The organism is Scytonema sp. PRP1 (assembly GCF_036697665.2).
Lineage (GTDB): Bacteria > Cyanobacteriota > Cyanobacteriia > Cyanobacteriales > Nostocaceae > Kalymmatonema > Kalymmatonema gypsitolerans.
Map to the genome: position 1 here is coordinate 1 of NZ_JBAHYJ020000006.1, position 43606 is coordinate 43606.

Consider the following 43606-nt stretch of genomic DNA (forward strand, 5'->3'; position numbering starts at 1 on the left):
GACACCCCTGGCTAGCTACTAGCTACTTGGGGTTTTTTATTTTTTACACCTATCTCACGACTATTTTCCCGCTTTTTGTCCGGAACAGCGTAGTTATTTATAGAACATAGTATTGGTAGATGCACCCTGATAACTAACGCCCCTGGCTAGCTACTAGCTACTTGGGGTTTTTTATTTTGAACAAAATAACAACAGCTACAATTCTTAATATTTTTTCTATAATTTTTTGCTTTGTATACTGCTATGTTGTTGTTTGAGCCAAAAGCTAGTGTTAGTAGCTAGAGAGTTGCAGAGCCATGAATTTAGCTGTCATTAAGTTTTCTTCAGAAGACTGCGGTATTTGCCATAAGATGTCTTTCTATGACAAAAAGGTGTCTGAAGAACTGGGCTTGCAATTTATTGATGTGAAAATGCAGGATACAGCTACTTATCGTAAGTATCGTAAGATTCTGCTGACTCAGTATCCTGATAAATCAGAAATGGGATGGCCCACCTACATTGTTTGTGATTCGCCAGAAGGAGAATTTCAGATTTTGGGTGAGGTCAAAGGTGGTCATCCCAAAGGGGAATTTAGAAGTCGCCTGCAAGAAGTTGTGAATTCACAAGCGTCTAATCAGAACTAAGGACTTCAAAAGATTTGACTTCTAGCACTGGACCAATCATGGCAATGGTCATAACATCTTCACGCACCTGTCCAGTGACTTTTGCTTTTTGTCCTTGTTTGAGTAAGCTTTTGTCAGATTTTTTAGAGATTTCATAGGTTACACCATTATCAGTAACTAACGCCCAAGCGCCAGTACCAATATCACGGCGTTCTACGGTACCTGTAACTGTGATACTCATATCCATTAACCTCCGATTAAAAAAGAAAGAAGAAAGAAGAACGAAGAACGAAGAAAAGTCATAAAAACTCTTCTTTGTTTTTTCTCTCTTCTCTCTTGTGTATTCACTCTTCACTTTTCTAGGCTGGTTGTTCTTCGTTTTTGACTGCTAAACGAGCTAAACCGAAACATAGCACGGCATTAACGAGCAAGAACATACGAGCTAGGATACCACTGCCTAACCCCCAAACTGCGGGATCTGATACCGCACTTACCACCAAACACGCTGCTACACCTAGCGATGAACCAATGGCAAACCACTTCCATTTAGGATTTCCCAACAGCAATGCCATTAAGACTAAGGGAATCAGCACGCTGGCAAACAGCGGATTAAAAGCATTTGTTCCTTGCAGGGTGTTGCCTAATTCCGGAATAGAACTGCCCAACAAGCGGAAGGGCCATTGTGGAAGGTCAAAGATAAAGATTCCTTTGAGGGGGAATAATCCTGAACTACCAGCAATTAAACCCCAAGATAAAGTCCAGCCCCAGCTGAACGGAAAGTAAACCCGTAAAAACCAAGCCAGCGCATAGGAACCGAGGACCATCAAAATCTTGGGTAACAGCGCCACAGCACCGCCATCGATCCAAAAACCGGGGTTGAGATAGCCGTTATCCCGTAACCAGCGGAAGAAATCTTGGAAACTGATTTGCCCTTGGGTAGCACGTTGTACTGCGGCATCTGCATTCAGTAGTCCAGCACCATAGTAGTTCAAACCATCATCTTGCACAGTTCGTGCTGACTGTTTCAGAACTTCGAGGATTTCATCTGGTTCTTTGACGCCAGAGGCTTTTACCAATGCAGCAACACCAGCAACGTGAGGCGCTGCCATGCTTGTACCTTGGAAGCCCAGAAACACGTTTACACCCTTGTTTTCAGGGTCTATGGTTTCTTGCAGAATCTTGCCCGCATCACTGCCACCAGGGGCGGAGATATCGACTCCAGCACCAAAGTTAGAATAGGGTGCTCTTTCTCCATCTGGACCTAATGCCGAAACGCCAATAACATAGGGATAACGCGCTGGATAGGAGGCAGAATTCTGATTTTCATTACCTGCTGCGCCAATGATGACCACGCCTTTTCTGTGGGCATATTCGATCGCGTCTTTCATCAGATGGCTTTCACCGCCACCGCCCAAGCTCATATTAATCACATCTGCGCCATTATCAGCAGCAAATTTAATCGCTTCGGCAATATCGGCAACAGTCCCGCCGCCATAATCGCTAAGTACCTTGAGAGGCATCAGCTTGGCTTCGTAGGCAATACCAGCTACGCCATAGCTGTTGTTCGTGGATTGGGCGATGGTACCAGCAACGTGGGTGCCGTGTCCGTTGTCGTCGTCAGCTTCTACTCTGTCGTTGACAAAGTCGTAGCCAGGGACAAATTCTGTCTCTACTAAGTCACGGACGCGAGTAATGCCAGTATCAATGACCGCAACCGTAATGTCTTTGCCTTTGGTTTGAGTCCACGCGCCTTCAATATTGATATTGTGCAGATTCCACTGCTTGCTGTAATAGGGGTCGTTGGGACCTTTTAATGCCGGTTTCGCTTCATCAGCCTCTTGTGAGGGCTGCAATAATTCTCCCAGCCAAGTAGCTTCACCTGGTTTTGGAATCTTATAGATATAATTTGGCTCAATAAAATCCATTGCTTGGGCAAATGGCGACTTTTTCAGTTCTTTCAGTCGCTGTTTATCGCCCTTGATGATGTAAACATTCTCCTTGGCGGAAAATTGATTATCTAATCGGGGAGTGACGTTGTACTGTTGAGCAATAGCTTGCAGATCCTGCTGCAATACCTCTTTGGGAAGGTCTTCGCGGAAGTTTAGCACTATTGTCTCAAATTCGCCTTTGGTTGCCAGTCCCTGAAAATTAATAAAATTAAACAGGGCAACACCTAGCCCGATGACAAATAAGCAAAATAATATTAGCTTTCTCATCTCAAACCATTACAGCTTTTTGCCAGTTTGCTCACTACCATAACTCATACACGCGCCTTATTGGTGCGTTTAGGAGTAAACTTACAATTTTTACACAAAACTCAGGACAATTTATCAACGATGGAACGCGGTCTTTTATGGTTACCCTTGTTATTTGCATTTTTTTGGTTGGCTTGGCAAGGCTCCAAGGAGTATCAAAAAATTGAGGCATATCGCACTTGGGCGGAGCAATTTGAACGAGCTAAGTTTGATATTTATGCAGTTTTGGGTCAAAAAGGTAACAATATAACTTGGGGCAAACCAACGCCAAAAGGCCCAATTAAGCTAGAAACTTTTTCTTTGCTTGATGTCCAACAAGTTCGCCTTTTAGTAGATGACAAACCAGTAGAGATAGAACAGCCGCCACAAAAAGGTCGTACTATCGAGTTGGAATTTCTGTTTGCTGAATCTGGGAATTCAGTACGTGTTCCTTTTACAGAAATTCCCTTAGCCGCTGAATGGGGCAAATTTTTGCACTCAAGAGTCATTAGTCATTAGTCACAGGACTTACGTATGTATTATGAAAAACGTAGATGCGTAGCGGCGTGCCGGAGGCTACCGCCAAGGGCGCAAAGGACACAAAGAAATAAGAGTTTCACGACTAGTTCTTGCGTAAGTCCTAAGTCATTAGCAATTTATTCTCATCTTCCCTGGCTTCCTCCACTTCCCTATCTCCCTTTTGTGTGAACTATGAACGCCGAAACAACACCTATGCCCGTTGCTTTAACTATCGCCGGATCTGATAGCGGTGGTGGTGCAGGTATTCAAGCCGATTTACGCACTTTTGCTTTTCACTGCGTCCACGGTACAAGCGCTATTACTTGCGTCACAGCACAAAATACTTTGGGGGTGAACCGGGTTGATGCTATGCCGCCAGAGGCTGTTGTGGCGCAAATTCGTGCGGTATATGAAGATATAGGTGTGCAAGCGGCGAAAACAGGAATGTTACTCAATCAGGAAATTATTGCCGCTGTTGCCCAACAGGTGAAGGCTTTAGAAATTCATAACTTAGTTGTTGATCCAGTGATGGTATCCCGCACGGGGGCGCAATTGATTGATGATGACGCCGTGAAAAGTCTGCGCAATCTCCTCATTCCCCTGGCAACTATCATCACACCAAACCGCTACGAATCTCAGATTTTGAGCGGTTTACAAATTAACTCCTTAGATGATATGAGAGCAGCCGCGCAAATCATTCACCAGAATACACAGGCAAAGGTTGTTTTAGTTAAGGGTGGAGGTATGCAGGGGAGTGTGCGTGGTGTTGATATCTGGTTCGATGGGCATAGAATGGAAACTTTGACAACAAAACACGTAGAGACAAAAAATTCCCACGGTACTGGTTGTACACTCTCAGCAGCGATCGCCGCTCATCTTGCACTGGGAAGCGACTTGCTTACAGCAGTGCGCAAGGCAAAGGAATATGTCACTTCTGCACTCTCCTACTCTCTTGATATTGGCAAAGGACAAGGTCCTGTGGGACACTTCTTTCCATTATTGATATCAGAGGAATGATATCAGAGGAATGATATCAGAGGAACGCCAGGTGTAAGCCTCTACCAAAGTGGTTCAGTAGTTACGCAAGTTGCAGAATATCCTGAACTCCTTTTCTAGTTACACTTCCAGTTAACCTCATACCTTAGGAATATATATTCTACTATTGATTGACTTGTATCTTTTTGCCCTAAATTGTAAATTAATAATCTTTCCCCTATGCACACTTTTCCATTATTGTTGGGCATAGTTTCAGAGACTGCTAGTCTCTGATAGCAAATCCGCTTCGTTGACTTAAGTTCTATTTTGATGCTAATCCACCAATGCGAACAATCTCAGATTCTGTTCACAGCAGTACACCCGTAGGAAATACCCAAGCCTATTCTCCCTCTGTACCCATCTCTGTTTATCGGGATTTGGCAACAGAGTTACATGCTTCTCAAGCAAAGTTAGATAGTCTTAGCGCCCAAAATCAACAACTGGTACAAGAAAATCAATTACTTCGGCAAGAAATAAAGAAAGCTGTTGAGTCTGTTTTGCGCCTGCAAAAGTTGGTTGATTCACAACCAAAGGTTAGTTCTCACACAGCTTATCAATTTATACCTGATGATAAATCTCAAACCAAACGACCAGTCACCCCAGTGTCTCCCAAAGAACAAGTTTCCCGTGGGCGTGCTTTTTCCGCAGAACCTTCCCCAACACCTGTCTTTCCTCCAGAAATGGAAATTCCGAGTTCCATTCCCGAACCAGTGTTTATAGAAGAAGAGGAAGTCAGTTATTATCCCTACAGTGAATCAGAACCTTCGCAAATTAAAGGCTGGTGGTTAATAATAGCTATCTTGTTAATTATTGTTCTAGGTTTTGGTGCTGGGTATTTGGTTGTACGCCCCTTATTGGAAAAGCATAGTCGTTAGGTGAAATCATTCTCCCAGTCAATTGAGCGCACATCACAATTCATCTTTATTTTCAGTTAAATAAACTACGAAAAAATGATAAATTGAGCTAGAAACCTCAAGTTATTACTTAAAAGACGATTCAGGTAGACAATGCTTACTAATTAGACTTTTATTTGATAAGCAGGGCATCTATCGTGATGCCATGTGCCAATTTCGTAGATATTTATTTGAGGTTGCGCTGCTTTTTTTTAGCGTTACACCACTCCCAAGGCTTGTGCAAATTAAGCGCCAAAGGTTTCATCTTTGGCGTAAACGCACTGGCTTTTCAGCCTACACTCTTATAAACATAGAACTCAGGAGACAAAAAATGAAAAAAGTAGAAGCTATTATCCGTCCCTTTAAGCTTGATGAGGTCAAAATTGCCCTAGTCAATGCTGGTATAGTTGGTATGACTGTTTCTGAAGTCCGGGGTTTTGGACGGCAGAAAGGTCAAACAGAACGCTATCGTGGTTCTGAGTACACTGTTGAGTTTTTGCAAAAACTTAAAGTGGAAATAGTTGTTGAAGACAACCAGGTTGATATGGTCGTTGACAAAATTATCGCAGCTGCTCGTACTGGTGAAATCGGTGATGGCAAAATTTTCATCTCCCCAGTTGAACAAGTTGTGCGGATTCGGACTGGGGAAAAGAATACAGAAGCAGTTTAGTCGTTAATTGTTAGTGGTTAGTTGTTAGTCGTTAGTCATAAACTCAACCAACAACTAACAACTAATAACTAAGTATGAGTAATTTGTAAATGAGGCAACTTTTGAAGTAACGCGGCAATTGCTTTGCCTCGATGACTAACAGAACGCTTCGACTCTGGTGTCATCTGGGCAAATGTCAGTTGCATTTCGGGGACATAAAAAATGGGATCGTAGCCGAAACCGCCAGTACCACGAGGGGCATGGAGAATTTCGCCACGACAAACACCTTCGGATTCTAAAGCAACAGTACCATCTGGAGAAGCGATCGCCACTGCACAAACAAATTGCGCTTGCCGATTTGGTGTATCGCCCAATTCGCTCAACAACCTGGCAATGCGATCGCTATCGGTTTTGCCATAACGTGCAGAGTACACTCCTGGTGCGCCACCGAGGGCATCGACTTGCAAGCCAGAATCATCAGCGATCGCCCAATTTCCCGTTGCTTGTGCCACTTGGGATGCTTTTAAGCAGGCGTTGGCAGCAAAGGTGTCTCCCGTTTCTTCTATATCCAATTCCTCTGGTTTGAGGGTTAATTCCCAACCAGAATCAACCAGGTAAGCTTGCATTTCCTTCAACTTACCTGGATTTCCTGTAGCTACTACGAGTAATGTCATAAGTCAGTGAACAGTGAACAGTTAACAGTTAACAGTTAAGAGTGATAACTGACAACTGATAACTGATAACTGATATTACTCTGCCCAATCTTTCGCCCAAGCTAGAGTTTGATGCACTTGCTCTAGTGTAGGGGCTTCGCAGTACAAGCGTAAAACGGGTTCGGTACCGCTGAAACGAATCATTAACCAACTTTGATCTGCTAAGCGGAACTTGTAGCCATCAATTGTTTGGCAATCAATGACTGCTTTTCCAGCTATTTCTGTTAAAGGTTGGGTTTGGAGTTGTTGCAGAAGACGCGATCGCACTTCCATACTCGCAAGTGGTAAATCGATGCGATCGTATGCGGAAGTGAAACCTGTTTGTTCTTGCAAGTAGCGATAATACTCGCCTAAATCCAGCCCAGATTCCACGATAGCTTCTAGTACATACAATGCCGACAGAAGTGCATCCCGTTCGGGAATGTGGCTTCCGTAGCCAATTCCTCCTGACTCTTCGCCGCCCAACAACACCTGGGTTTCTAACATTCTGTCAGCGATGTATTTATAACCTACGGGTGTTTCAAAAATTGACAAATTATGCAGTGCTGCTACACGAGGCATCAAGTCAGAACCGCTGACAGTTTTGACTATTTCACCCTGAAAGCCGCGTCGTAAAGTCAAGTGGTCGATTAATATTGGGATTAAGATTTGTGAACTCAGGAAGTTGCCTTGTTTATCAACAGCGGCAATGCGATCGCTGTCTCCGTCAAACACCAAAGCCACCGTTAAACCTGCTTGATTGGTTTCTCGGTGATTTCGCATCACGTCAAATAGATGCGAAAGATATTTAGGTAGTGGTTCGGGTGCGCCGCCACCAAACAGGGGGTCGCGATTGCTGTTAATTTCTTTAACCTCATTGCCGAGTAGCATCGCCAGTCCGCCAGCAGCAGCACCGTGCATCACATCAGCAAATACCGTGAGTTTACCTGTGCTTATCGCATCGCGGATTTTCCCTATGTTGACTTTGCCTTCTAAACCTTCACAATAACTGCGCCAAGGGTTAAATATCTCTATCTTGCCTGGGATTGACGCGGGCGGTAGTGCCTCTGCTGATAAAAGTGCTTCTATTTGTTGAGTGACTTCTGGTGGTACAGAACCACCAAAAGCGCTTTTGACTTTTAAGCCCAAATATTTACCAGGATTGTGACTAGCAGTAATAACCAATGCGCCTAAAGCATTTTGTTGCTTTGCCGCCCAACTAAAAGCTGGGGTTGGGGCAAAGGCATCTGTCAGCAGTACATCAAACCCAGCCGCTGAGACAACCTCAGCAACTTTACGGGCAAAGTCTTCTGCCATAAATCGTCTATCGTGTCCGACAACAATTGTCCGGCTGCCTACTTTTTCTCCATATGTATTAAGTAACACTTTTGCGGCAAGTGGAGCGACCAAGGCTACACGTTCAAATGTGAACTCATCGCCTATCACACCACGCCAGCCATCTGTACCAAACTTGATTGAGTTAGCTGCTACTGGCATTGAGGTATCCCTACTTCCTAACTGAGGATTCTAGCATTCACACAGGGCACCCGGTAAAAAAGGCATCTAGTATACAAAATGTAACAGTAATACCACGCTATTGATGACACCTCAGTAAATGAATATGTTCCCTACTCACTTAATGCAAACTTATCTGTCGCTTCAATTAAGGCATTGCGAATTCCTGGTTCACTCATCGAATGTCCAGCATCGGGAATCACAACAAATTCTGCTTCCTGCCAAGCACGATGTAATTCCCAAGCTGATATCATTGGACAAACAACATCGTAACGCCCTTGAACAATCACAGCAGGAATATGGCGGATGCGGTCAACATTTAAAAGTAATTGATTTTCTGTTTCAAAAAATCCCTTATTCACAAAGTAATGACACTCAATTCGCGCAAATGCCTCTGCAAAGTCATTTTCGCCAAACTTTTGGATGAGTTGTGTGTCTACGAACAATCGACTTGTACTAGCTTCCCAAATTGACCAAGCACGCGCTGCTTCTAACCTAATTTGTGAATCTGGACTGGTCAAGCGTTTGTAATAAGCCGTGAGCAAATCGTCACGTTCATCTGGTGGAATTGGTTTTAAATATTCTTCCCAAGTATCAGGAAAAATATAGCTAGCCCCCTCTTGGTAGAACCAGCGCAATTCTTTTTGCCTCAACATGAATATGCCGCGTAGAATTAGCCCCGTACATGAACTGGGATGAGTTTGGCTGTAGGCTAATGATAGAGTACTGCCCCAACTGCCCCCAAATACTACCCACTTTTCTATACCTAAATGCTCTCGTAGCTTTTCAATATCACTGACCAAATCCCAAGTCGTGTTCTCACGCAGTTCCGCATGAGGTCTACTTTGACCGCAACCGCGTTGGTCAAACATCACCAGACGCCATTTTTCTGGATGGAAATATTGTCGATAAAAAGGCGGACATCCACCACCAGGTCCTCCATGTAGCAAAACAATCGGCTTGCCTTGCGGGTTGCCTGACTCTTCAAAATGAATCGTGTGGAGGTCGGAAACCTTAAGATTGCCTTGTTTGTAAGGTTCGATGGGTGGGTAAAGTTCTCGCATTGTGCCTATTTTATCGCCTTGGTTGGGAAAATTGTATAACAAATGACTTTGGCATGGGTTATTTTTGAGGCGATGGCGCAAAGCGCCCCCGAAGCGGGCGCATCGTAGATACACCAGGACTAGCAGAGGATGATATAGAGTGTGATAAAAAGTACCTAGATTTGATTAAAGCTAGTGTTGATTTCACTAAAATTGACGTATTGATTTATGTTTCACGGCTAGATGAAACACGATTTCGTCCTGATGAAAAGCGAACAATATATCTTTTGACTGAAAAATTAGGAGCATTGATTTGGAATAAAGCTTGGCTAATATTTACTTTTGCGGCATCTGTACCTAATGAAAATCGTCATGAGGCTTCAGTTAATAGAAAGGAGCAAATTGAGAACTTTGTGAAAGCCATTACATCACAGTATGGACTAAATCCGCCCTTTCAAGGATTTCAGGTTAAGTTGCGAGTTGATAATACTTCAAAAGGTTGGACTTCAAAAAGTATTCCAATCATGTCAGTCTTAACCAAAGTAAGCTAATCCTAACCTCTTAGGGACTTCCAAATTAAAAAATATCCAACTTTTCTTGTGGGATGGGCTTCTAGCCCGTCCTATAAACTAGGGAGAACCACGGTGCCCACCCCATAACTCAGATAATTTATTTCTTGGAAATCCCTTATATAGTAAGCTAAAGCTTACTTTAGCTATAAGCCAGGAAATTGATTTCCTGGCTTATGATATGACGGACGTAAGATTTAAGTTAGCATTCATATGATATCCGGCAAATTACCCATAATTACAGAACCCCACCCCTAACCCCTCCCCGCAAGCGGGGAGGGGAACTTTGGCGTAGCCACTCATCGGGGTGGGGTTTTCCAGGATTTGTCGGTAATTGAGCGGACATGATATCACTAACCCATAACTATAAAAATTCACAAACATTAAACCTCCTTAACAGGAATTCCCATTAAGGAGGTTTGACAGCAGCGAAACACTTTTACACCCTGAAATTTCCTTAGAAATCATCCAGAAATTGACTAATACGGCTGATGACTGGGTCAACCTCAGCAGGAGGAGTCGTAGCAGTATTAGTAGGAGTAGAAGTACTATTTATAACTTCTAGCACTGGTGCGTTTTGGGGCGTTGGAGGGGGACTGGTTGATACATGATTGACCATGATAGCCAGTTGAGCCACTTGTTGACTAAGTTGCATCAGATGGTGTTCCATCATCTCCAACCGATTAGATTCCTTAGTAAAAAAACGTTCCTCAAGGTCAGCTATCTGACTTTTTAGGTCAGCAATTTGTTGTTCCACCCCTGGTGTTGCTGTTCCTGCTGCTGGTTTTGGGGCTGGTCGTACAGATTCCGGTACGCACAAAGATTGCCATAAGGCTTCTTTACAGAGGTCGCTGAAAGTCTTTTCAGGATCTTTCTCCAAGTGACTTTCGACGAGAGCTAACAAGCTTTCGTCAGCCACCCCTGGCTCGAACGTAACCGATTTAACGACTTTTTTTGACCATTGGAACATCAGTCTTAAGCTCTAGCCCGAGCGGAGGATAACTGTGCTTCTCCATAAATGTACTGCCCCAAAGCATTTGCTTGTCGGGATGGTGAAGCTAGATGAGCGTTAATTTTTGCTTCTTTAAGCAAACGTTGAACATCTTCCCAGAAAAATTCTCCACCTCCTCCGGTGAGAATCACATCGGTAACGCGCTCTGGTAGCCATGCTAGCACGCGGTTACAGATTTCGCGAGAAAACATTTCTATGAGATTGGGGAGAAAATCATCGAGATTGGTGGGCTTGCTGGCACCTCTGGGACGGTAGAAGCGATCGCTCTTGGGTCGGTTGACTGCGGCAATCAAAGAGAGAGATTGGCTATCTGCTCCCTCAATTTCGGCAGCGACCAGTTCATAAAACTTGCTCATACCGAAGTCTTCACTCTTGGAAGCACCTCGGGCAAACCGGAAGTTATCAACCATCAAACAATCGGTCGTTTGATGTCCAATATCTACAATCGCCACAGAGACTTTCGTGAAATCGGGTAGTGCTGCGCCTTTTTTAGGTTGAGCCTCAGTCCAAAGCAAACTGCCATACCCTTCTGGCATTACCCAAACCTTGGTAACGTTCAGTGATACGGCTTCTCCGCGAAAATTCATCACATGAGGACCGCTCAGTTGGCTAATGAGCTGTGCTTTTTCCTTTTCAAATTGTTCTTGAGAAAGGTAAGGCAGACCCAGGATGACAGAGACTTCATCCTTGAGCTTAAAGTAGCCAGCGCAAGCTAAAACTTTTACCAGTGCGTCTTCAACCTTAGATTGGCCCACACCTAGGTTAGCCCCAAAATCTGCTGCCAGTTGACCAACAGCATATCCACTGCCTTGATATTCCAGCCACAAATCCATTAATGGGTCAGTCGCACGGGCTTCAAAAACACCTCCGCGCACCTGTTCCATTGACATTTCTTTGACGTTCGCAGACACGAACACCACATTGTTCGGCTCGCGGCTAATACAAGTTTTGGTGGAAGTTCTACCTAAGTCAACACTAAGAATCTTTTTTCCCGCACCGCCACCAACTGCTTGAGGAGGAGCGGCATTTATTGGGGTAGATGCCGAAACTCTATCTCTATTCATTGGGATAGCAGCGGCATTCATCGGAGTGGCGGCGGAAGGTTGGTCTGTCATGAAAGCTCCTAGTACTTACCTTAGCTATAACAAGTTATCATGCCCATCTTACATAAAGGCGTGTATCAGAAAACCTTTATTGCGTCAACTGTACCAAGAAATATGCAAACAATGACGCGCGTTGTTGAGCAAAGCGCGATTGCTGCCCACCTAGAGGAGGCAATCGCCCCAAGGGCGCACAGAAAAGCGCCATCGCGCAAGGCGCGGCTTTGTTTGGGAGCATCGCGCATGAGTTTAGCTCTTTACCATAAAATAGTAAAGCAGGAGCGAGAGTGACATCGGTGATAACGCTTTGTTTTACTAAAAAACGCTTGTTTTTCTGCCTTCGTTGGCCACAAGGATTTTTTTACTTTCTCCTGTTTTTTCGCCTCCGCTTGATCACCCAAACAACAAATGCCACGACGAGAACTGCAAGCACAATTTTAGATACAGGAGCCAGGTACTTGTCCACTAGTTCATACTGACTACCCAACGCATATCCTGAGTAGGTTAGCAAACCAACCCATGCAGCGCTACCCAGAGTTGAGTAAATTAAAAATGGCAGCAAGTGCATATTGCTCATGCCTGCAGGAACGGAAATCAAAGTGCGGACTCCCGGTACAAGGCGACCAATAAAAACTGCTTTGCCACCTTGCTGGTCAAACCACCGCTTTGCCTTGGTGATATCTTTACTAGAGATACTCAACCACTTACCATATTTGTCAGCCCAAGCTCGCAAGCGCTTTTCCCCGAAAATTTTACCGGGATAGTACCAAACAAGTGCGCCTAGTACAGAACCCAGTAGTCCGGCAAAAAAGACTCCTATGACATTAAGTTTAGCCCCTGGCAGATTTGATGTATATCCTGCCAAGGGCATTATCAGTTCTGAAGGAATGGGGGGAAATAGGTTTTCGAGGAACATGAGCAGGGCGATTCCCCAATAGCCTAGGGATTCGATAATCTGTTTTATCCAACCCGTATCTATCATTAAGTCATTCCTGAAGTTACTACAAAAGTTTTGTTGCTAAGTTATAGTTATTACTGTATTAAATAAGCATTATCCGATACTTTTTCACTAATCTTGTTAAAAAGAACACTTTATAAAACGAATAGGGAACAAGGTATAGGTTGCACAAGAGAGGTGACAGGTTGTAGGTCATAAAAAAGTTTTCTTTTCCTGTCCCCTACAATCTATCCCTTGCTCCCGTTATGTACCCTGTCCCCTGTTCCCTTAAACAGTAGGTGTCAATGATTGCACTCTTGTTGGTTCAGATTGCCAATCTAATGGGTTCCAAACACGGTCTTCTAGAGCCATTTGCTCGATTAAACTTGCCAATCTTAGGGCTTTGAGCGCTTGTTCACCACCGACGGAAGGTTGATTCCCACCGCGCACGCAGTTGACAAAATGCTCCAATTCTGCACCTAGTTTGTCAGTGTTGCTCGTACAAACTCTTTCAATCACACCATCCTGCTTGTACAATGCTTGTCGGTAGTCATTGGTGTGTCGGTGAACCAAAATTTCATTTCTGAGAAAATCTGCTTCAGTAAACGAGTTTTTACAATGGGCAACAATGCGGCGGATTTTGCAGTGCGTAATTTTGCTGGCAGTCACAGTAGCGACAATACCATTGGCAAACCCCAAGGTAGCAGTCACATAATCTAAATAACCAGAGTCCAAAGTGCGATTACCACTAGCTGTTAACTTCTCTACTGGTGCTCCGGCTAATTCCAAAAGTAGGTCAATGTCGTGAATCATTAAATCCAAGACAACTGAAACATCGTTTGCCCGACTTGAGTACGGGCTCATGCGATGTGCCTCTAGCGCCAGCACTTCTTCAGTTTTCAACACCTTGCTCAATTCTTGAAATGCTGGACTAAACCGTTCTATATGACCCACTTGTAGGATACATCCAGTTTCAGCAGCAGCATTTACTAGCGATTCTGCTTCAGATATACTTGCTGCAATTGGCTTTTCAATCAAAACATGAATTCCTGCCAAAAGACAGTTAATTCCCACGGCGTAATGCAAGCGGGTAGGGACAGCAACGCAAACTGCGTCTACATGAGGCAGCAGGTCGCAATAATCTTCAAAAAAGCGGACTTTATGTTTGCTTGCGGTTTCCAACCCTCGCTCGACATTAATATCTGCTACACCGACCAGTTCAACGTCTTTCATCGAACTCAATACGCGGACATGATGCTGTCCCATATTACCCACCCCGATCACGCCTATGCGGATCGGTCGTGGATGGTTGCGCTGTACTTGACCATTTTGTTCCCCTACTGACAACATGCTTCTATTTTGCACTCTTATTCACTCCTCAACCACCAAATATAGAGACGCTACGGTCATTGGCTTTGATACTCCATTGCCAATGACCATGCGTCTAAAACCATCCAGATGGTAACATAGAGGTTCTATTTATGAAGAATTTCAAAGTTTCTTGTGAGTTCCCGTTATCTAGATCACTTTTATGTGTTCTGTTCAAATTGATGCTTTTTTTGCACTTTACAAAAACTATAATGACTTTTTTTATTAGCTTTAAGAAATAACTAAGACGTTAATAAAGTTCTCTTTGTTTCACAAAAAAAATAATTACTGAAAGCAAAATCTACATTAAGGTGTAGGGTGTAGGCAGGACATTTTTCGACACCTCATCATCCCAGTCGCATGCCAGTTGCACGCCCCTCGGGGGAATCCTCCTTATACGCTGACGCATAAGCACGGTGAGCCAGCGCTATGCAGGAGGGTTTCCCGACAGCAGGCGACTGGTGAGACCAGTCCTGTTGGCGCAGCCTGCCCGCAGGGCGAATGAGGGTCTCCCGCGCCCAGGGAACTGGCTCTCCCGTTGGGCGAACCCCGAAGGGGCGCTGTCCTCCTCAACAAAGGACACCTTCGCAGGCAAAACCCTCTTTGACACCCTGTTTTTGGAAATGACTTTGTTTAAATAAAAACTACTTAGTATGAAAGCTGTCATTCTACTGTCTGGTGGATTAGATTCTTCCACAGTTCTCTACCAAGCGCAAGCTGATGGTTGTGAGTGCTATACCATCTGCTTTGATTACCAACAGCGACATCGGCGAGAGTTAAGCTCAGCGTTGGCGATCGCTCAAAAAGCTAACGTAGTAGACCATCAAGTGGTAAAGTTTGATTTAAGACAATGGGGCGGTTCGGCACTTACGGATAACGCTATTGATTTACCCCAAAAGCGTGAGCTAGAGGAAATGTCTCAAACTATCCCTGTCACCTATGTTCCTGCTCGTAATACCATCTTTTTAAGCTTTGCCCTTGCCTACGCCGAAACTATTGCCGCACAACGTATTTACATTGGTGTTAACGCCCTAGATTACTCTGGCTATCCTGATTGTCGCCCTGACTACATCCAGGCAATGCAGGAGGTGTTTCGTTTAGGAACAAAACAAGGACGTTCAGGGGAACCTATCTCCATTGTCACACCGCTGATTCATTTAAAAAAAACTGAAATTATCCAACTTGGCAACAAGCTGGGAGTTCCTTGGGAACTCACATGGTCTTGCTATGCAGGAGGCGATGTTGCTTGCGGTGTCTGTGATTCTTGCCGCTTGCGTCTTGCTGCTTTTGCGGAACTGGGATTGCAAGATCCTTTGGCTTATGCTGTGTAGAAAGATGGGGGAGTAATAAGCTAATACACATTTAACTTGCATATTCTTGATTTTGGAGAAAAAGCGTCAATCCTTCTCCCCTGCTGTCTAAATGTGCAAACTAGGTGTCTAACAGCTTATCCTCCTGTGGCTCTACTCCTCCTCCAACCGTCGCACTTGAATCTGGTGCAGGCGCGGTCCACTGACTGACACGACTGTGAATTCTAGATTTTCATAGCAAAAGGTTTCGCCAAGCGGGGGAACTTTCTGCAACTGGTAAAGTAAGAAGCCCCCTAAAGTTTGGTATTCTTTCTTTAAGGGCAAATTAAGATGCAAAACCTCATTGAGGTCTTCTAGGTTGATCTGCGCCTGCACGAGAAAAATCTGCTCGTCTAAAATCTTGATCAGCAGGTCGTTAGTACTGTCTGGTTCACCTAGGTTGCCGATAATTTGAGCGATAATGTCTTGGATGGTGAGCAGTCCTACAGTACCACCAAATTCATCTACCACCATCACCATAGTTGGTTGCTCTCGCTGCATCATTGGCAACAGTTCGTTTAAGAGGGTGTGTTCTGGCACAAACCTTGCAGGGCGCATCCACGGCTGGATTTGTGTTTCTAAAGTCAGTTTCCCCATAGCCAAGGGTTTTGCCAAGTCTTTGAAGTAAAGAATGCCACGAATGTCGTCCAAAGATTCTCCAATAACAGGGTAGCAAGAGTGACCTGTAGCTACCATTTCTGCAAGAAAAGTCTGGAAGGTGGCGACTTTTGGCAACGCTACAATGCTGGTACGAGGTACCATGACTGCTTGAACTGTCTGGTAGCCAAACTCAAAGACCTTTTTGAGCAATTCTCTCTCTTTTGCCTGCAAGCCAATCGATTCACGTTCTGTGGAAATAATGAGTTGTAATTCTTCAGGTGTAACAGGTGATCTCCAGCTTTGACCAGCGTATTCGATGCGAAAAAGTCGCAACAGCCAGCGAGTTGATTGGTTAAGAATCCAAATAAAGGGGCTAAAAAATCTGACGGTTGCTCTGACCGACGGTCCCAAAAACCTTGCTAGCTGTTCTGAATACAGCATAGCTACTGATTTAGGACAAAGTTCTCCCAAAACTATTTGCAAATAGGCTATGAAAAAAAAGGTGATCGGGATTGATAAAGAATGAGCGATAAGTGTACTCATTCCTTTAGGTAAAGGTAAAGAGAGTAGCGATACTTTAAAGAGCACAACTATCGTACTTTCTCCAATCCACCCCAATGCCAAACTAGAAAGGGTAATGCCCAATTGAGTTGTAGATAGCAATCGATCAATACTGCGTTGCAGCACCTCGACGGCGATCGCCTGGAGATCACCAGCCTGCACAAGCTGATGAATGCGCGATCGCCGCACTGTCACCATAGAAAACTCTGCTGTCACAAAAAAGGCATTGATAGCAATCAGCAGTAGCACTGACAACAATCGCAGCCCTACATCTGTCAAACTTAAGCTAGAAAAACCACTCACTGCCAAAGCTCGTGTAATACTGATGCCCCCAAATTGAAAAATAGTCTGGGAATTTTGGATTGGAAATAGTTAGTTGTTGGTTATTAGCTGTTAGTTTATTTTCCTTCACTAATAACCATTAATTACTAACTCTTCGGGTGAGCCAGCTGCTCATGGGGAGCCACTCCGCCCTTGGGGGTTCCCGAGGACAGTTCTCTTGGAGGGTTTCCCTCCGGGAGAAACTGTCCGTCCCGTTAAAGGAAGTGGCGTGGAAACCCCTAAGACCGCACCAGATCACCACTAACCAGTACCCAATCTCTCAATGCTCCAACCTACCTTTCTACAGGAATATTTGACACTTCTAGCCGCAGTCTTTGAGCGGGATAATCTGTCAGAGCAAGAGAAACGCGCTTGACATCATCAAGTAAAGCCGTAGGAATGCTCACCGTGCCAGAATAACTAGGTCCATTTGCTGGCAATTCTGATGGTAAGCCTTCTGTGCTAGCGCTCAAAGTCCGTCCTTTGTCATCAGAGACATCCAAAAAACTATATAGGAAGCGCACAGAATCTTTACCTTTGTTTTGCATTTTTACTTTTAACAGCAAAGCACCACCAGACAAGCGAGCAGATTGCACCGAAATGCTGACACCCTCGCTTTCACTGTTAATCGGAAATCCTGCTTGAGGCTTTTCTTCTTCAGCCACTTGCAAGGGTTTTTCCTCTCGCTTCTTCTTGCTGTTGTTTGTCTCCTCGTCATCGTTGTCTTGTTTCTTTGATTTAGCAGCCTTAGTTTTGCCCTCAATGCGTGATTTGACAATTTTCAAGATTTCATCTTCCTTAAGTAGAGCAAGCCCTGTATGTTGCTCCTTCGCTGATTTACTGCTGGCAAATTTGTTTGTGGGACGAGCATCTGGCGATGTGACGCCTTTGAGTGCTGCACTTCCCAAAGTAAATCCCCAAAACGCACTCACAGAACCAGATCCCAACATCAGGATTAACAAAATCAGAGTTAGAAGTACAGTAGAATTTAGTTTCATTGTCGCCAAGCCATTGCACAAGAATGCTGGTCTATTTAAAAGTATCGAAGCTGTTTACTTTAATTCCTAGAGGAACTTAATCAATATTAGTCTGCACTATCGCGTCCTCAAAGGTGTAGTCTAAAAATTAGATCTGATATCTTAGATTGTCAAACTGTGTGAACTTACGCTACAATTGATTCTCGACCAGGGTTGGCCGAGCGGTCGAGGCAGCGAACTCATAATTCGCCTTAGGCAGGTTCAACTCCTGCACCCTGGACTAATAATGAACAAAGAAAATAAAAGAAATAAGAAAGAATCTGGTTTTAGGGACTTTCAAATAAAAAATTATCCAACAACCTCTTGTAAAGGCAGACGATACGAGAGGCAAGCTGTCCGCCTCATCCCACAAGATGGATAATTTTTGTTGGAAATCCCTTGTATTGCTTCTTTCTTCTTTGCTTTCACCGAGGTGGTGCGGCTTCAAATTGCAACTGAGTTCCTACTTTAGGTTGATTCGCATTCATCCGAGGAGAGGCGAGTAGTGACGAGTCGTAAGGATTTGGTAAATCCCGGGTACGAATGTATCGATCATGACCAACCTGCTGATTTAGGACATCGCGATACACAATATTAACTAACTCAGCATCTCGCGCAATTTTATTTTCCGGAAATGAGTTGCGGAAAATAGAACCAAATCCAAGTATTTCGTTAATTTGACTTTTCAAAGTCTGACTTCCATAAAAATTGGGGTCGTTTCTAAAAAAAGCACGTTCAAACACCTCACTCGGTGTTTCATAATTGGGTGTTTGCGCTTGGGCTGTTCCAACAGCTTTAAAACTTATAGTAGCTACCAATAGCAATAAACTACCTATGGCTTGAAATTTGATACCCATATTGATCGCTCCTGAAGTATTTAGGTGAATTTTCACTTATGCTGGATTTGAGAACTCTTATGAAGTGATGAGTCGATTTCCACTTAACACTGAGGACTCATTGCTTAGGACTTTCTCAGTACCTCAGCACTGTTTTCGTGAGTTCAACATTTTGTGTAGCATAAATTTTTACCAGTTCTGATGACGTATCAAGCGGAAAGCCTTACGAACTCTAGTGTCTGGGCGGCTACTAGTGATTTAGTAACCCTGCGCCAACACTTACTAGATTTATTTTGTCAACTTGCATATCAAGAAGGTGATTTTGTCCTCTCTTCCGGGCAACCTAGTTCTTACTATATCAATGGCAAGCAGGTAACACTGCATCCTCAAGGTGCTTTGGCAATTGGTCGTATTCTTCTATCACTGCTTTCTTTGGATACCCAAGCTGTTGCTGGGCTGACGCTGGGCGCTGATCCAATTGTGACAGCAGTGAGTGTCGTTTCTACTTATGAAAACCGACCGATTCCGGCGCTGATTGTTCGCAAAGAGGCGAAAGGACATGGTACAAAGGCATATATTGAAGGTCCAAGTTTGCCGGAAGGTGCAAAAGTCGTGGTTTTGGAAGATGTGGTCACTACCGGACAATCTGCTATGAAAGCGGTGGAACGGCTAAGAGCAGCAGGTTATAGCGTCAGTCAAGTCATTGCACTAGTAGATCGCCAGCAAGGCGGAGCAGAGTTTTACCAACAAGCCGGGTTGGAGTTTGAGGCGGTGTTTAAAATTCAGGAGATTCAACAGCGATATCGGCAGCTTGCAAAGAGCTAAAAGTAGGGTGGTATTGCTCACCCTGACTTACCATTAGAACGCGGATTTATAGCGCTTCTGGTGTTGCGTGCAATACACGGGTGTAGAGACGTAGCATGCTACGTCTCTACATTATTCGTGGTGGTGTATGTGATTCTTACGAGAACCGCTATAGCTAACTTTGGGTTACCACTTCCTTATCCTTCGCCAAGAACTTCTCAAGTTCTGTCAGTGCATCAGCATCAACTTTGGTTTGCATTGGGCAGAACTTGGGACCGCACATCGAACAAAACTCAGCAGTTTTGTAAATGTCTGCTGGTAAAGTTTCATCGTGATATTCCCGCGCTCTTTCGGGGTCGAGTGATAATTCAAACTGACGGTTCCAGTCGAAGTTGTAACGCGCAGTAGACAGTTCATCGTCTCTGTCTCTTGCGCCTGGGCGGTGTCTGGCAATATCTGCTGCGTGAGCTGCTATCTTGTAGGCAATCAAACCGTTGCGTACGTCTTCCGAATTGGGCAAGCCTAAGTGTTCTTTCGGTGTTACGTAGCATAGCATCGCAGTACCGTACCAACCAGCCATTGCTGCCCCAATTGCGGAAGTGATGTGGTCGTAACCGGGGGCGATGTCCGTTACCAATGGTCCTAGCACGTAGAAAGGAGCTTCAGAACACTCTTCCATCTGCTTTTTGACATTAAACTCAATTTGATCCATCGGGACGTGTCCAGGACCTTCTACCATGACCTGTACGTCATGCTCCCAAGCTTTGCGAGTGAGTTTTCCGAGAGTTTTAAGTTCAGCTAATTGTGCTTCATCAGAAGCATCATGGGTACAACCAGGGCGTAGGGAGTCACCATAACTGAACGAGACATCATATTTCTTGAAAATTTCAATGATGTCGCGCAAGTGGGTGTAAAGCGGGTTTTGCTTGTGATGGTGTAGCATCCATCTTGCCAGAATGCCGCCACCGCGAGACACAATGCCAGTAATGCGACTTCTGACTAAGGGCAAATGCTCAATTAAAATTCCGGCGTGGATAGTCATGTAATCGACACCCTGCTGGGCGTGTTTCTCGATAACATGAAGAAAATCATCCGGTGTCAGCTTTTCAATGTTGCCGTGGACACTTTCTAAAGCTTGGTAAACTGGGACTGTGCCAATTGGCACAGGTGAAGCTTTGATAATAGCAGTACGAATTTCATCTAAGTTACCGCCACCAGTGGACAAGTCCATTACGGTATCAGCGCCATACTTCACCGCTAGGTTCAGCTTTGCAACCTCTTCATCAAGATTGGAAGAGTTAGGACTCGCGCCAATATTAGCATTTACCTTACACTTGGAGGCAATACCAATACACATTGGCTCCAAGTTTGTGTGGTTGATGTTAGCAGGGATAATCATCCGTCCCCGTGCTACTTCGTCTCTAACGAGCTCAACGGGAAGGTTTTCCCGCTGGGCAACGTAATGGATTTCTTCGGTGATGACACCCTGACGGGCATAATGCATTTGAGTAACATTACTCTGCCCATGCCGCTTGGCGACCCATTCTGTCCGCATATTTGCTTTCCTCGATAAACAGCTTCCCTCCGCCGGTATTACCCGGATTCAGGTGTTAAGGGTGTAATCTCAGCCTATGCAGGCACCCCTAGCATGGGAATTGATTTTACCACCTTCGTTGGGGATGGGAGCAAGAAGTTGACAAATTATGAAGAAAGTGAGGTGAAGGGGTTGGTTAAGCAGAAGGTAGAATGCGAAGTATTTTTGTTATAAATTTGCTACACATGATAAGTAAATCTCCGCACAGAGGTGAGTGACATTCAAAAGCTTATAGTTCAAAAGCTTATAAGTAGGTCGGTGAGAATAACTCAAACTATGTTAACCAATGTAAAAAATATGGGAATCAGCTTGTAGTGAGGGTTTCAGCCCTTAAAGTAGCGCTTTAGCCCTCACTACAAACCTTTAATTATTTACGCTGACCTAGTTATATTAATAAGTTTCAAGCACTCAGGGGAGAAGCTGAGGTTTAGGGATGGTAGAGTGCGATTGGCTTTGCCACTGCCCTTGGGCGATCGCCTCCTCCAGGTGCGCTTTGCGCGATCGCCCTTAAGCTCTGGTAAGCTGCAAACAAGGGGAGATGGGGAGCAGGGGAGCAATGACTAATGACTAATGACAAAGATGTAGAGACGCGCCATGGCGCGTCTCTACACTGACTAATGACTAATGACTAAATAACTAATGACTATTGACTATCGATATATTCTGTTTTATAAACCTTATGGCGTCCTAAGCCAATTTACAAAAGATTCCCCGACACGCAGCACCTTGAAAGAGTACATCGAGGTTCCTGATGTGTATCCTGTGGGGCGTTTAGATTGGGACAGTGAAGGATTACTCCTGTTGACTAACCACGGACAATTGCAACATCGTCTCTCGCATCCCCGGTTTGGACACGAACGTACTTACTGGGTGCAGGTGGAACGAATTCCTGATGCTGCGGCTTTGACACAGCTGCAAGAAGGTGTGATGATCCAAGACTACCGCACTCGACCAGCCTTGGTGCAGCTATTACCAACACCTTCTTTACCAGAACGGGATCCGCCGATTAGATTTCGCAAAAATGTGCCGACAGCGTGGTTGGAAATGACTTTAACAGAGGGGAAAAATCGTCAGGTACGGCGAATGACGGCGGCCGTGGGATTTCCGACTTTGCGCCTCATTAGGGTAGCGATCGCTCAGCTACATTTAGATGGTCTGCAACCAGGTCAATGGCGTGATTTGACTCCTCGTGAACTCAAATTGTTACTTGATTTAGCTTTTGCAGGTCGAGGCGCGTAGTTCCCAGAAACGAGGTGTAGGGATGTAGAAATTCCTGCGGCTCAATTATTAAGTATTTTGGAAAACTTTACCACATTCTTAGTAATGACTTTTGGAGACAAGCAAGCACAGGATGAAGAGTGACACTGATACAAAAAAATACAAACTACATAGAAGGAACAATGGAAGTTGAAAGTCGGTCTTATAACGCTTGCTTGGCTATTCAACTCTCTCTGCTGCTTGAGGGATGATTGGAAAGATGAGGAAGAGAAAGAGAATAAGACAAATGTGACAAATGTGACAAATGTGATTTTTTTGACTTTTTTATCTCCCTTATCTCCCCACGCCCTAAATTTCCTAAACCTAAAGATATGTGTTGGAATATGCCACAAAGTCTAGCTTTAATGGCAATTTATTGTGAGGAGATATGTTGCCGTATCTGAAATCTATCGTTAATATGCGTAACAATTAAGACTGCCACCAAAATTCGCCAGATGAACCACAATATTTTGTCGGTCTACTGTAGGCAGGTGCTAACAAATATGGCACTTTTGGATTCTAGTGGCTAGAAGCACCTTGGATCGGGAATTAAGGAACTTCCACAATGCTGGTTTGCCCTCAGTGTAACTTTGAAAACCCCAATACCAACAAATTTTGTCAAAACTGTGGCGCTTCTCTGACCCAAAAGGTCTGTCCAGAGTGCAGTACTTATGTCGCTTTGAATGCACAACGATGTGATAACTGTGGCGCAGAATGCGGAACAGTTCTGTGGGCAATTATTACTCAGGAAGGAACTTTTGCGGCTGGGGAAAATAGGGGAGATACGGAAGCAATATTTTCTTCCTCATCCTTCTTATCCTCCTCATCCTCCTCATCCTCCTTATCCCCTCTTCCCTCCACTTCCCCTCTGTCGGTAGGGTCGTACTTAGACCCACAGAAGCGCTATCAACTGCTAGAACCGCTACCAGCCATAGGGGAAATGGCTGCTAATACTGAGGTGTGCGTTAGGGTTCTAGATTGCCAACCATACCAACTGTCGCTCCTTGAGGTCATGCTAGCAAATGAGCAACAGGGGTTAGCAACGCCATCAGTAGGGGATCAGAAAATTCCCAGTCTCGCTAAACCTTATATTGCCTTACAATCCTGGTGTCATCTAGGAATACCGCCAATTCATGATGCTTGGCAGCATGAAAATATACAAGTGGTACTGATCGAAGACCGCTCAAACTGGCAAAAATTACTTGAACTGTGGCGAGAAGATACGACAAGTTCGTTACAAATTGTACACTTTTTTTACCAGATGACCCAACTATGGGCGGTGCTGGAAACAGTAAAGTGCCGTCAAAGTCTGTGGGAGTTGGGGAATCTGCGACTCGATGAAGACCTGTCGCTAGCACTACAGCGCTTGTATGTAGAATTACCAGGTAAGCCATCGCCTGCTGAGTTATCAGAAGATTTAGAACCACAGCTAGAAGCACAGCCCTTTACAGTCCAAATTTTAGGACGAGTTTGGCAGGCGCTTTTTAGACAGTCTCAACGCACTCAATTTGGCTCTATTTTACACCTTATAGGAGAGTTGGAACTCGGAAAGATCCAAACGCTCGTGGAGCTGCAATCACGTTTGGAAGCTATAGCCTCTGAATTGCAAGGCAATTCCACAAGTGTTCCAATCACCCGAACAATGCCCTACAGTACCGCTACGCCGACTGTCTTGCAATTAGATGAGCAAGAGGATGACACTGAATTGAAAACCGATGATATGCCCACACTTGTTCTGCCGATGCAGTTAGTGAGTTTGGAAAATGCAGGGCTTACTGATGTAGGACGTCAACGTGACCATAACGAAGATTACTTTGGTATTGAAACAAAAATTCATAAGCTAGAATTGCCCAACAACCGTACTTTACAAGCGCGTGGTTTGTATGTTCTGTGCGATGGAATGGGCGGACACGCTGGTGGGGAGGTTGCTAGTGCCTTAGCTGTCAGTTCTTTGCGGCAGTACTTTCAAACCCACTGGACTTCTGACCAACTGCCCACAGAAGATGAGATCCGAGAAGCAGTACGGCAAGCTAATCAAGCCATTTTCGATGTCAATCAACAAGATTCCCGTTCTGGGGTTGGGCGCATGGGTACCACCCTCATTATGGTTTTAATCCAAGATACTCATGTCGTGGTGGCTCATGTGGGAGATAGTCGTCTCTACCGCGTGACTCCCAAAAGAGGACTGGAACAAATCACGGTAGACCATGAAGTTGGTCAACGGGAAATTTCCCGGGGTGTGGAACCTAGTGTGGCATACTCGCGCCCTGATGCTTACCAACTTACCCAAGCCCTTGGTCCTCGCGATGAACACTTGATTATTCCCGATGTACAGTTTTTGGAGATAAATGAAGATTCCCTTTTTGTTCTTGCTTCGGATGGTTTGTCAGATAATGATTTGTTGAAAATTCATTGGCAAACTCACTTAGCGCCTCTCTTGAGTTCTAGTGCCAATTTGGAAAGTGGCGTTCAAGCTTTAATTGATTTGGCAAACCATTACAATGGTCATGACAATATTACTGCTGTAGTTATCCGGGCAAAAGTCCGCCCGCATTTAGAACAACAGCAATCAATTTTAGATTAGGGATTTATTTAAGGAGGATGAGCAAGTAAATAAATAATGGTTAGTCTTTCTCAATACTCGCTTGGCTGTCTACGCTCATCTCCTTATTCCCTAATCAAAAATCGTCTATGGTCACGCTGACCCTGTTAGAACCGCAACAAAAAACACCTCTTAGGCAGTGGCACTTTGATGACGAGTCCATTATACGGATTGGTCGTTCGGCAGATAATGACGTTGTTTTAAGTGACACTTTGGTTTCGCGGTATCATTTAGAACTCAAACACATCGGTTCTGATAAAAATGGCGGTTCTTGGCAGGTGATGAGTCAAGGCATAAATGGCACTTTTCTCAACGGCGTCTTGGTGACTCAGGCTTTTTTGCCAGATAATTCCCTGCTGCAACTGGCACAAGGCGGTCCCATCTTGAAATTCCAAATTGACCAGGAAACTGCTCCACAATATTCTCCTTTCGTCGCCTCACCCAACACTTGCACGCACCAAGGAAATTCACCTAACAATTTGTTTTGCATTCATTGCGGTGAACCTCTGTCGGTGATACAGACTATTCGTCAATATCAGGTATTGCAAATTCTGGGACAGGGAGGTATGGGAACTACCTATCTCGCTTGGGATAAACAAGGAAAAATTGCCGGACACCCGCAACTGCTGGTGCTAAAGCAGATGAATGCTGATATGGCGAAAATTGCCAAGGCACAAGAATTATTTGAACGAGAAGCAAATACTCTCAAATCCCTTAGCCATCTTGGAATTCCTAAGTATTACGATTTCTTTGTTGAAGGTGGCAAGAAATATTTGGCGATGGAATTAGTCCACGGTCAGGATTTAGAAAAACTTATTTATTCAAAAGGACCAGTTACGCCAAATTTAGCGATTAATTGGATGATTCAAACCTGCGATATTTTGGACTATCTCCATAGCAAAGAACCGCCACTGATCCACCGCGATATTAAACCCGCTAACCTCATGGTGCGAAATTCTAATAATCGCATAGTGATGCTGGATTTTGGGGCGGTGAAGGAGATTGGCACGGCACCTGGAACTCGTATTGGTGCAGAGGGATATTGTGCCCCGAACAAGAACGGGGACAACCCCTGACTCAATCCGATTTATATGCCATTGGACCAACGCTTATTTTTCTGCTGACTGGCGAAAGCCCATTTAAGTTCTATCGCCAGAGGGGACGCAGTTTCCGCTTTGAAGTGGCAAATGTTCCCACTATTACTCCGCAGTTGCGCGAGGTGATTGACCGCGCTACAGAACCTCTGGCACGCGATCGCTACCAAACGGCTAAGGAACTAGCACAGGCTTTGGCTACGTGCCAAGTTTAGGGAATAGGGGAACAGGGAATAGGTGACAAGGCATAGGGGATAAGGTAGAAACTAGAGGCGACACACAAAAGCTTGAACCTTTCATCTGTAACCTGTAACCTATTACCTATCCCCTATTCCCACTTCAGCTGTCAGCTGTAACCTGTTTGCTACTGCTATTCTTCATCCCAAGCTTCCACAGCTAGCAATTCGCTGACTGGATCTTGCATGCTAAACCCAAAGTCTAGCAGTTCTTGCTTCCAGTGTTGCCATTCGTTTCCGAACAGCAAAGCGATTTTCCAAATGCTATCAGTGGGCTTGATAATATTAGAATCTACGAGTGAACTCACATTACGCTGCAACTTCACCATTGGGTGAATTACTTGCTGCTTACTCATAACCTCGATTAAATTCAGATTTGGTTTAGTAAATGCTTGATCAAAACTGCTTTCCGTTCCGGAATTTTTGACGACGCGTAGAGCCTTTTTCTTTGGCAAAGCAAGTCTTAACTTTTTAACTATATCATAACTTACTCAATTGCGTGATCATTAAATTCGGTTTTGTACGGTAATCCCCACAAAGCGAGGCAAGTTTCGCCGCTACAAACCATTATTGTAAACTGATTTCAAACAACTCTTGTCCTATCTTTTGCACAAATAACACTTTTGAGCGATATATGCAAAACATTATTTGTTTTTCCACCATAATCTATGCAAGTTGTAACAAATTTATATGATCTGAGCTTTTTTGAAGATTCTTGCCCAAAGGCAAATTGTGCAGTGAAATAGATTTATACACACTCTATTAAATGTTATATACAATATCGCAAACATCTAATATTAGATAGAGGAAATAAAGATTTTTATAAAAATTTAATTATTCAGTCAGAGACAAAATTTATGAGAGAATACAGTCCTTAAGGAGGAAGGCAAAATTTTATACGTAACTGATGTTTGGTAAGCGGTATAAATTCATCTGTAGCGAAATTGTGAACAACAAGATTCCCGACTTCTTTAAGAAATCGGGAATCTGAGCCAATGGATTTATGCGCGAAGTTCAGGCACTTTCACACAAAGAAGCGGTATAAATTCATCTGTAGCGAAATTGACCCGAAGATACAAAGTTTTATACTGTCTACTGCAATTGGCTAGTGCATGACGGGTAATTGAAATTTAAGTTGATTTGATTTATTTTATTTTTATTCTAAAAAAGTTTAAAAAGAAGTCATTAGGTTGGTTAAGGTTGCACTTGTTTAGTGTTCGTAGTAAGCACTTTAGTGCTTATGAGCGCTGAAGCGCTCACTACAAAGTACTTTTCCAACAGAGTTATTGTTCTTTGACTTAACGGGGTTGGGAATCAAAATGTTGACAACTCTGGACAATGATTCATGACTGAGACGAAACTAACGGGTGCTTGTTGCCGCAGGAGAGGAAGTCTGAACCGACAGTGATGGCGTAGGTGTGTTGTTAGATAGGTTATCTGTTAGATAGGTTATCTGTTAGATAGGTTATCGTAGGTTGCGGGGCAGCTAGGAGAAGTTCCGCTACCAGAGGGTGTGCCGAACTCGGCAGATTCTTCGCCTGTTGCGGCATTGGTATTATTGGTGTCTTTGCCTAATTTAGCTTCACACAATACGGCTACGGTCGTTGCTTCATTTGTCGCATTTACATTTCCCAGTTTCACGCCACCAATATAGGCTTTGATGCCATCAGTTCGTGGTCGTGCTTGGTTGGTGACACCACTAGCACCTGTGGCGGCAAGAATTGCGTAGTTGTAATTTGTAGTCGTTGTTGCGATACCAAGACCTAAGTTATTAAATTCAGTGCTACTTGCAAATCTACCATTTTCCAAGTAATAAGTTTGCTGTGCCCGGTTCATGGAACCCACATAGGTTTTACCTTCAGTCTGCTTGGCTTTATTCGCTTGATTGAGGAAAGAGGGCAAAGCAATAGCAGAAAGAATACCAATAATAATAATGACTACTAACAGTTCAATAAGTGTGAAACCCTGCTCTTCCTGCTTTTTATTAAGAATATATCGCAGAAATTTAGCTTTTAGTTGAGTTTTCATACGTATTTACTAGGAGGTGGTGATGAGTTAAAGAGTTCTAAATGTAACTTACCCACTTCACTTTGTTTTCATATCACCTTAGTAAAAATTTTTCCTTGTTAATAAGACAAGGGCTGAGAACTATAACTTAATTATTGGACAAAGCTAGACATTAATAACCATATATGTCTAACAAAATGCTACAATGCGTGTTAACGCGAGAACCAAGCGAAAAAAATTAAGGCTTGAGACCCTGTACAAAACTTTTAAGAGTAGTCCTACCTGTAGCAAGGCGGTTGAGAAATCCAGAAACCTTAATAGGACTGAAAATAACGGAGTAAAGTAGCGAAGTTTCTCATCTTTCAATGTCAAAAATAATTTACACATAGGATAAGTTCTATCCGAATTTAAGCCTGTGGACTGGTTTGATGCCGACATCTCCAGGATGAAACAGGAAGCAATCCGGGCAGTGTCTAACAAAGTTTAACTTTGTCTAGCTTTGTCCAAGTGTTGTAGAACGGCTGATAAGTTGTTGTGCCTTCATAGCAGTTTTCAACTGGTTGCAATACAGGTTGTTTGTAGGGGCTGAGAAATGCCCATGCGTGTCAACAACCACGTTTAAACCTTTATTCCACGTTGGCTTTACCCCACCCCCAACCCCTCCCCGCAAGCGGGGAGGGGAGCAAAAGCGTAGCTTTGGCGGGGTGGGGTCAAATCAACGTGGGGTAAAGGTCTGAACGTTAAATTGACACCAATGGGCTAGACGAAAGCCCCTACGGTGTGTATGTATTTTATGCAAGTGAGAATGGCAATATAGTGGTTCGGGAGTTGAGTGCAATACATCAAGAAATAAAAACCACAGATGGACACAGATAAATCTGTACTGCATCCAAACGAGAAGCGTCATAGTCAGATTCACGTGAGTTGCAAGAGTTGCAACAGTGAGGAGGCTCAGCCTCCAAACCCTCGTTACCAGGTTCAACCTGGTAACGAGATATTAGAGCCAGAGGCTCTTGTTGAGAATGGTGAGTCCAGCCCTGCAGGCGGGTTTCCCGCCGTAGGGGACTGGGGAACCCGAAGGGTGCAAGAGCGGAGATTCACCGAAAATTTCCCATTTCTATCTCAAAAGTGCATAAGTTGATTTTGCTTACACTTTAATTAAAGAAGGAAGGAAATTAAACAAACTGATACACATAATCATATTTTTGTCAACATCGGAAACAGAGAATAAATGTTCTGGCAGATTGGCACCTGAATGAAACGACTCTGTCCTTCCCAAGCTCGGAAATAATTTGCTATACTAAGTCGTAGTCGTTATGAGTTTATATAAATAATCATGACTAACGCGACAGTAGAAAACGTAGTGATTATAGGTTCTGGTCCAGCAGGGTACACGGCTGCTATCTACGCAGGACGAGCTAACCTCAAACCCGTTGTCTTTGAGGGTTTCCAAGCCGGGGGCTTACCAGGTGGTCAGTTGATGACAACGACTGAAGTGGAGAACTTTCCTGGGTTTCCCGAAGGAATTACCGGACCAGAACTGATGGATTTGATGAAGGCTCAAGCGGAACGCTGGGGAGCTGAGTTATATACAGAAGATGTTATTGAAGTTGATTTAACTCAGCGTCCTTTTACAGTTCGCTCTGAGGAACGGGAATTTAAAACTAATAGCGTTATCATCGCCACGGGTGCGACAGCAAAGCGCTTGGGTTTAGACAGTGAACATCAATTCTGGAGCCGAGGAATTTCTGCTTGTGCTATTTGCGACGGTGCTACGCCTATTTTCCACGGCGCGGAATTAGCTGTGGTGGGTGGCGGCGACTCGGCGGCGGAAGAAGCAATTTACCTGACCAAATACGGTTCTAAGGTGAATTTGCTGGTGCGTTCTGAGAAGATGCGGGCTTCTAAAGCGATGCAAGACCGCGTTTTGAGTAACCCCAAAATTACAGTTAACTGGAACACAGAACCACTGGATGTCTTTGGGAACGACAACCACATGGAAGGGATAAAAATCCGCAATACCAAAACTGGCGAAGAGAGCAAACTCCACGTTAAGGGATTATTCTACGCCATTGGTCACAATCCCAATACATCTTTATTCAAGGGACAACTGGAACTGGATGACGTGGGTTACGTTGTCACCAAGCCTGGTTCTCCAGAAACAAGCTTAGAAGGTGTTTTTGCCGCAGGCGACGTCCAAGATCATGAGTACCGTCAGGCAATTACCGCTGCAGGTAGTGGTTGTGCGGCGGCGATGTTAGCAGAACGCTGGTTGTCTTCCACGGGTTTGATTCAGGAATTCCATCAAAAAGCGGAAACTCCAGATAATGAACTAGAACACCCAGCCGAGAAGAAAACTGAGGAACAGGAAGCTGCGGAATTTGATTTGAATACAACCCGCCATTACGGGGGTTATGCTTTGCGGAAGCTGTTCCATGATAGCGATCGCCTCCTTATCGTCAAATACGTCTCTCCTGGCTGCGGTCCTTGCCATACCCTCAAGCCGATATTAAATAAAGTGGTGGATGAATTTGACGGCAAAATCCACTTTGTCGAAATTGACATCGATAAAGACCGCGACATCGCCGAAAATGCTGGTGTCACAGGAACACCCACAGTTCAGTTTTTCAAGGATAAGGATCTGTTGAAGGAACTCAAAGGCGTCAAGCAAAAGAGCGAGTATCGCCAATTGATTGAAAGCAATTTGTAAGTCCTCGTCTACGCTGCACTTGAGTGCAGAGGAGGACACTTTGCTTGCGTTCCCAAGTAACCTCAGCATGCAAGTGTCCTCGCTCATCGCTCAAGTTCCTAGCTCTTGCAGTTCTGACTACTTTACCTTGTCGATAAATGACTTTTGCAACAAGTCTATTGAACGCACCCCAACTAAAGCTTTGCTTATAGTTGGGGATTCATGCGCTATGCAATCCGAAAATTACACAGCGTTACCAGAAAAGCTGGCGTCCGCAGCGTGTCGTGGGAACTTTTGCCCTCGAACACTCTAGTAAAAAGCGTAATTTCTATGATTGCTCTTTACCCTAAAAAATAAAATTGGTCGTGCCTCCACGAATATTTCGTTTTGCCGTACCTACTTTATTTTATCATGACCTGGCGTTTCGCTTACCCTACCCAAACTTGCGTTATGGGTAGGGACTGCGCTCAACAAGTCTGTTCAAATGGACTGCAAAATTTGACCGAGTTCTATGCGTGAGGATTGTTGTTAACCAGAGATTTTAATTTCTGGCTGTTGCGGGCTAGTGCAAGATGTCATTTGTGTTGCACTACGTTCATGCACCCTATGTTCTCTGCCAATACTCGCTTCGCTCTTTACCTTTACCCCGAACGTCAGCAAATGACAAGCTTAACACCCATTGCCTTCTACCATCTCGAAAACGACTTCATGTTTACTATTGGGCTTTTGCTCACGCAATAACTGAAGGTATCCTTCTGCATCAATGCGACTCCGGTGGCGGCTGACGACTACCTTTTGTGAGGAGGACAGTGAATGAACAACTGCCCAGGGTTTGAGGCGCTCTTGGTAAGCCATAATGAAATTATCTCCTTTGATAATTAGGAGCCAAAGCCAGCACTGTCACTTTCCAGGGTTAGGTGCTGGCTTCTGACTACTTTAAATGATATTATTGCCCTGTTAAATATTGTTACAAATATTTATAAGTCTTTTTAACTAAAGCCAAGAATTTAAACCAAGGTAGTAAGGGCAAGGATGCTACTAGGTTCTCCCAAAGAAGCAGGAAATCTAAATCTTGAGGTTTAGAAGCCGTCGGTGTACCACAAAATGGCGATCGCCCGGAGATGTCACTTATTTATAATGCAACACGTAAACATTGTAGCCGTTATCGGCTTTGTGTCTTTGCAAAGATGGTGCAACACCCGCCTTCTCAGTAGCAAAAGACGCTCCTTTGTGCCTTCACCCGGTGGGAGCTTACGCGCTTGGCACAAGCCTCCTCCGGACTTACGGCGATTGAGCTTTGCCCACTGCCAAAGGCGATTGCGCGGAGCGCAGTGCCTTCGGCAATCGCACGAAACAACCTGATAGGTAAAATGGTCATCTGTAGTTACCAGCTTGCAACTCCTTACGGCTTCTTGTATTTATGACCATCACAAAAAGTCCCCCAATTCGATTTTTACGGTTTGCTAAAAACCCCACCCTTTCTCAACGACTGATGTTGATTGGGTTAACGATAACTTTGTTTTTCATCTTCCTGGCTTTGTGCGCCCCCTTACTCCAGGCTTTCGGTTGGCTGCAAAACCCCCTAGATTCCTTGACTAACCCCATTCAAGAACCACCCTCACTCCAACATTGGTTTGGCACCAGTCGCGAAGGCTATGATGTATTTTCGCGCACAGTATTTGGCGCTCAAGCTGCCTTGCAAGTGGTTTTATTAGCTACAACGCTCAGTATGTTTATTGGTGTGCCTTTGGGCATGATAAGTGGCTACCTAGGCGGTAGATTAGATAAAGCATTACTATTTGTTATGGATAGTATCTACACCCTACCAGGGTTGCTGCTTTCGGTAACGCTGGCATTTATAGTTGGACGTGGAATATTAAATGCCGCTCTTGCCATCAGCATTGCTTATGTTCCACAATATTACCGTGTTGTCCGGAACCACACTGTTAGCGTTAAAACAGAAGTGTTCATCGAAGCAGCACAAGCAATGGGTGCTAACACTTGGCAAGTTCTTTCTCGGTACTTATTTTTCAATGTCATTCAAAGCGTACCCGTCCTTTTTACCCTCAACGCCGCTGATGCGATTTTGATTCTGGGGAGTTTGGGTTTTTTGGGCTTAGGGCTTCCAAGAGAAACGCCAGAATGGGGACGCGATTTACAACAAGCTTTGCAAGCACTACCTGTTGGTGTTTGGTGGACTGCCTTTTTCCCGGGATTAGCGATGACAATCATGGTTGTGGGGCTGTCGCTACTCGGTGAGGGGTTAAATGAATTTATTAATCCCCGTTTACGCAAAGACATCCGGAAATAGTCAAGAGTTATTTGTTAATAATCATTAGTCATTGAGTCTATTTTCATTTGTGGTTGGACAAATGAGAAATAACAACCATTATCTGTTTGCTACTCTAATATCTGTTGTACTTATCATTGAGAGATCTGTGTGAAAGATAATATTTCTTTAATTGCTGCTGCTGCTGGTGGCTTTATGCTTTCCGTCGCCCTGACTGGCATCTTAAGAGGTTCCCCAGTAGCATCTTTACAGAGTCAGCCTAGTTTTCATCCCCTGACTGTCGCTGCTTTACGACCAGCACCAAATGACTCTGAGAATGTAGAATTTTTTGGTAGCGGAACTGGTAAAAAATGAAGTAGCAAATTTGGCAGTGTTTATCTGCACAACAGGTGCTATCTCCTCCGGAGATGCTGCTTTGAACAAGCCGGGGAACCCGTCCAACGCACGCAGGAGTCCATCTGCGGTTCCAATTCGCCATAAACGGGATTTTTGCCAGAAATCTACTTATTCTGTTGCCAAATCTGTGAGGGGTTTGAAAGTGGGGAATTCTCAAGTAATTGGTATTGACTTGGGTGGAACAGCAATTAAGCTGGGGCGTTTTACCGCAGATGGCACTTGTTTACAATCGTTAACTGTGGCAACGCCGCAACCAGCGACACCAGAGGCGGTTGTGGCAAAAATGGTAGATGCGATCGCCCAAATTGACTTTGAGAGAAATTGCATTGCCATTGGTGTTGGCACTCCCGGACCTGCAGATGCTCAAGGACGCATTGCGAAAATTGCCATTAACTTGCCAGGATGGTATGATGTGCCTTTAGCCGATGCTTTAGAAGCAAAAACAGGCAAACCTACGATTGTCGGTAACGATGCCAACTGCGCAGGGCTAGGGGAAGCTTGGCTGGGAGCAGGTCGCCGCTTTCAGAATCTGATTCTGCTGACTTTGGGAACTGGTGTCGGTGGCGCAATTATCTTAGATGGCGAACTCTTTACTGGTCCAAATGGCGCAGCCGGTGAGCTGGGATTGATTACCCTCAAGCCAGATGGTCCAAGGTGTAATAGTGGCAATCAAGGCTCTTTGGAACAGTATGTATCAGTCACCGCAATTCGTCGCCGTACAGGCAAGGAACCAGCAGAACTCGGCGTTCTGGCAAAAGCCGGAGATGCCCAAGCGTTGACATTTTGGCAAGAATATGGTAAAGATTTGGGAATTGGATTGACCAGTTTGATTTACGTGCTAACGCCGCAAGCAGTTGTGATTGGTGGCGGCGTAAGTGGCAGTGCTGAGTTTTTTATACCATTTGTTAAAGCAGAAATTGAGCAGAGAGTTCTGCCTACTTCACGTCTTGGTTTACAAATATTGCCAGCAGAATTGGGAAACTTTGCGGGGATAGCAGGTGCCGCGAAGTTAGCTTTTTCCAAAGTAGGGGCTTAGGCGTATGGTTCAAATCATTCAAGCTAGAGACATCAGTCTTTACGAATTAGAAGAAAAATTTGCTTTACAACAGGCGACAGAGGCTGATTTTTTTCCAGAATGGACAGAGAATTTACCAACACTAACTGATGCGGAAAAACAGGCTCTCGACAGAGCGAAAAGCAACTATTTAAACTTGAACAAACGCCGTCCAATGTCCGAAGAGACAGTGAAGATGGTTGTCCTGTCTCCTTTACTAGATTTAGCAGGATTTTATCAACCGCCTTTTGATATTCAAACTGAGACTTCTATCGAAATTTCTGCTGAAGATGAAGGTGTTGTTGTTAAAGGAAACATTGATGTCCTAGTCATACAAAATCGGCTTTGGGTTCTTGTCATTGAATCTAAAAGCAGTAAATTCGATGTCATAGCAGCACTGCCCCAAGCACTTACTTATATGCTGAATAATCTAGATGATACACAGCCAACTTTTGGTTTAATTCTTAATGGCAGAGAATTTGTTTTTGTCAAACTTATTCAGCAAGAACAACCTCGCTATGCACGTTCTGATGCGTTATCAATTGAACGTGAATCTGAATTTCATCAGGTACTTAGCGTTTTAAAGCGCCTTGGTGAATTCATCGTTTGTTAACTCCTAATTTTTGACTTAGGGCAAATAAAAAAATATCCAACTTTTTCTTGTGGCATGGAATTGGCATCCGTCCTGGAAACCAATGCTAGATTTTTTGGAATATTCTTATAAAAGATACCCGGTTGTGTTCTGAATGTATTCCAAAACTTTTTGATAAGAATCTGGATTACTCACAGGGTTGATAATGATGGGAAGAGTACTATTTGGCAACCAAAAAGTAATCCTGCCGTTGCTTGGTTCATGACAAAAAGAACTAATGCTGTCGAGGTTAATAATATATTCATTCCTTTCGTAAAGAATTTTCACCCAATAGGATTTCTCAAACCCTAACCCCGTAACATGCTGTATATAATCCAGAATTTTTTGATAGTCTTCTAAGTTGTTTTGGGAATTAACTACTATCGGGATAGCACAATCTGGCAACCAAAAAGTAACCCTGCCGTTCCGTTCATGACAAAAAGCCGTAACCCGTTCAAAATTGACTACATATTCATTTCTCTCATAGTGAATTTTCACCCAGTAGACCACAAAAATCCCTCAATTCACAAGTTTCACAGCAGCAAATTTCAGCGCTACACCCGTAAAAGATTTTGAGTTGTGTCATGAATCTTTGGTACTCAAACCAAAGACTCATGACTGATGATTAATTAAGAGACTTGTGCTGGTGTTTGTGTAACAGAGGAAGGATTAGAATGAGCGATCGCCTCTGGCAGTCCTCTTTGCGCGATCGCAGCTTGGATGAAACCCTTAAATAGAGGATGAGGGATGCTGGGACTTGATTGAAATTCTGGGTGAAATTGGCAAGAAATAAAGAAGGGGTGGTTGGGAAATTCAATTATTTCCACTAAGCGTCCGTCGGGAGAAGTCCCACTAATCACATAACCAGAATCTACAAATATATTGCGGTAGGCGTTGTTGAACTCATAGCGATGTCGATGGCGTTCATAAACCACTTCTTCCTGATAGAGTTTGAAAGCCAATGTATTGGGAAGCAAGCGACAAGGATATAAACCTAAACGCATTGTTCCGCCTAAATCAACTATATCCTGCTGTTCTGGCAACAGGTTAATAACTGGATTTTCGGTATGGGGGTCAAATTCCGCGCTATTAGCATCTGTTAATCCAGCTATGTCCCTTGCCCATTCAATCACTGAACATTGCATTCCCAAGCACAAACCTAAGAAGGGGATTTGGCAATTTCGTGCGTATTTAATTGCGGCAATTTTGCCATCGACTCCCCGGACGCCAAAACCTCCTGGGACAACGATACCATCCACACCTTCAAGATAAGTTTCGACTCCTTCGGTTTCCAATGTTTCTGAATTTACCCAACGTAGGTGCAGTTCGCAACTCATAGCAATTGCTGCATGGCGCAGTGCTTCTACGACTGAAAGATAGGCATCGGACAAACGCACATACTTACCCACAATCGCAATTTCCAATCGATGAGTGGGACTGTACAATTTTTCCACCAAAGTTTGCCACTGCGCCAAATTTGGTTGACGTTGTTCCATGTTCAGCAACTCTAGCGTTTGCTGCGCCAGTCCTTCTCGTTCCAGAATCAGCGGGACTTCATAAATGCTTTTAGCATCTTGCGATAAAATGACGCATTCTACAGGAACATCACAGAATTCTGATAATTTTTGTTTTATCCCTGTTGCTAGGGGACGTTCGCATCGACAAATTAAGATATCTGGTTGAATGCCAATCGATCTGAGTTCTTTGACTGAGTGTTGCGTTGGCTTAGTTTTCATCTCACCCGCTGAAGCAATCCACGGAACTAGTGTTACGTGCATATACAGCACATTTTGCCGCCCTACATCCTTACGGAATTGGCGAATTGCTTCCAAAAACGGCAGCGATTCAATATCACCTACCGTACCGCCTATTTCTGTAATGACAACATCTGGATTAGTATCTTTAGCAACTCTGATAATCCGCTCTTTTATTTCATTTGTAATGTGCGGAATCACCTGTACTGTGCCGCCGTTATAATCGCCACGACGCTCTTTATTAATTACGGCTTGGTAAATTGAACCAGTCGTCACGCTGTTTAAACGCGACATGGAGGTATCCGTAAAACGTTCGTAATGCCCCAAATCCAAGTCTGTCTCAGCACCATCTTGAGTCACAAAGACTTCGCCATGCTGAAAGGGGCTCATCGTCCCTGGATCAACATTAATATAAGGATCGAGTTTGAGAATTGACACAGAATAATCTCTTGACTTGAGCAATCGCCCCAGACTTGCTGCTACAATTCCCTTACCGATACTAGAAACAACTCCGCCAGTAACAAATACAAACTTAGTCATATTATTTTTAACTTTGTGCAACTTCTAAAAATACACCCGTCATTGTGCCACAGTAATTGTTATTGGGTAATGACGGATGTTGGTTGTTAGTTGTCAATAAGTGTTGAATGTTGTAATAACTACTAACTACTTACGACTTCCCCACTCCCAACTTTTTTGTAAATTATTCTTCTATTTTGACGTGAGACCACTTTTAGGATTAGTAATATTAAGCTTTATAACCACACCCTCGTTAGTTTTGGCTCAAGAGCAATCCCTCAAAGTTGTTTATCCTCGGGCAAATTCCCAGACAAGTGCAAAGAAAATTTTCTTTATTGGCACAGCACCATCAAGTGGAGAGGTTCTCATCAATGGTAAGCCAGTAAAGCGCAGCAAGTCTGGTCATTTTGCCCCGAGTTTTCCCTTGCAGGTGGGAGAAAACGTCTTTACTGTCCGCTACGAAAATCAAGAAGTCCTTCTTAAGGTGACAAGGGTTTCCACTCAACCGGAAGTGCCACAGGGGTTAGCCTTTGCCAAAGATTCTCTCACACCAGCAGTGGACATTGCTAAACTTCCGGGGGAACGGATCTGTTTTAGGGCGATCGCTCAACCGAATGCTAATGTTTCCGTAAAGCTGGCAAATCAGACTGTTTCCCTGGCGCGCCAACCACAACAAGCACAACTCCCGGCAAATTCTGCCGCCTTAACAGGGCAAAATCAACCTTCTGCCCAGTCTAGCGCAAGCAAGTATGAGGGGTGTACGACAGTCGAAACATCTGCCAATTTGGGACAACCCCAGTTTCAACTCACGCTAGATGGCAAAACGATAACTCAGCCAGGAACTGGAAAAATCACCATCCTCTCACCTGCACAGTTGGAAGTTGTGGAGGTGACAGCAGATTCTGGTGTTGCTCGCACTGGTCCTAGTACAGATTATTCTAGACTCACGCCTCTACCTAAAGGCACACGGGCAGCAGTCACAGGACGAGAAGGTGAGTGGTTGCGTTTGGACTATGGCGCTTGGATCAATAGTAAGGAAACTCGTACTTTGCCAGGAGGAATTCCCCCACAGACTATTATCCGCAGTGTTGGATATCGGAAACTCCCGGGTGTGACGGAAATGGTTTTCCCGCTGCAAGTTCCGGTTCCTGTGAGTGTGCAGCAGAATGACCAGACTTTTACTCTCACCCTTTATAATACCACTGCCCAAACAGATATTATTCGCTTAAATGACAACCCTCTGATTTCTCGCCTAGATTGGCAACGATCCCCCCGCTACAGCAGGGGGACAGGGAGCAGTGCAATACACTTTTCAGCTGAAAAAGCCTCAACAGTGGGGGTATAAGCTGAGATACGACGGAACGAGTTTGATTTTGGCTTTACGTGACTCACCCTTGAACTCGTCTGCAAGCAGGCGGGAAACAACGGGGTTATTCAAAAGACAAAAGCCGTTATCTGGTATCAAAATTTTACTCGACCCAGGACATGGGGGTAAAGAATCTGGTGCATTAGGACCAACAGGGTATCCGGAAAAAGATGTCAATCTCGTGGTGTCAAAGTTGGTGCGCGATGAGTTGGTGAGGCGAGGGGCGACAGTGGTCATGACACGGGAGAATGATACGGAAGTGTCGCTTCCTGATCGCGTGGCGAGAATTGATCAAGAAGAACCAGCGATCGCCTTTTCTATACATTACAACTCCCTACCCGATGAAGGTGATGCCGAAAACACCAAAGGAGTGGGAACGTTTTGGTATCAGCCCCAGGCTCACAGCTTAGCAGTTTTTATGCACAATTACATAGTTAGCAAATTAGGACGACCATCCTACGGCGTATTTTGGGATAACTTAGCGCTTACACGTCCAGCGAGTGCGCCATCAGTATTGCTGGAGCTGGGTTTTATGAGCAATCCGAATGAATTTGAGTGGGTGACAAATCCTCAAGAACAGAAGAAGCTAGCAAGAGTCATAGCTGATGGAATTGTTGAATGGTTCCGTAGCGTCCGCTGATTCGTCAGCTAAATATTTGTAACTTTAATAAAGTCAGAAAAATGAGGAATAGTTCATATTTCACACTTTTCCTATCATTTCCTACAACATACTTTGTCCTTCATTCTACAAAGAAGATTATTAATTTTTTATTAAATTAATTTTTTAATCAGAATTCTGTGACCATTTATGGGCAAAATAACACAGGGTGCGGTAATGAGTCATTTTTGACACTATACTGGCTGTTGTTTCGTTTCTGCTGCAGGTAATTAGTGATACAGCATTTCATCTCAGAATAGCCTCGTTTGACTCATGCGAGTATTTTTTTCTACAAAAATATGGTAAGTATAGTTATTATTTTAGTAGCATCTACAACATAAATGTTCTGCACAGTTGTGCAGTTCATCTCCAATCTTTCCTCAAACACTTTTTCCTAACAAAGGATGAGCCATGGTGCAGATTCTTACCGTTTCTGGGACAACTAACTACACGACTGGCGCTAATCCCAGAGCTATTGCCCCCAATTTAAGTATTTCTTCTGACCCCAATTCTTCTGACCCCAGTAATGCCAACCTAAATGGTGCATCAGTGGTCATCACCTCTAACTTCAATGCGAATGAAGACCGCCTTAGTGTTGCCGACCAAACTGGTACCAGTGGCACTATCCAAGCTTTGACCTGGAACTACGACACGGCAACAGGAGTTTTGAGGATAACTGGTCAGGCTACCAACGAGGTTTACCAGAATGTGCTGCGCCAAGTCACCTACAGCAATACCAATAACACCCCCTCTGCAGCAGCGCGTGGCATTGAATTCGCCCTAGGTACTAACCTAGCAAATCCAGAAAACAAGCACTTCTACGAGTTTGTCCAGGATCCAGGTATTAGTTGGGGGATTGCTCAGGGTCTGGCTGGAACACGTAACTACTTTGGACTCCAAGGTTACCTAGCAACCATCACCTCTGGTACAGAACAAAACTTCATCCAAGGCAAAGTCCAAGGAAACGGCTGGATAGGAGGTAGCGATGCTGCGACTGAAGGGGACTGGCGTTGGGTAACAGGACCAGAGGCTGGAACTGCCTTTTGGAGTGCAAATGCGACTGGTAGTACAGTTCCAGATCAATATAGCAACTGGGCATCAGGTGAGCCAAACGATGGTAACCTTGGGGAAGACTATGCCCACATCATTGGCACTCCCAACATTACAGATCTCCAAGGTAACTCTCAAATAGGTAAATGGAATGACCTTGGGGATGTTGTGCTAGGTGGAAACTATCAGCCTCAGGGTTACATTGTAGAGTACGGTGGCTTACAAGGCGACCCGACTTTACAAGTTACTGGTAACGTTACCGTAACCTTGAATTCTTCTAAGTCTGATTTCAATCGTGACGGTAGCCCAGATATCCTGTGGCGGAACTATCGTACTGGAGAGAATGCCATTTGGACATTAAACAGCAGTTCTCCTTATTATGACCCAAATAACGCAAATCAGGGAGTTTTCCTAACCAAAGTTGATGATGTCAACTGGGAAATCGAAGGTCAGGCAGACTTTAATAAAGATGGTAATCTTGACATTCTCTGGCGCAACTATCGTACTGGAGAGAATGCCATTTGGCAGATGGATGGCACCACCTATAACCCAGACCGGGGAGTTTTCCTCACCCAAGTCCCAGATCAAAACTGGGAAATTGAGGGTGTAGCAGACTTTAATAAAGATGGTAATGTTGACATCCTGTGGCGCAACTATAGCACGGGAGAGAATGCCATTTGGCAGATGGATGGCACCACCTATAACCCAGACCGGGGAGTTTTCCTACCCAAAGTTGATGATGTCAATTGGCAAGTTGAAGGTCTGGCAGACTTTAATAAAGATGGCGATGTTGACATCCTCTGGCGCAACTCTCGGACTGGTGAGAATGCGATTTGGCAGATGGATGGCACCACCTATACCCCAGACCGGGGAGTCTTGCTCACCCAAGTTCCAGATCAAAACTGGGAAATTCAAGGTACAGCAGACTTTGATAAAGATAGCAATGTTGACATCCTCTGGCGCAACTCTCGGACTGGTGAGAATGCGATTTGGAAGATGAACGGCACCACCTATAACCCAGACCAGGGAGTCTTTTTGACCCAAGTTCCAGATCAAAACTGGGAAATTGCAGGTTTAGAAGACTTTAATAAAGATGGTAATGTTGACATCCTTTGGCGCAACTATAGCACGGGAGAAAATGCCATTTGGCAGATGAATGGCACCACCTATAACCCAGACCAGGGAGTCTTCCTCACCCAAGTCCCAGATGTCAAGTGGGAAATTGCTTCTCCATCATCCAACTACTCTTTAAATCTCATAGGCTAAATTCCATAAGTTTGACGCTCTCCTAACTAGAAGTCAGGAGAGCGTCAATAGAATTTACTTTGTAGCAGGCTATCGCGTGCGTGTTACGCACCAAATTCCTGACGATATGGCGATTTGCTGAAAGCAGCAACGCTTCGCGAGCGCCCATTTTCATGCAATATCGGCATAGTAAACAAACCCCATGCCAAACCTGTGATCAACCCAAAAAGTGTCACAACCTGATTATTAAAACTCCACCAACCCAAAACCTCTGCGGCTAATTCCACTGGATAAGCCATCATCAATACAGTGGCGATCGCCACACCACTCCAACCATACTGACTTAACCAGTAAAAACCTTTACCACCTGTCACTCCATACAATACACGCGTTATCAACAACCCAGCGACTGTACCGTAGCAACGCATACACACAGCCATGATATACGGTGGCACCAAAGCTACCCCCATATCGGGCTGTGGGCATACATGAGCGCCCATAAAATAAATAATTTTTGCAATTAGAGGTAACAATGGTAACCCCGATGCAGCTAAAAAAGGAGCAGCTAGCGGTCCAACGACCATCCCTGCTAATAAGAAGTCAGTGATTCGACCTACCCAACGAATTTGTAGCTGTCTTTTGAAAACTACTCCTTCCATCTTCTCTCCCTTTCTTTACTCTGCGTTCTTGGCACGCCAGTCGCCTCAACTCTGGGAACCAGAGCACGGCGCTGGCTCGTCTTGGCGGTTCGTTATTTTAAACATAAAGTGGGCACCACCCTACTTTCTTAAACTTAGGGGCTTCTAGCGCGTCCTATTAACTGGGCGGGCAGGATGCCCACCCCACTGTTAGGGGATAATTTATTTTTTGGAAATCCCTAAACTAGTTTACCAATATAAGGGCTTGTCAACTTCTGCAATTGCTGCATCAACAGACTCAAAAATAACCCCACATCTGTTACCACACCAACTGATTCTATTGAACCCCTGTCGCTTAACTTAGTCACCACAGCTGGATTGATATCCACACAAACCATCTTCACTCCCGCCGGAGTCATATTCCCGACGCCAATTGAGTGCAACATACTGGACAGCATCAAAATCATGTCCGCGCCTTTGAGCAGTCTGGCGTATTCGGTTTGTGCTTTGATCAAATCCATCTCGGTATCGGGTAAAGGACCATCGTCCCGAATTGAGCCAGCAAGACAGAAAGGTACACCGTTGCTGACGCACTCATACATTACGCCACTTTTAATGATGCCAGCTTCAACAGCTTTGGCAATGCTACCATAACGACGCATAGTATTAATCACTTTTAGGTGATGGCGGTGTCCACCGCGTACAGCTACGCCGCGCTTCATGTCCACACCGAGGGAAGTCCCCATCATTGCTTGCTCGATGTCATGGACGGCGATCGCATTTCCACCCAAAAGCGCTTGCACGTATCCTTCTCGAATCAGTTGTGCTAGATGTTCGCCGCCACCTGTGTGAATCACCACAGGACCTGCTG

38 protein-coding genes, 1 tRNA gene, 3 pseudogenes and 1 riboswitch are annotated in these 43606 nt (G+C 44.4%); of the genes and pseudogenes, 22 read left to right on the forward strand and 20 right to left on the reverse strand.

Features of this window, described 5'->3' with window-relative positions; translation table 11 throughout:
- Window positions 1–296 precede the first annotated feature (296 nt).
- Complete coding sequence (locus V5G28_RS00850) at window positions 297–623, forward strand: thioredoxin family protein (protein WP_332989444.1); 327 nt, start codon at window positions 297–299, stop codon at window positions 621–623.
- On the opposite strand, the gene V5G28_RS00855 is transcribed toward V5G28_RS00850, so the two are convergent.
- Together V5G28_RS00855 and V5G28_RS00860 are read right to left on the reverse strand one after the other, a co-directional pair.
- Entirely contained in the window at window positions 610–843 is a 234-nt protein-coding gene (locus V5G28_RS00855) for a hypothetical protein (RefSeq protein WP_096570986.1), read from the reverse strand. The two genes, V5G28_RS00850 and V5G28_RS00855, sit on opposite strands and share 14 nt — an antisense overlap.
- 118 nt (window positions 844–961) lie before the next feature.
- Complete coding sequence (locus tag V5G28_RS00860) at window positions 962–2818, reverse strand: DUF5942 domain-containing protein (RefSeq protein ID WP_332989447.1); 1857 nt, start codon at window positions 2816–2818, stop codon at window positions 962–964.
- A 120-nt stretch (window positions 2819–2938) separates the two neighbouring features.
- Here V5G28_RS00860 and V5G28_RS00865 point away from each other — a divergent pair, with 120 nt between their 5' ends.
- From V5G28_RS00865 to V5G28_RS00880, 4 genes are all read left to right on the forward strand, one after another.
- The gene (locus V5G28_RS00865) at window positions 2939–3355 is read left to right on the forward strand and encodes a hypothetical protein (protein WP_096564230.1); all 417 of its coding nucleotides are present in this window, start codon (window positions 2939–2941) and stop codon (window positions 3353–3355) included.
- Window positions 3356–3547: 192 nt separating this feature from the next.
- Complete coding sequence (gene thiD / locus V5G28_RS00870; protein ID WP_332989451.1) at window positions 3548–4372, forward strand: bifunctional hydroxymethylpyrimidine kinase/phosphomethylpyrimidine kinase; 825 nt, start codon at window positions 3548–3550, stop codon at window positions 4370–4372.
- Between the two features lie 302 nt (window positions 4373–4674).
- Entirely contained in the window at window positions 4675–5265 is a 591-nt protein-coding gene (locus V5G28_RS00875; protein ID WP_332989453.1) for a hypothetical protein, read from the forward strand.
- Between the two features lie 349 nt (window positions 5266–5614).
- Complete coding sequence (locus V5G28_RS00880; RefSeq protein ID WP_017749852.1) at window positions 5615–5953, forward strand: P-II family nitrogen regulator; 339 nt, start codon at window positions 5615–5617, stop codon at window positions 5951–5953.
- A gap of 68 nt (window positions 5954–6021) precedes the next feature.
- On the opposite strand, the gene rdgB is transcribed toward V5G28_RS00880, so the two are convergent.
- The 3 genes from rdgB to pip all read right to left on the reverse strand — a co-directional run bounded on the left by rdgB (window position 6022) and on the right by pip (window position 9203).
- Entirely contained in the window at window positions 6022–6606 is a 585-nt protein-coding gene (rdgB, locus tag V5G28_RS00885) for an RdgB/HAM1 family non-canonical purine NTP pyrophosphatase (RefSeq protein WP_332989466.1), read from the reverse strand.
- A 75-nt stretch (window positions 6607–6681) separates the two neighbouring features.
- On the reverse strand, window positions 6682–8121 hold the full coding sequence (locus V5G28_RS00890) for a phosphoglucomutase/phosphomannomutase family protein (RefSeq protein WP_332989467.1): 1440 nt from the start codon (window positions 8119–8121) through the stop codon (window positions 6682–6684).
- A 131-nt stretch (window positions 8122–8252) separates the two neighbouring features.
- Window positions 8253–9203, reverse strand: coding sequence for a prolyl aminopeptidase (pip, locus tag V5G28_RS00895; protein ID WP_332989469.1), 951 nt, complete (start codon window positions 9201–9203; stop codon window positions 8253–8255).
- Window positions 9204–9304: 101 nt separating this feature from the next.
- Here pip and V5G28_RS00900 point away from each other — a divergent pair, with 101 nt between their 5' ends.
- A complete protein-coding gene (locus V5G28_RS00900; RefSeq protein WP_332989523.1) occupies window positions 9305–9733 on the forward strand; it encodes a hypothetical protein in 429 nt (142 codons plus the stop codon).
- A gap of 475 nt (window positions 9734–10208) precedes the next feature.
- On the opposite strand, the gene V5G28_RS00905 is transcribed toward V5G28_RS00900, so the two are convergent.
- Entirely contained in the window at window positions 10209–10721 is a 513-nt protein-coding gene (locus V5G28_RS00905) for a plasmid segregation centromere-binding protein ParR (RefSeq protein ID WP_332989471.1), read from the reverse strand.
- Between the two features lie 5 nt (window positions 10722–10726).
- Entirely contained in the window at window positions 10727–11878 is a 1152-nt protein-coding gene (locus V5G28_RS00910; protein WP_332989473.1) for a ParM/StbA family protein, read from the reverse strand.
- A gap of 39 nt (window positions 11879–11917) precedes the next feature.
- On the opposite strand from V5G28_RS00910, the gene V5G28_RS00915 reads away from it, so the two are divergent.
- Window positions 11918–12154 carry a hypothetical protein gene (locus V5G28_RS00915; protein WP_332989474.1) on the forward strand — a complete coding sequence of 79 codons (237 nt, stop codon included), beginning with the start codon at window positions 11918–11920 and terminating at the stop codon, window positions 12152–12154.
- Window positions 12155–12224: 70 nt separating this feature from the next.
- Here the strand turns inward: V5G28_RS00915 and V5G28_RS00920 are convergent, their stop codons facing one another.
- Together V5G28_RS00920 and V5G28_RS00925 are read right to left on the reverse strand one after the other, a co-directional pair.
- Window positions 12225–12845, reverse strand: a complete 621-nt coding sequence (locus V5G28_RS00920; RefSeq protein WP_332989475.1) for a DedA family protein — start codon at window positions 12843–12845, stop codon at window positions 12225–12227.
- Between the two features lie 243 nt (window positions 12846–13088).
- A complete protein-coding gene (locus V5G28_RS00925; RefSeq protein WP_332989525.1) occupies window positions 13089–14171 on the reverse strand; it encodes a Gfo/Idh/MocA family oxidoreductase in 1083 nt (360 codons plus the stop codon).
- 650 nt (window positions 14172–14821) lie between these two features.
- Here V5G28_RS00925 and queC point away from each other — a divergent pair.
- Window positions 14822–15499, forward strand: a complete 678-nt coding sequence (gene queC, locus V5G28_RS00930; RefSeq protein WP_332989476.1) for a 7-cyano-7-deazaguanine synthase QueC — start codon at window positions 14822–14824, stop codon at window positions 15497–15499.
- A 132-nt stretch (window positions 15500–15631) separates the two neighbouring features.
- Here queC and V5G28_RS00935 read toward each other — a convergent pair whose 3' ends face one another.
- Window positions 15632–16981, reverse strand: coding sequence for a hemolysin family protein (locus tag V5G28_RS00935; RefSeq protein ID WP_332989478.1), 1350 nt, complete (start codon window positions 16979–16981; stop codon window positions 15632–15634).
- Between the two features lie 311 nt (window positions 16982–17292).
- Window positions 17293–17997: a hypothetical protein gene (locus V5G28_RS00940; RefSeq protein ID WP_096564243.1), complete on the reverse strand. Its 705-nt coding sequence runs from the start codon at window positions 17995–17997 to the stop codon at window positions 17293–17295.
- 186 nt (window positions 17998–18183) lie between these two features.
- Here V5G28_RS00940 and V5G28_RS00945 point away from each other — a divergent pair.
- Window positions 18184–18256, forward strand: a tRNA-Ile gene (locus tag V5G28_RS00945).
- Between the two features lie 184 nt (window positions 18257–18440).
- On the opposite strand, the gene V5G28_RS00950 is transcribed toward V5G28_RS00945, so the two are convergent.
- The gene (locus V5G28_RS00950) at window positions 18441–18872 is read right to left on the reverse strand and encodes a hypothetical protein (protein ID WP_332989481.1); all 432 of its coding nucleotides are present in this window, start codon (window positions 18870–18872) and stop codon (window positions 18441–18443) included.
- A gap of 180 nt (window positions 18873–19052) precedes the next feature.
- Between V5G28_RS00950 and pyrE the strand changes: the two genes are divergently transcribed.
- A complete protein-coding gene (pyrE, locus tag V5G28_RS00955) occupies window positions 19053–19676 on the forward strand; it encodes an orotate phosphoribosyltransferase (RefSeq protein ID WP_332989484.1) in 624 nt (207 codons plus the stop codon).
- 154 nt (window positions 19677–19830) lie between these two features.
- Here pyrE and thiC read toward each other — a convergent pair whose 3' ends face one another.
- Window positions 19831–21210, reverse strand: coding sequence for a phosphomethylpyrimidine synthase (gene thiC / locus V5G28_RS00960; RefSeq protein WP_332989486.1), 1380 nt, complete (start codon window positions 21208–21210; stop codon window positions 19831–19833).
- Window positions 21211–21217: 7 nt separating this feature from the next.
- Window positions 21218–21310: riboswitch (TPP riboswitch) on the reverse strand.
- 578 nt (window positions 21311–21888) lie between these two features.
- Between thiC and V5G28_RS00965 the strand changes: the two genes are divergently transcribed.
- The 3 genes and pseudogenes from V5G28_RS00965 (at window position 21889) to V5G28_RS00975 (ending at window position 26417) form a co-directional block, all read left to right on the forward strand.
- Entirely contained in the window at window positions 21889–22488 is a 600-nt protein-coding gene (locus tag V5G28_RS00965) for a pseudouridine synthase (RefSeq protein WP_332989490.1), read from the forward strand.
- A 583-nt stretch (window positions 22489–23071) separates the two neighbouring features.
- Complete coding sequence (locus V5G28_RS00970) at window positions 23072–25090, forward strand: serine/threonine phosphatase (protein WP_332989493.1); 2019 nt, start codon at window positions 23072–23074, stop codon at window positions 25088–25090.
- Between the two features lie 107 nt (window positions 25091–25197).
- A pseudogene (locus V5G28_RS00975) lies at window positions 25198–26417 on the forward strand (protein kinase domain-containing protein).
- A gap of 155 nt (window positions 26418–26572) precedes the next feature.
- On the opposite strand, the gene V5G28_RS00980 reads toward V5G28_RS00975, so the two are convergent.
- Both V5G28_RS00980 and V5G28_RS00985 read right to left on the reverse strand, forming a co-directional pair.
- A complete protein-coding gene (locus V5G28_RS00980; RefSeq protein WP_073633909.1) occupies window positions 26573–26794 on the reverse strand; it encodes a DUF4327 family protein in 222 nt (73 codons plus the stop codon).
- A gap of 1093 nt (window positions 26795–27887) precedes the next feature.
- Window positions 27888–28466 carry a type IV pilin-like G/H family protein gene (locus tag V5G28_RS00985; RefSeq protein ID WP_332989498.1) on the reverse strand — a complete coding sequence of 193 codons (579 nt, stop codon included), beginning with the start codon at window positions 28464–28466 and terminating at the stop codon, window positions 27888–27890.
- Between the two features lie 841 nt (window positions 28467–29307).
- On the opposite strand from V5G28_RS00985, the gene V5G28_RS00990 reads away from it, so the two are divergent.
- Both V5G28_RS00990 and trxB read left to right on the forward strand, forming a co-directional pair.
- A complete protein-coding gene (locus tag V5G28_RS00990; protein ID WP_332989500.1) occupies window positions 29308–29586 on the forward strand; it encodes a hypothetical protein in 279 nt (92 codons plus the stop codon).
- A gap of 195 nt (window positions 29587–29781) precedes the next feature.
- Window positions 29782–31155 (forward strand): thioredoxin-disulfide reductase, encoded by a 1374-nt coding sequence (gene trxB, locus V5G28_RS00995; RefSeq protein ID WP_332989502.1) that lies wholly within the window; start codon window positions 29782–29784, stop codon window positions 31153–31155.
- Between the two features lie 648 nt (window positions 31156–31803).
- Here trxB and V5G28_RS01000 read toward each other — a convergent pair.
- Window positions 31804–31989, reverse strand: a complete 186-nt coding sequence (locus V5G28_RS01000; RefSeq protein WP_332989504.1) for a hypothetical protein — start codon at window positions 31987–31989, stop codon at window positions 31804–31806.
- 282 nt (window positions 31990–32271) lie between these two features.
- Between V5G28_RS01000 and V5G28_RS01005 the strand changes: the two genes are divergently transcribed.
- The 5 genes from V5G28_RS01005 (at window position 32272) to V5G28_RS01025 (ending at window position 35487) form a co-directional block, all read left to right on the forward strand.
- The gene (locus V5G28_RS01005) at window positions 32272–32496 is read left to right on the forward strand and encodes a hypothetical protein (RefSeq protein ID WP_332989506.1); all 225 of its coding nucleotides are present in this window, start codon (window positions 32272–32274) and stop codon (window positions 32494–32496) included.
- 58 nt (window positions 32497–32554) lie between these two features.
- Entirely contained in the window at window positions 32555–33445 is an 891-nt protein-coding gene (locus tag V5G28_RS01010) for an ABC transporter permease (protein ID WP_332989508.1), read from the forward strand.
- Window positions 33446–33574: 129 nt separating this feature from the next.
- Window positions 33575–33778 (forward strand): hypothetical protein, encoded by a 204-nt coding sequence (locus tag V5G28_RS01015; protein WP_332989511.1) that lies wholly within the window; start codon window positions 33575–33577, stop codon window positions 33776–33778.
- A gap of 184 nt (window positions 33779–33962) precedes the next feature.
- The gene (locus V5G28_RS01020; RefSeq protein WP_332989527.1) at window positions 33963–34856 is read left to right on the forward strand and encodes an ROK family protein; all 894 of its coding nucleotides are present in this window, start codon (window positions 33963–33965) and stop codon (window positions 34854–34856) included.
- Window positions 34857–34860: 4 nt separating this feature from the next.
- Window positions 34861–35487: a type I restriction endonuclease gene (locus tag V5G28_RS01025; RefSeq protein ID WP_332989513.1), complete on the forward strand. Its 627-nt coding sequence runs from the start codon at window positions 34861–34863 to the stop codon at window positions 35485–35487.
- A 105-nt stretch (window positions 35488–35592) separates the two neighbouring features.
- On the opposite strand, the gene V5G28_RS01030 is transcribed toward V5G28_RS01025, so the two are convergent.
- On the reverse strand, window positions 35593–36015 hold the full coding sequence (locus V5G28_RS01030; RefSeq protein ID WP_332989515.1) for a hypothetical protein: 423 nt from the start codon (window positions 36013–36015) through the stop codon (window positions 35593–35595).
- Window positions 36016–36134: 119 nt separating this feature from the next.
- On the reverse strand, window positions 36135–37799 hold the full coding sequence (locus tag V5G28_RS01035; RefSeq protein WP_332989517.1) for a CTP synthase: 1665 nt from the start codon (window positions 37797–37799) through the stop codon (window positions 36135–36137).
- A 181-nt stretch (window positions 37800–37980) separates the two neighbouring features.
- Between V5G28_RS01035 and V5G28_RS01040 the strand changes: the two are divergent.
- Together V5G28_RS01040 and V5G28_RS01045 are read left to right on the forward strand one after the other, a co-directional pair.
- Window positions 37981–39784 (forward strand): annotated as a pseudogene (locus tag V5G28_RS01040) (N-acetylmuramoyl-L-alanine amidase).
- A 429-nt stretch (window positions 39785–40213) separates the two neighbouring features.
- Complete coding sequence (locus V5G28_RS01045; RefSeq protein ID WP_332989520.1) at window positions 40214–42118, forward strand: FG-GAP-like repeat-containing protein; 1905 nt, start codon at window positions 40214–40216, stop codon at window positions 42116–42118.
- Between the two features lie 83 nt (window positions 42119–42201).
- Here the strand turns inward: V5G28_RS01045 and V5G28_RS01050 are convergent, their stop codons facing one another.
- Both V5G28_RS01050 and argE read right to left on the reverse strand, forming a co-directional pair.
- A complete protein-coding gene (locus tag V5G28_RS01050; RefSeq protein ID WP_332989522.1) occupies window positions 42202–42756 on the reverse strand; it encodes a DUF2085 domain-containing protein in 555 nt (184 codons plus the stop codon).
- Window positions 42757–42974: 218 nt separating this feature from the next.
- Window positions 42975–43606, reverse strand: a pseudogene (gene argE, locus V5G28_RS01055) (bifunctional arginine dihydrolase/ornithine cyclodeaminase); the annotation flags it as partial.

Bases quoted from the DNA above. Each gene is read 5' to 3' on its own strand.
- thiD (WP_332989451.1), top strand. From the start codon at position 3,548: ATGAACGCCGAAACAACACCTATGCCCGTTGCTTTAACTATCGCCGGA.
- V5G28_RS00860 (WP_332989447.1), bottom strand. From the start codon at position 2,818: ATGAGAAAGCTAATATTATTTTGCTTATTTGTCATCGGGCTAGGTGTT.
- V5G28_RS00950 (WP_332989481.1), bottom strand. From the start codon at position 18,872: ATGGGTATCAAATTTCAAGCCATAGGTAGTTTATTGCTATTGGTAGCT.
- V5G28_RS00890 (WP_332989467.1), bottom strand. From the start codon at position 8,121: ATGCCAGTAGCAGCTAACTCAATCAAGTTTGGTACAGATGGCTGGCGT.
- V5G28_RS00910 (WP_332989473.1), bottom strand. From the start codon at position 11,878: ATGACAGACCAACCTTCCGCCGCCACTCCGATGAATGCCGCTGCTATC.
- V5G28_RS00855 (WP_096570986.1), bottom strand. From the start codon at position 843: ATGAGTATCACAGTTACAGGTACCGTAGAACGCCGTGATATTGGTACT.
- V5G28_RS00915 (WP_332989474.1), top strand. From the start codon at position 11,918: ATGCCCATCTTACATAAAGGCGTGTATCAGAAAACCTTTATTGCGTCA.
- V5G28_RS01010 (WP_332989508.1), top strand. From the start codon at position 32,555: ATGACCATCACAAAAAGTCCCCCAATTCGATTTTTACGGTTTGCTAAA.
- V5G28_RS00940 (WP_096564243.1), bottom strand. From the start codon at position 17,997: ATGAAACTAAATTCTACTGTACTTCTAACTCTGATTTTGTTAATCCTG.
- V5G28_RS01005 (WP_332989506.1), top strand. From the start codon at position 32,272: ATGCAACACGTAAACATTGTAGCCGTTATCGGCTTTGTGTCTTTGCAA.
- pyrE (WP_332989484.1), top strand. From the start codon at position 19,053: ATGACGTATCAAGCGGAAAGCCTTACGAACTCTAGTGTCTGGGCGGCT.
- V5G28_RS01050 (WP_332989522.1), bottom strand. From the start codon at position 42,756: ATGGAAGGAGTAGTTTTCAAAAGACAGCTACAAATTCGTTGGGTAGGT.
- pip (WP_332989469.1), bottom strand. From the start codon at position 9,203: ATGCGAGAACTTTACCCACCCATCGAACCTTACAAACAAGGCAATCTT.
- rdgB (WP_332989466.1), bottom strand. From the start codon at position 6,606: ATGACATTACTCGTAGTAGCTACAGGAAATCCAGGTAAGTTGAAGGAA.
- thiC (WP_332989486.1), bottom strand. From the start codon at position 21,210: ATGCGGACAGAATGGGTCGCCAAGCGGCATGGGCAGAGTAATGTTACT.
- V5G28_RS00880 (WP_017749852.1), top strand. From the start codon at position 5,615: ATGAAAAAAGTAGAAGCTATTATCCGTCCCTTTAAGCTTGATGAGGTC.
- V5G28_RS00865 (WP_096564230.1), top strand. From the start codon at position 2,939: ATGGAACGCGGTCTTTTATGGTTACCCTTGTTATTTGCATTTTTTTGG.
- V5G28_RS00905 (WP_332989471.1), bottom strand. From the start codon at position 10,721: ATGTTCCAATGGTCAAAAAAAGTCGTTAAATCGGTTACGTTCGAGCCA.
- V5G28_RS00990 (WP_332989500.1), top strand. From the start codon at position 29,308: ATGGACACAGATAAATCTGTACTGCATCCAAACGAGAAGCGTCATAGT.
- V5G28_RS00875 (WP_332989453.1), top strand. From the start codon at position 4,675: ATGCGAACAATCTCAGATTCTGTTCACAGCAGTACACCCGTAGGAAAT.
- queC (WP_332989476.1), top strand. From the start codon at position 14,822: ATGAAAGCTGTCATTCTACTGTCTGGTGGATTAGATTCTTCCACAGTT.
- V5G28_RS00980 (WP_073633909.1), bottom strand. From the start codon at position 26,794: ATGAGTAAGCAGCAAGTAATTCACCCAATGGTGAAGTTGCAGCGTAAT.
- V5G28_RS00965 (WP_332989490.1), top strand. From the start codon at position 21,889: ATGACTATTGACTATCGATATATTCTGTTTTATAAACCTTATGGCGTC.
- V5G28_RS01045 (WP_332989520.1), top strand. From the start codon at position 40,214: ATGGTGCAGATTCTTACCGTTTCTGGGACAACTAACTACACGACTGGC.
- V5G28_RS00985 (WP_332989498.1), bottom strand. From the start codon at position 28,466: ATGAAAACTCAACTAAAAGCTAAATTTCTGCGATATATTCTTAATAAA.
- V5G28_RS01000 (WP_332989504.1), bottom strand. From the start codon at position 31,989: ATGGCTTACCAAGAGCGCCTCAAACCCTGGGCAGTTGTTCATTCACTG.
- V5G28_RS00970 (WP_332989493.1), top strand. From the start codon at position 23,072: ATGCTGGTTTGCCCTCAGTGTAACTTTGAAAACCCCAATACCAACAAA.
- V5G28_RS00850 (WP_332989444.1), top strand. From the start codon at position 297: ATGAATTTAGCTGTCATTAAGTTTTCTTCAGAAGACTGCGGTATTTGC.
- V5G28_RS01035 (WP_332989517.1), bottom strand. From the start codon at position 37,799: ATGACTAAGTTTGTATTTGTTACTGGCGGAGTTGTTTCTAGTATCGGT.
- V5G28_RS00920 (WP_332989475.1), bottom strand. From the start codon at position 12,845: ATGATAGATACGGGTTGGATAAAACAGATTATCGAATCCCTAGGCTAT.
- V5G28_RS01025 (WP_332989513.1), top strand. From the start codon at position 34,861: ATGGTTCAAATCATTCAAGCTAGAGACATCAGTCTTTACGAATTAGAA.
- trxB (WP_332989502.1), top strand. From the start codon at position 29,782: ATGACTAACGCGACAGTAGAAAACGTAGTGATTATAGGTTCTGGTCCA.